We start from the raw sequence: 57671 nt of genomic DNA on the forward strand, positions 1-57671 counted from the left end.
AGCAATCTTTCATCTTTCATCTTTCGAATCCGTGTCCAGTAATGGACTGCATAATCTACCGGGTTTGGCGACGATATGTTCGGCGCCCGCTTTCTACGGCTCCTTCAGTGAGCTTCTCCGAATGTCCCAACACTGCCGATAAACCGGCCACTCAACCTCCCGACTGCGAACTCCCGCTGGGGCCTGAACAACCAATCGTCGAACGTTTCGCTCTATCCCGACGAACAGGCAGCAAGCTTTACCTGATGGCGACCTATACTCGTAGTGGCCGCGATCCTCGGCGACCGTGTTCGCAATCAACGAATTTTCCAGCTCGAATTAGTTGCGATTGAGCTTGCGATGAGCGAGATCGGCTTGCAATCCACGGCCGTGGGCACACGTTATCTGCGAGCGAGCCTAAGCGTTTCGATTGCACGCCCTTACATCTAATGGAGCATTCTGATGCAACAGAGATTACGTGCTGCGGTTGTGCAATCGGGATCCGTCGTCTTCGATGCGGACAGAACCATCGATAAAGTCGCGACGTTCATCACCGACGCCGCGCGACAAGGCACTCAACTCATCGTATTTCCCGAAGCATTCGTCTCAGCCTATCCTAAGGGACTCGATTTCGGCTCGACAATTGGCGGGAGAACCGCTGCTGGGCGCGAAGACTATCGGCGTTACTACGACAGCGCGGTCGAGGTACCAGGTCCCGGCGCTCAGCGGTTGGGTGAGCTTGCCGCCGACCACAAACAATACGTTGTGATCGGCGTAATCGAACGGGACCATGGCACGTTGTATTGCACTGCGTTGTTTTTTGGTCCGGACGGTACGCTGCTCGGCAAACATCGCAAGCTGATGCCAACTGCCGGCGAGAGGCTGATCTGGGGCTATGGCGATGGGTCGACGCTCCCGGTTTTCGACACACCGTTCGGCAGGCTCGGCGCAGTCATCTGCTGGGAAAACTACATGCCATTAATGCGTATGGCGATGTACGCCAAAGGTGTTCAGATTTACTGTGCGCCCACCGCTGACAGTCGACCGACATGGGCTTCCTCCATGCAGCACATTGCCCTGGAGGGTCGCTGTTTTGTGTTGTCGGCCTGCCAGCACCTGCGCCGATCGGATTGTCCAACCGACTATGCCGCAATCCAGGGTAACGATCCGGCCACTGTGCTGATGAGCGGTGGAAGCTGCATCGTCGGCCCGCTTGGCCAGCTCATTGCCGGTCCCATCTTTGAGCAAGACGCATTGCTCGTGGCCGACCTGGACCTCAACGACCTTGCCCGGGCGAAATATGACTTTGACGTCGCGGGTCACTACTCGCGTCCGGATATCTTCCGTCTGCATGTCAACGAAGCGGCGATGCCTCCCGTCGTGTTCGAGAAAAACGGATTCGGCAGCGGCTCCTGAATGACGAGATATTCGTGCGCCATGCCGTAAGGGAAGGATTGACGGTTTCTTTCGGACGCTGTTCGTGCCAACGACGTCGTCGAGACGTGTTATCGATTGTCGGCGATCTGCGTACCGATGTCGAACGTCTGAACGTGTTTAGGTTTATACGACGCCTGCCCACATTTGCTTGTGGCGCTCGCACATGCTCGTGACGGAGGGCAGGCATCCTACAAATCTGAACGACTGAAGTCGCTCGCCTTCTTGATGGTTAGTGCTGCGTCGGAGCCGGCTGTTGGGAAGCGTCTGCTTCTTCGTCTGTCGCGGATTTGGCTGACGTTTGTTTGCTCGGGCTCGGCTTCGTGGCTGCTGGTGCTTCCTTCGTCACTATTTGTGATGCCTCTGCGAGAAGGCGCGCTGCGCGGCTCGCGGTGATGCGGCTTTGCGGGATGCCCTTCGCATCGAGCGCGATCACCTGATACAGCTCACGGTCACACTCGAGCTCTCGCTGATATTGCTCTGCTGTGTCGACAAGCAATTCAAGCATGGTCTGTTGACGTCGTCTTTCGTCGCTCGTGATGGCAGGATTCCTACACATTGAGGACGCAAGTGTGATCAGTGTGTTGAGTTGGCTCAATTGCCGGTTGCAGAGGGCGAAGGTGGAGAGCGCAAGCTTTTCGTACTGGAGCGCGTCGACAGGCGGGCGTGAAGCGGGTTGAGATTGTTTTGTAGGTTTGCTGCTCATGGTGCGACCTCCCTGGTACTTCCTGGATCGCCCGACACTCGCTTGCTTGGGGAAGTGGGTGAGCGGGCACGTAGAAGGGTTAGCAGACCGGCCTATACCATACCGGCGAGCCTTGCGGCTCCCCCACCACAGCCCGCCCATTGAAAACAACAGACGTGCAGAGATAGACGCACAACCCGCCTGAGCGGGTGTGCGGGTACAGAGGCAGGCTGCTAAACCTGGCCGCCGGGTGTTTCCCGATGGCTTGATGATTATAAATCAAGGCAACGGCGTAGCGTTCAACCAGGCAGGCTAAGTGTTTGCGTTTGGCTGATTGGACGAGGCATGGATTGACCGCCAGCGTTGACGTGGTGTCGGGCGCGGACAGAGCATCACTTCCCCGACTACCTGTCAGTTCTGGCTCAGGCTGATACAGGTCACCCACGTCCACCTTCGGGGGGGAAGGTTTCGTATTCACTCAAATCGCCTGTCATGTGCCCCCCCGACGGCAACTTCCGGGGCGGAGCACCGTCGAGTGCCTGCATTACCGTTCATCGCGAAACCCGCTCTTTTCGCCAGAGCCAGTTCGATAGCCGGATTACTTTTGCCACGACGTCCGGATCGCCAAGATCTGCAAGTAGCTCATCGTTCAACTCAATGTCACTCTGACCCGTCGCCCAGCCGACAGCAAGGTGCTCGATTGGAAGCAATGGTTTTATACTTTCTGCAATCGCGTCATCCCGTCCGCTGGCGAGTTTCAGCATGGGTACCAGAAGTACTCTGCGCTCACGGCAGGCAGCAAAAACAGTCCATGCATCGCCGGTGCGCAACTTTGCTTGGACGACCAGTCTGTATGTGCTCATTGAAATTACGCTTGTGACCCGCCCGGGTGCGCATTCCTCTAAATCCGCTTCGATGTCTTCCTGACTGGCCGGCTCCAGTACGAGCTCGTGGGTTAACCTGCCGGCGAGAATTAGGTCTAACGCCAACCAGACTGAAACGTCAATCTGATATTCATAACCCGCTAATGACAAACCTCCAGCTCCTCCGTCTTCATCTTGGTTAGCTTCGTCCCCTGCATCTCTGTCGTTCACGTCAGCAATCCCATCTTTTACACGAGAGAACTAATTTTAGCTGGACGCAACATATGAATTCAGATGTTTTCCGAAAAACTGCTTTTGATGACGACGCGTCGCGATTGCTCTACCTGCAATTGTGCTGTGAGTACTCTGAGGACAAGTAGTCGGCCGCCGACGCCTACTCGTTTTGAGTTCCCGGTTCGACGAGGTAACTGGCGAGGCCTGCAAATGGCTGTCTGTCAATTTTCACGGTTCTCTCTTCGACGCCGTTCGCTACACGGCGGACGGCCGCTTAATGCATGATGCCGCGCATTGGCTATAGCCTCTGGGAGAACGCTTACCATTGACGGGGCACGTGGCGAGATGGTTCATCGATTTGATGAACGAAAGCTATTATCCCAGGGGCCTGCCGCGGCTAAAAGCAAAGCGCGGCTGAATCAGGCGCGGAAGGTATTCAAAAAAACTAAAGTTTGACGAAAATCTGTCGATATGAAAAGTCACACTGTCACAGGTTCGTATGGCATTTCCTTGCCAGAAGACTGAGGACGTCACTAAATGGATGAAAGTTGAAGATAAGACGACATTTCACCGAATCGAGAATTGCGATAGCGATAAGTGTTACCTCTGCGGTGTTCGCAATCGCACAGTGGAAGGAAGCAAAAATTGCAAATAGCTTCAATGAGGAAAAGATCAGCGTCGTGATTCAACCAAACGACGATCCGGCAAACTCGATCGGCACGCCGACTTGCCCCGGGTACGGTGTCAACATCCCTCTAACGTGGCGAGTAAACATATTCAATAACTCCACGCAACCCGTCACGATCGAAAGTGTGACGTTTGCTGGATACTCAACTGGTGGTATGACAATGCTGCTGGATACAACTGGTGGGCGTGATACGACTGGCCGGTCGTTCCCGATAACTATTGCGGCGCGGGGGTTTGAAACACTGGTGGCCACCGTGCCGGTATTTGCGCCTCAAACGTACACGGCATGGTTTCAAGCTTCGGGCCTGTGCAACAACCACACGCTAGACGCAAAGAAACTTGCGTTACGTGCCGGCTTCACCGAGACGGGTGCGAGTAGCGGCCATCCTTCAAACGCAGGGATTGCTTTATCGTTGAAAACGGCTGACGGAAAAGTTGTACAGCGTCAGGCAAATTGGGCGTCCGGTATAAATAGTGTCGGCCCGGACATTAAGTTACCGTAGCGAACGAGTTTGAAAGCGATTGGTGCTGGCTAATCGCTGTCTAATTCAATTCGCATATTTCACGCTATTCCCGCCGATAGAGTATGCGCAGAATATATGATTGGATGGAAGGCGACGCGGCCACTTGTCCTGCCGCTTCGGGTGGCAAGTTCTCGGCCGTTACGGTCATTCGTTGCGGAAAACCCGGCGATGGCGATCAAGATCAGCTCTCAGATGGGTTTGACGTTAGACCGCATTCGGGCGACGGACGTGATCGTCGGCAATGGCCATGGGGGCGTCAAGCAGACACCTCACTTGGTCGTCCAAGATCATCTTGCCTTCACGTTGCGAGTTATTACTCGTCTTATAGGAAACCTGTCACGCTCTCCCTCCATGGAAAGGCGGAGCGATTCAATGACATCACGATCAACCCTAATGGGTGCGTTAGCGATCTAATCTGAGGTAGAGAAGTCTGTCTCGTCTTACGCATAAGGTAACTACTAAGTGAACGAATTATCTAGAACCGCCGATGGCGAAATAAGCTCTGTACAGGACCTCGTTAGCGTGGTGGACGAGTTTAATGGAAAAGGTCGGTTGTTTCGCGGCCAATCAAATTACGCTTATCAGTTAGTCACTTCATTGGGGCGCTTCAGGACACTGGCATCGGAGCGAAAGTTTGATCTCCTTCAAAAGGAGAAGGACGCACTACGTATTTTTGCCGCGGAACTTCCACAGTTCTACGATGGCCGAGCAGATCACGAAATCGAAAGGCTTGCGCTCGCGCAACACCATGGATTGCCCACGAGGCTGCTCGACTGGAGTCTATCGCCGTTGATCGCGCTCTTTTTTGCAGTACAAAAAAATGCCTGCCAGGACGCAGCACTTTTCGTCTTAGATACCGAACTCGCCCAACTGGATTGGGTCAACGACCCTGTGGAATTTAGTCCTGGTCGGGGGCGGGACTGCATCTATATGCCGTCGCATGTGACGCCGCGACTTAGAAGTCAGCAAGGCGTCTTCACTTTTCATCTGCGCCCCGATGAACCATTGGCGAGAGGCGTTCGAAAGCTGCGGATACGAAAGGAACACATCAATAGAATTAAGTTTCAGCTGTTTACCTTGGGTATCGGTATAAAGTCGATATACGGAGATCTCGATGGCATGTGTGCGGAGCTGAGATTTTCCCATTTTGCAGGTTTCTAGCGTAACGATACGGGCTTAGCAAGATTCTCTTTCCCGGATTCGCATGCCAATGAGCAGTGCACGGCAGGAAGTCGCAGATCCTGCAGCACCCGTTCGTTTCAATCGAGAGGGTGACAAGTCTTCTCCCATCTCTTTCTAAGTTTCCACGTTTCCAGAACCTCAGCAAGAACATCGGAGTGTCGGAAGCGTTTGTCAACCGTCGCCACGCGAAAGTCTGGTAACGAAATAGTTGAGGGTTTCTTGTGGTTTGTCCCCGGTCCTACGTCTCCGTTCCCAGCAGCCATAGGCTGAGTTCAGGGCGAGATGGTGTTCGCAGATAACAATCTAGGCCCGCATGGCTTCAATTTACTTGAATCGGAGACAGATCCGTCTCCTCCATTGATAGAAGCGGCCTTTCCCTAAACTCCTGCAAGAGCACGCAATTAGATAAGTTCTGCAATTACCGAGGTGTATTTTGCACATAACGTCGAGAAAAATGCCGGCGCCACATGTCTGACGTAATTGAGATGGCCCTTTAATTTTGACAAATCTTCAGGTCGCAAACTATTTTTCACTAGCAACGAAAGCATTAAGCGTATCTCATCTTTATACTCTCTTGTTACTGTGATGTGATTGTCACTGCAGATTCTCAATCCGGTCACGATTGCGCTGCCGCCGGAGCTACTTGAGAAATTAGTCTTATCTTCATTGATTGAAAGCGAAGGTGATGCCCATGATTTCACTAGAGAGCGAAGAATTTCGACGAATTTCGTGCAGCCCCCTTTTTTATCTGTTGAGAATACAATGTCATCGGCATACCTTGTAACTCTGGCACTCCCCAGATCCTCGCCATTTGCGGCGACGATGTTTTCCAGGCGAGCATCGAATTCAAACATTACGGCATTTGATATTACAGGTGACGATATATAACCTATTGGGAGTTTAAGGTTTGAATCAAAACAGATCCGTTGTATAAAATTTCCAATGTCGGAATACTCTTTAAAAAGGTACGCCAGCTCCGTTGATTTGCCCAGTGCAAAGGCGAAATCGGCATATCGAATCGAAGGGAAAAAATTTGAAAAATCGACTCGTACAAAAAATCGCGACTGAGCATGCACCTCGGCATTTGTCAGTATCGAGCGTCCGCGACGAAATGCCATAGCCGATTCGTGAATTTCCATCTTTTCAAAAAAACGCAGAACCAGCCAGCGTTGCAATATTTCCAATTCAGCTGATGGTCTAGAAATAACCCGAAATTTTCCTGGGGTAGATTTTTTGATTCTTAGAGTCTTAACCCTGCTCGGCCCTTGTCGAACTACGTCATTAACCCAACTTTCCTGCACGCAGCACTCGGCGGCCGCAAGAGTGACTATGCTAGGCATGAATAAGGCGTTCCCTGTTATATTTCAAATGAAATCGACGGAATGCAGGAATGAGATCCTTGCCAACGCCGTCGACATTGATAAATGTATCCGGCGTTACCGTGATATATGCATGTTCGCCACCGGCATTTATCGTCGCAATGAGTTCGGCAGCGTGGAGAATCGCCCTGAGCGATTTAATTTCGTCAAAGGATTTATCTCCAAACAAGCGCTTATATATTTCTATTGTTTCCGAGTGTGTGATCGGGCCACAAAGGTAGATTATGTCGTGCAAAAAGAAAAGTGACGCCTGACTTCCTATGCTGGGCAAACATGCGGCGACGTCAAGGGAGGCGCGCATGTGCCGATGGCCTAAATGCTTAAGAATTGGCGACAATGTCAGTCCAATTCCATCCCTGACATTAATTCCATTCGCTTGCATTGGATACCAAATAATGCGGTCCTCTGCAACATCTTCTTTGATTGCCTGAATCGGTCCGAGGTTGATAAATGACTGCTGTAATTTATAACTTTTATCATTAATAACTATCAATTTCGAGCGTAAACTTTCTGCTGCGAAAGCGCCCAACTCGCAAAATGAGCTATAACTTTCCAATATAATGAGAATCCAATCGGCAATGCGTGATATTTGATGTTCAATATCCAGAAGATTTTTGGTTTTGCCGTGCTTAACGAGTTCATCCATGACGCGTTCCGCGTATACGATTCGCGCGTGCGGAAGTGCATTTTCAATCGATTTTTTTAGATACCGTCTTCGTTCAGATGGAATCATTTCTGACCGATTAGCACCACAAAGAAAGATAAACGAAAGTTCTCTTTTAATAGAAAAACGGCCCGATTGAAGGGCCGTTGCGAAGCTTTGCAAAGTGACTCCCAGTCGTGGGCCGGGTAAGTCTAAGTATTTTTTTAACATGCCTACCTAATGCAACGAGGAATACGGAGACGGATTTTCGTCGACCGGCGAAAATACGTCTCCGTATTCCTCGTCGATGACTAAAAATCCAAGGCGGATAGTGACTCACTACCCGATTCGACTCGCGTCGAATAATGCTAGGCGAAGCTGATTCTATGTATTCCATGCCGTCTGTCAAGACTTATTTGATATGCAGATCAAGGTACACTTAGTTGACGCGGTGTCGCATATTTCCCATTTTCCAAAAGCGGTAGTGATGATCCGGTCATGTTCATACCTGGTGTATTGACTTTGGTCACGCGCCGCGCAACATGGCGGCGCCCTGCCCGCACGAGAGCCGAATTAAAAAGCTCGCCTGACGCGGCTTCGCGGTTCGCTCGATACACCGCGTTGCAGTGACTTCTCGCGCGATTCGCTCGCCTGCACCAAAGCTTCGAATTGATTTCATCACGTACTCGCAATGAGCATCGGCAGCAGTTCGATGCAACCGCCGCAATTTTGCCCACGAGAAACGCGTCTGGCGTCGAACAACGGGCAAATATCGTGCGAAGTCTCGATGCCATGCCTACCGTGCTATCGTCCAGGTGAGAGGGCCGACTGTTTCAAAAAATTTGTATAGACAGGACCGTTAGAGTGCGGATATGAAAATCAAAACCATCAGAATCGAAAATTTCCGAGCTATTCAAGATCAAACCATTCGGCTAAACCGGTACACGTGCTTTGTCGGCGCCAACGGTGCCGGAAAGTCGACGATCCTCGCAGCTCTAAACGTCTTCTTTCAGGAGCGTATGGCCGCTGGGATGGATGTCTCAAAGCTCGTCGACGAGGACTACTTTAGAAAGAACACTGATGATCCTTTGCGGATAACCGTGACCTTTGACGACCTAACTGAGGCCGCGAATCAATCCTTGGCGGCATATGTGAGGGGGGGCGAACTGACTGTGACAGCCGAGGCCGTATTCGATGCCGATGTGGGATTCGGCGTTGTTCGGCACTACGGCCAGCGCCTAGGTTTTGATGCATTCCGTCGCTTTTTTGAGGCAGATAAAGCCGGAGCAAGAGCATCTGAGCTCAATCAGATTTATGCTGAACTGCAAGTCCAATACGATGGTCTTCCGGCAGCACGGTCAAAGGACGACAAGACTACTGCGCTGCGAGAATTTGAGGCCGAGCGCCCTCAAGACTGTGTGCTGATTCCTAGCGCAGACGATTTCTATGGTGTGAATAGCAACGGAAAACTAGCAGCATTTGTCCAATGGGTCTATGTGCCTGCTGTGAAAGATGCCTATGAAGAGGGGCAGGAATCCAAAAATACGGCTCTTGGAAAGCTCATCGCTCGAGCGGTTAGGACAAGGACGAACTTCGATGCCGATTTGGAAGCATTAAAGGCCGAGACGCTGCGGCGTTATCGTGACTTGCTTGAACAGAACCAGGCTAGCTTGACAGAAATTGCCGGGGCTCTTCAGCGACGGCTTGAGGCGTGGGCGCATCCAAACGTACAACTCAGCGTCGCGTGGTTGTCGGACCCGGTCAAATCTGTATCTTTGCAGCAACCTATTGCCGGAATCGCAACTGGCGAGGGCGGTTTCGTAGGGAGCTTGGCACGGATGGGACACGGACTCCAAAGGTCGTATCTGCTAGCCTTGCTTCAAGAGTTGGCTGCGGCCGAGGCACCTAATTCGCCGACCCTTTTGCTGGGATGCGAGGAGCCAGAACTGTATCAACACCCACCTCAGGCCCGACATCTGGCGGATGTCTTCGAGAGGCTTACACAAATCCAAAACAACAATCAGATTCTCGTCACGACCCATTCGCCTCTTTTTGTGAGCGGAGATGGTTTCGAAAACGTTCGCCTCGTATTGAGGTCAAACCGAGGCGATGGCTCGCAGATACGTGGGCTTGATTTTGAAAACTTGTGTGCTCGGCTTCGGCAAGTGCGCGGCGAGGATGAGCACCGTCCTATCGAAGGGCTGATTGCAAAAATTCATCAAGCGCTGCAACCTGCCATTGCGGAAATGTTCTTCAGCCGTGTCCCCGTGCTGGTAGAAGGTCAGGAAGACGTTTCTTATATCACGGCCGAGTTACACCTTTCTGGTCTTTGGGATGAATTCCGCAGACTCGGTTGTCATTTGGTACCGGTAAGCGGGAAGGACAAGCTCGTCCAACCACTGGCTGTCGCGAATGAGCTAGGCCTTCCGGTGTTCTTAGTGTTCGATTCGGACGGCAATATCGTCCGACAAGATCATCGAATAAAACATGATCGAGACAATCGCGCCCTGATTTCTTTGCTCGGTATTGAGTGCGACTCGTTCCCGGAACAGAACACCTCTGGCGTTAATTACGCAATCTGGAAGACAAATCTAGGGGAGGAAGTGAAGTCCAGTTTCGGAGAAAACTATGAGAGATTGGCGAATGCAACCAGGGCAAGATATGCGAACGAAGGTGGGATTGAGAAACACGATTTGTTCATCGCAGACTGGCTTGCAACTGGTTGGCAAGAGGGGTTGAGGTCGAACATGCTACAACAGCTTTGTCAGGATATTCTTGCCTACGCGCGAGGAGTTTGATCGCTTACATCAGTCTAGGTGAGCAACTTTTCCTCATGGCGTCGGATAGTGGTTCGCAGAAAGATCGAATGAGAAAGTAAGATTGACCTTTGATGAACCATGGATAGGGGACTGAGTGCACGTTGCCAAAATATCTGGCCGCCTCTCGGCAAGAGTCATATAAATTTCTGGGGTGCAACCAATCGTGTCAGGCAAAATCTATCGCCGTCGGAATGACCGCTCAGGGTGCGGGCGCGACGAGCACGACCATTACGAAAACGGTCATTGACTCTGTCGAGCCAACGTTCAAATGCTTTTGTGGCAGCGTACACAACGGCTCCAGTGGCTTGCTAACAGTTGTATTAAGGTGTCGATGGGCCAACGGTGGCAGAGGCTGAATATCAGCCGTTTACAAACCTCCAACGGAGCTGCTTGACAACTATGCTAAGCATAACGCCGGGAGGTGGGGCTGGTTCGCCAAAATGGCTTCGTGTTGGCAGGCCAGCGTGGGCTGCGCCTTCCGAAACCTACTTCACCGCCCCCAACGCCAACCCCTTCACCAAAAACCTCTGTAACCAAGCAAACACAATAGAAACCGGCAACGTCGCACAAAGAGTAGCAGCCATCACCAAATGCCACTCCACAACATACTTCCCAGCCACCATATCCGTAACCTGCACGGTCAAAGTCTTGTTCTCCGGCGACCGAATCAACGTATAAACAACCGCAAACTCATTCCAAGCATTAATAAAAGTAAAGATCGCCGTAACAACAATCGCCGGTACAGCCAACGGCAAGAAAACCTTAAAAACAGCCCTCGTCCTCCCACACCCCTCCAACCAGGCCGACTCCTCAAGATCCCTCGGCACAGTCTGAAAGTAAGAAGACAACATCCAAACCGCAAACGCGATATTGAACGCAGCATAAGAAACGATGACCCCGATCTTGGAGTCAACCAGATTCCCATCCCCATAAGGAATCATCGCTGCCAGCCGAAACAACCCAACAACCAGCAAGATCGGCGACAACATCTGCGTCACCAGCAGAAACTGCGAATACAACCCTTTCCCACGAAACGGAAACCTGGCCAACGCATAAGCTGCCGGCAGGCTCACAGCCAACGCCAACGCAGTCGACAAGAAGCTGATCACACAACTATTCCTCAGCGCCACGCCGAAGTTAGCCGCAACCCACATATCCGAAAAGTTGCTCCACTGCCAATGCACCGGCAACCACCGCGCCGGATAAACAAAGATCTCCGTAGCCGGCTTCAACGCAGTAAACAACATCACAGCAAACGGAAACAGCACGGCCACAATCAGCGGCGAAAGTGCCAACCAGCACCACAGCGAGCGCTTCATCTTGACGCTGAGACTCATGACGTTTCTCCTTCTTTCGCGGGCTGCAGGCGCAGATAGGCGATCGAGAAAACGAACAGCATGACGAGCATGATCAGCGACACTGCCGCGGCTTCGCCGGGACGTCCCAGCCGGAACCCAAGCTCATAGAGGTACGTAACGAGAATATGCGTGCCGTTATCCGGCCCGCCTTGCGTCATCACCCAGATGATCGGGAAAGAATTGAACACGTAGATCACGTTCAACAGAATCGTCATGTTGATGAACGGTCGCAAGAGCGGCATCGTCAGCTTGCGAAACTGCTGCCACGCACTGGCGCCATCCATCCGCGCCGCTTCATAAATGTCACCCGGCACCGACGACAACCCGCCCAGCAGAATCGTCACCGTAAATGGAATCGACACGAGAATACCGACGGCGATCTCCACCGGAAACGCGAGCTCCGGCGTCGCGAGCCAATGTATCGGACCGTTGATCAAGCCAAGCCGCTGCAACGTGACGTTGACCATGCCGTAGTCATCGTTGAAGGCCCAGCGCCACACCACGGCGGTCATCGTCAGCGAGACGGACCACGGCAGCATCACAATCGTGCGCGCCACGCCGCGTCCATAGAAATCCTGATTCAGGATCAGCGCAACCGGCACCGAAATCAGCACCGTGCCGCCCACCACGCACACGGTCCAAACAATCGTCCGCTTCGCGGCGGCGAGAAACGATGGGTCCGTGAAAATCGTATAGAAGTTCTGCAGACCGGTGAAATCGCGGATCGCGCCGAAGCGCGAGACCTCGTGCAGCGATTGCCACACGATGTTGAAAATCGGATAGCTGATGATGAAAAGCGCCAACACCAGACTCGGCGCAATCAGCAACCAGGGCGCCTGGAGGCGCGAAGAAGCGGAACGGCTCATGCGTGCTCGATCGTAAGACGCATCCACATTAAAAAAGCGGACGCGACGGGATGGGCCGGATAGTGCACTACGGACATGACAACCGAAACGCGCGCCGCCTTCGCAACGGCGGCGCGCGTTCCGTATTCAGCAAATCACTACGAGACTACGCGATTACTTACCGAGCGACTTGTTCGCTTGCGTCGCTGCGGCATTCAACGCGTCCGCCGGCTTCGCCTTGCCCAGGTAGATCGATTGCATTGCATCGGTCACGGCCTTCGCGGTGTCTTCCCAACCGGTCACAGTCGGCGCGAAATGAGCCGTCGGCAGCAGCGCGACGAAAGCTTTGGTATCCGGATCGTTGAACGCCGGATCGGTCGCCTCAGCCTTGGTGGTCGGCAGGAAGCCTTCGGTCGTCGTGAACTCGACGCGCGGTTCCTTCGTGAACAGATAGTCCAGGAACTTCCAGGCCGACTTCTTCACCTTGGAGTTCTTGAACATCACGATCGAGTCGGTCACCGCATAGGTAGCGTGCGTCGTGCCCATCGGGATCGGATCGATGCCGTACTTCAGGTTCGGCGCTTCCTTCTTGATCTGCTTGGCGAGGAACGGTGCGGAGATCATCATCGCAACACGGCCCTGCTTGAACAGGTTCTGCACGTCTTCACGGCTGTAGCCGGTCACGCCAGGCTGCGTCAGGCCGTCGTCGATCATCGTCTTGTACAGCGTGGCCGCCTTGATGCCGGCCGGCGAATTGAACGCCGCCTTGCCGTCCTTGCCGACGACGTCGCCGCCGTTGGTCCACAGGGCGTAGTAATAGTAGACGTCCGTTTCAATTTCCTTGCCTTGCAGACCGAAGCCGGCAATGCCCTGCGCCTTCAGTTTCTTCGACGCTTCGATCACGTCATTCCACGTTTTCGGGCCGTCGGGATAACCGACCTTCGCGAGCAAATCCTTGTTGTAGTAGAGCGCGCGTGCGGACGCGGCGATCGGCAGGCCGTACACCTTGCCGTTGATTTCGCCCGGTGCGAGGAACGGGCCGATGAAGCGGCCCTTGAAGCTGGCGTCCATGTAGCCGTCGAGCGGCTCGGCGACGTCGTCCTTCACGAAGTCGAGCAGCCAGCGCGTACCGACGATCGCCAGGTCGGCGTTGGCGCCGCCGGAGATGTCCGTTTGCAGTTTCTGTTGCAGCGTGTCCCAGTTCACGTCTTCGATCTTGATCGTGGTGCCGGGATTGGCCTTCTCGAAGTTACGGGCCATCTTTTCGAAGTACGGCGCGGTCGCATCGCTGTAATGCGCGACCGTCACGCGAACCGTGTCGGCGTGAGCCGCGACGGCGATACCTGCAAACGCGAGCGCCACGGCAACTTTGCCTAGCGCGAGGGAAGCACGGGCATGCAACGACATTTCTCTCTCCTGTGTCGATCGGAGTTAGCGTTTGGGCGCTTGCTCCGGTCCCATCCGATGATGGTGGGGGTGGTCTGCTGCCGTCGCCGGCCGCTTTGGGTTAAATTGTTTGAAAAAATCCTACATGACGCAAAATAGCTTGTCACGTAGGGTCTGCCATATTTTTTCTCGGCCAGTTTTGTGCATAAGATGCTGTAAAGCAGGGGTATTCTGCGTAACGCGAAGTCACGGATACCCAATCTTCGGGATGACTAGACAACTGTTCGATGCCGGTTTTGTAGGAAATTTACACGCTAAACCGGCGCTGCGACGGGGTTGAGGAACGAGGAAAGACATGAATCGTGTGGTGTTGGTGACGGGCGCTTGCGGCGGGATCGGCAGCGTGTTGTGCAAGCGTTTCGTGGAGCAGGGCGACACGGTGCTGGCGCTCGATGTCGACGCGGTCGCGCTGCACGGATTGGTTGCGCAACTCGGTGCCGCGCATGTCACGCCGATCGCGGTCGACCTGGGTGACGCTGCCGCAGTGCAGCAAGCGGTTGCCGAAGCGGTGAAAACGCGCGGTCCGGTGGACGTGCTGGTCGCCAACGCGGGTGCCGCCAAAGGTTTGACGCTCGCCACGACGGATGCCGCCAGCTGGCAGCGCGACATTCATCTGAATCTGAACGGCACGTATCACTCGGTGGAAGCGGTGCGCGCGTCGATGATCGAACGGCAGAAGGGCGTGCTGGTGCTGATCGGCTCGGTGAACGGCATGGCCGCGCTCGGGCATCCGGCGTATAGCGCGGCGAAAGCGGGTCTCATCAGCTACACGAAAGCGCTGGCGATCGAACTGGGCCGCTATGGCATCCGCGCGAACATCGTCTGTCCGGGCACGGTGAAGACGCAGGCATGGCAGGCGCGCGTCGACAAGAATCCGCAGGTCTTCGAGGATCTGAAAAAGTGGTACCCGTTGCGCGACTTTGCGACACCGGACGACATCGCCGATGCAGTGCTGTTCCTCTCATCGCCGATGGCGCGTGTGATTACCGGCGTCGCGTTGCCGGTCGACGGTGGGCTGATGGCCGGCAACCGTTTGATGGCGGAAGAACTGACGCTCGAATCGCTTTGAATGGATTGGATTCGCTTTGAACTGCTTTGACCCGATAGCGCGGCGTGTTCTTTGCTCGATGAAGCAAGGCAACACGTTCGCATGACAGCACGACGATGAGGACAGCATGGCAGCAGTGCAACTAAGCGGCATCTTCAAACGCTATGGCGACACGCAAGTGGTGCACGGCATCGATCTCGACATCGACGACGGCGAGTTCGTCGTGCTGGTCGGCCCGTCGGGTTGCGGCAAGAGCACGTTGATGCGCATGGTGGCGGGGCTGGAAGAAATCAGCGGCGGCGATCTGATGATTGGCGGCACGCGCGCGAATACGCTCGCCCCGCAGCAGCGCAATATTTCGATGGTGTTCCAGAGCTACGCGCTTTATCCGCATCTGTCGGTCTACGAAAACATCGCGTTCGGGCCGCGGATTCGCAAGGAATCGTCGGCGAGTTTCAAGCCTCGGATCGAAGCTGCGGCGAAGATGCTGAACCTCGGCAGTTATCTGGATCGCTTGCCGCGTGCGTTGTCGGGTGGTCAACGTCAGCGGGTGGCAATGGGCCGCGCGGTGGTGCGCGAACCGTCGCTGTTTCTGTTCGACGAACCGCTCTCCAATCTCGACGCCAAACTGCGCGTGCAGATGCGCACGGAAATCAAGGCGCTGCATCAGCGTCTGAAGAATACGGTGATCTACGTCACGCACGATCAGATCGAAGCGATGACCATGGCTGACCGCATCGTCGTGATGAACGCGGGGCGGATCGAGCAGGTTGGCCGTCCGCTCGATTTGTACGACCGTCCGGCGAATCTGTTCGTCGCGAGTTTCCTCGGTTCACCGTCGATGAATTTCGCCGAAGGCGTGTTGGTCAATCGCACGGACGGGCAGGGTTTCGCGTTAAAACTCACAGACGGTGGCGAGATCGTGCTGGAAGGCACGCCGGCCTCGGCAGTGGTCGGCGGAAAAATCACGCTTGGTGTGCGTCCCGAACACATTGAAACGATGGCTGACAAGCCGGACACCACGATGGAAGTCGAAGTGGTCGAGCCGACTGGCGCCGAGACCCATTTGTACGGGAAAATAGGCGGCAACACGTGGTGCGTGACGACTCGCCAGCGCTCGAAAGTCGAGCCTGGTCAGCGCGTCACGCTGCGTCTGCCGGCCGAGCATATTCATCTGTTCGATACGGAGAGTGGACGCAGGCTGGTCTGAACCGCGTGTTGCCGCTTGAGGCTGATTCAAGCTGACTGAAGCTGCGATGCGACGCGGATTCAATTAACCCTTAAGGAACACCGGGTGTCCGCACCGAACTTGATTCCCCACATCCGCGGCGCGCTGGCCAATCTGCGGCCCGCCGAGCGCAAGGTTGCCGAGATGGTGCTGAGCGACGTCGACTTTGCCATGCGCGCGAGCATCACCGAGCTCGCCCAGCGCGCGGACGTGTCCGAGCCTTCCGTCACGCGCTTTTGCCGCGCGATCGGCGCGCATGGTCTGCGCGACTTCAAGATGCAATTGGCGCAGAGCGTGGCGGGCGGGGTGCCGTATGCGTCGACGGCGGTTGCGCGTGACGATGACGTGCAGACGTTGATGGACAAGGTGGGTGAGGCAGCAGTCGATGGGATCACGCATGCGTGTGCTGCGTTGGATCCGGCGGTGGTTGAGAGTGCGATTGCGGCGTTGTCGAGCGCGGGGCGGGTTTTCTTCTTTGGTGTCGGGTCGGGTTCGGGGCTTGTTGCGCAAGATGCTGCTTTGAGGTTTTTGCGGCTTGATATTGCGGCTACTGCGTTTACTGATGGTCATTTGCAGCGGCTTTACGCGGGGCTCATGGAACCGGGTGATGTGGCGTTTGCGATTTCGCATTCGGGCCGCAGCGTCGAAGTGAATGAAAGCATTCAGATCGCCAAGGAGCGTGGTGCTACTACGATTGCGCTGACGAATGTTGGCTCGCGGCTGGCGTGGTTGGTCGATATTCCGCTGCTGCTGCGCGTGCCAAGTCCGATCGATCCGAATACGCCAGGTGTGTCCCGGCTCGTGCATCTGTGCATCATGGATGCGCTGGCGATCGGCGTCGCGTTGAAGGCGCGGCCCAAGACGCTTGAAAAGATGCGGCACGCGAAGGCGCGGTTGTCGTCGCATGAGCCGGAAGCGGCGGGGGATTGACGGGGAAGGATGGCCCGCTTCTTCAGCCCTGCGACGAACGCGCGAACAGTCACGCTGCTTGAGGACGCCAGGCGATCATGCCCGCCGTCCGTGCGCGAACCTCCGGCGAGGCTAAGCAGGTCGCAACGGCCTCGTATCCCGGCGTGCCTGGATAGGGGGCGACTAGCGTGGGCGGGCTGTGATTGGCCGGGCACAGAATAATTGATTCGTCAGGGCCGATTGCCGCCAGATCCAGGATCGCCGACGAACGCGTCATCAGAAGCAGCGGACGTCCACCCACTTTGGCGCGTCGGCGAAGATGGATGATCAATGCTTCCTGCGTCGCCTGATCTAAGCCTTGCTCCACCATGTCGACCACGAAGGCGGCTGGGCCTTCGGATTCCAGTTCGACGAGTAGAGCGATTAACGCTTCCGATTCTGCTGCGCCTTCTCCGAGGAGCCACGCCAGAGTCTGATCCACTCGCGATTTGAGCGCCGCATCCGCTTTAAGGCGGGCTATGGTCACGGCGTTTCCATCCTGCAGCCGTTCAAGACCTAGGAAAACGGCATTCGGTATGTTCTCAGCCAGGCATTTCGCCAGTCGTGTCTTGCCGCTCCCCAACGGACCGATGATGTAGTTCAGCGGCCGGATGTCGCGAAGTTCGAATCGTTCTCCACCCCATGGCCACGGGAGATCAAAAGCTGTGGTGAATTCCGAGGAAGGATTGAGCAAGCGTGCCAGCTCTCCATCGGCAGGCGCCTGACCTCGGGCAAGATCAGCACGAAGCCCTCGGACCTTGGCTATCGTTTCCACGAGCTCCCGAATTCCAGCTTCAAGCGCCGCCTCGTGGGCAGCCAACGCGGGTTCCAGACTCTGCGGGTCGCCTTTCAACACCTGTGCCACTTGGGCGAGGCTGAGACCAAGCGCGCGCAGGGCCACGATCTCCGCAGCACGATTCATCTCTTCGGGACCATAGGTGCGATATCCGGCGACCGTGCGTGCCGGCGTCACCAAGCCTCGCTGCTCGTAGAGTCGCAGCGCCTTGGTCGAGACACCAAGCTGTCTCGCCGCTTCTGAAGCACTTAAAAATGGAGTGGAACAACGCATGAGTCACCTCTTCGTTGGCTGACCACTCACATCATGGAGTTGGCCCTTGGGGCCGAGTCAATCGAATAGTTACAGCGCGGCATTTTTTCAGTGTTTCGATTACTTCGCTCGCAAAACGATTACAAACGGCCTGTTTTCTCGCAAAACGATTACGAGATGGCGCCTTGTCTTGCTGAAATGACTTCTGCTCGCTCAAACTTTGAATTGCTGGCGCTTCACGAGGCCGCCGCCATCCACCCAAACCGCCGCGACAACCTCAGCGTCGCCGCGCGCAAAGTTTGCGCGGGGCCGCCCGTGAGCTCGCTATCAAAGCTGCCGGTCGGCCCCATCACCGCGAGCACCAGACAGATGCTGCCGGTATGGTCCAGCACCGGCGCGGCCAAGGTATTGATCCCCGGCACCGGCCGGCTCAACGCCGTATCGATACCATCCGCGCGGATTTGTGCGAGCCGTTGAGCATAGGCCTTCGTCTCCCCCGCCTCAGCCCCCGCCAACCGCAAATGATCCTGCGCCAGCAGCCCATGACGCACATCGTCCGCAACATAAGCAGCAAACACCCGCCCAATCGCCGTATTCACCAGCGACATCACCGTGCCGACCCGCAAGCTCACGTGCAGCGGCCGCGCCGACTCTTCCAGTCGCACGACCGTCGGCCCGAGCGGTCCGAGCACCGCCATCGCCACGCTCATTCCAGTCGATACAGCCAGTTCGACCACTTCCGGCTCAGCTTCCCGAGTCGGCGACAAACGCTGCAAGCCGATCAGCCCAAGCTCAAGCGCTAAAGGCCCGGCTTCGAAACAACCTGCAGCATCGCGGTTCAGCAAACCGATCTTGAGCAGACTCACCAGATGCGGAAACGCTTTGGCCGGCGGCATGCCCGCAGCGGCCGCAAGATCGCGCAAGCTCAACGGCCGCGCAGCCGCAACCAGCGCGCCGAGCAATTCGCCCGTGCTGTCGAGCGATTGGATACCGCGCTGCGGCTTCGCATCGGCAGAAGCAGCGGAAGAGCCTGAGGCAGCGTAAGAAGTGTCGGAAGAATCGGTCACGATGCGGAAGAAGCTAACAAGGAAGGTGACGCCGCAAGCTCAGCGCTAATGTCATGAGCCGCGGCAAGCAGCGCGCGCGCCGTTGGACCATCGGCAGCAACGTCGATCACGCCCGTCGAGCCGATCACCGTCAGCGCGAGGCACAAGCGGCCGTCCGCATCGAGCACCGGGACACTCAAACTGCTGATGCCCGGACTCGGCGCATCGACGCTGCATTCCAACTTGCGTGCGCGGATAGCATCCAAAGCGGCTTCGAACGCAGCACGTTCATCAGCCGGCGTCATCGCGCTATCCAGCGAGCCCGACTGATTCGCCCACATCCCCGCCAACGCCTCGCGTGGCAGATAAGCGCAAAACACGCGACCCGTCGACGTCGCCGGCAGCGACATCACCGTGCCCACGTGCAGATTCACATGCAACGGAAAGCCCGCATGCTCATAGCGGACGATGGTCGGCCCTTGCGGCCCCGCGATACAGATCGCGACGCTGAACCCGATCGCCTCGGCCAAAGCGGCGACGCGTGGCACGGCGGCGCGAAACGCCGGCTGATTCTCCAGATGCATTAACCCAAGCCGCAACGACAGCGGACCGGGTTCATAACGGCCCGACAGTTCGTCACGTTTGATCAGACCTAAGCGGCTCAAGCTCACCAGATAGGCATGCGCTTGCCCCGGCGCGATCTGCGCGGCAGTGGCGAGATCGGACAAAGCCAGCGGGCTGCGCGCCTGCGCGAGCGCCAGCAACACGCGGCCGCCCACTTCAACGCTCTGAATCCCGCGCTGCGTCTTGCCGCCATCCGCCGTCTCGCTGCCGCCCGCGCCTTTGTCGGTGGCCGATTTCGCTGCTTTGCTCACACCTGCGCTCGTCCGTAAAAAGGGTCCATGTTAGCCGAAGCCCTGCGCGAAAGCCGCGCCTTCCTGCCCTTATCTTAGGCGTTCTGTGATTTGCGTATAGCGATACATTTCGCTATTGACAAATAAACTGGCCCGGCCATAAGATGCATTCACCCCGACATACCGGTGCAGTCACAGAGTCAAAACGGGGCGAGACAACCCCCAATACCGTCAGCCCGCGCCTCTGAAATCGGAACGCGCAGCCGGCCGTCTCGCCTCACGTCCAACTTTTGAGGGAGACAAGCATGGCAAAGGCATTCGCATCCCAGGCCGACCTGGAAGTCAAGAAAGTCACGTGGACCAAGCTATCCGAGAACGCCTACGCGTACACCGCTGAAGGCGATCCGAACTCGGGCGTGATCATCGGTGACGACGGCGTGCTGATCGTCGACACCACCGCCACGCCGGCCATGGCGCAAGACCTCATCGCGAAGATTCGCAGCGTCACCGATAAACCGATCAAATACGTCGTGCTGTCGCACTACCACGCGGTGCGCGTGCTCGGCGCGTCGGCGTATTTCGAAGAAGGCGCACAACAGGTGATCGCGAGCCGCGGCACGTACGAGATGATTGTCGAGCGCGGCGAAGCAGACATGAAGTCGGAAATCGAGCGCTTCCCGCGTCTCTTCGCCGGTGTCGAAACGGTGCCGGGCCTGACGTGGCCCACGCTCGTGTTCGAAAAGGAAATGACGTTGTTCCTCGGCAAGCTCGAAGTGCGCATCGCGCATCTGGGTGCGGGTCACACGAAGGGCGATACGGTGGTGTGGCTGCCGTCGCAGAAGGTGCTGTTCTCCGGCGACCTGGTCGAATACGACGCAGCCTGCTACTGCGGCGATGCACAACTGGAACAATGGCCGGCCACGCTCGAAGCGCTGCGCGCATTGAAAGCCGAGAAGCTGGTGCCGGGTCGCGGTCCTGCATTGACCACGCCGGAAGACGTCAACAAAGGCCTCGATTACACGAAAGACTTCGTCACCACGCTATTGCAGCAAGGCCGCGAAGCTGTCGAACAGAAGCTCGATCTGAAGGCCGCAATGGCGCATACGCGCAAAGCAATGGATCCGAAGTTCGGCCATGTGTTCATCTACGAACACTGCCTGCCGTTCGACGTCTCGCGTGCCTTCGACGAAGCGAGCGGCATCACGCATCCGCGCATCTGGACCGCGCAACGCGACAAGGAAATGTGGGACGCGCTGCAAGCCTGATAACAGCATAGAAACGCCGGAAAGCGTCAAGCAGAGCAGAGATGGACGGAGACACAAGATGAGCATCAACTACCAGACGCTGTCGTTCGACTATAAGCCGTGCCGGGAGCAGGCGGAGCAGGGCGACGCGGAACAGGTGGCCTATCCCGTGATCGTGGTCGGCGCGGGGCCAGTGGGCCTCGCTACCGCGATCGATATCGCGCAACAGGGCGTGCCGGTCGTATTGGTCGACGACGACTGTTCGCTGTCCACCGGTTCGCGGGCGATCTGCTTCTCAAAGCGCTCGCTCGATATCTTCGACCGGCTCGGCTGCGGGCAGCGCATGGTAGACAAGGGCATCAGCTGGAATGTCGGCAAGGTGTTCCTGAAAGATGAACTGGTGTACACGTTCAATCTGCAACCGGAAGCGGGCCACAATCGGCCCGCGTTCATCAACCTGCAGCAGTACTACGTCGAAGGCTTTCTGCTCGAACGCGCGCAGGAGATGCCGAATCTCCAGATCCGCTGGAAGAGCAAAGTGGTCGGCGTGCAGCAGAACGGCACGGCTGGTAGTGCTCAAGCCAGTGTGACGCTGACGGTCGATACACCGAACGGTCAGTACCTGTTACGCGGCCGCTATGTGGTGGCCGCCGATGGCTCACGCAGCCCGATGCGCAATCTGATGGGACTCGACAGCCACGGCGTGACGTTCAAAGATCGCTTCCTGATCGCGGACGTGAAGATGGAAGCGGAGTTTCCAACCGAGCGTTGGTTCTGGTTCGATCCGCCGTTCCATCCGAATCAATCGGTGCTGTTGCATCGTCAGCCGGATAACGTGTGGCGGATCGATTTTCAGTTGGGCTGGGACGCTGACCCGGTGCTGGAAAAAACGCCGGAACGCGTGATCCCGCGCGTGCGTGCGTTGCTCGGACCGGATGCAAAGTTCGAGCTGGAATGGGTCAGCGTCTATACGTTTTCGTGTTTGCGCATGGATCGTTTCCGGCACGGCAACGTGTTGTTCGCGGGCGATTCCGCGCATGGCGTGTCGCCGTTCGGCGCACGTGGCGCGAATAGCGGCGTGCAGGACGCGGAAAACCTCGCATGGAAACTGGCGATGGTGCTCGAAGGTAAAGCGTCCGACGCTTTGCTCGATACGTATGCAAGCGAGCGTGAATTCGCCGCTGATGAAAACATCCGCAACTCCACGCGTTCGACCGATTTCATCACGCCGAAGAGCCCGGTTAGCCGCGTATTCCGCGATGCTGTGTTGAAGCTCGCGCGGCATCACCCGTTTGCGCGGCAGTTGACGAATAGCGGCCGCTTGTCGGTGCCGGCGGTGTTGCGTGATTCCCCGTTGAATACGGCGGACAGCGACAGCTTTGAAGGTCTGATGGTGCCGGGGGCATCGTGCGTCGATGCGCCGGTTCATGTCGCCGGGGAATCCGCATGGTTGTTACAGCAACTCGGTCAGCAGTTCACAGGCGTGTTGTTCTGCGGCTCGGAAGGTATCGATCAGATGACGCAAGCTGCGTTGGATGCGTTGCAAAGTGGGCCGATTCCGCTGAAGCTCGTCGTCGTGGTGACGAGTAACAATGTCCAGGTCGCTGTGGCTTCGGGTGCAAAGGTGGTGCACGACGTCGACGGTCTTGCAGCCGCTCGTTACGACGGCAAACCCGGCACGTTCTATTTGATTCGACCGGACCAGCATGTATGTGCACGTCGTCGGCAGCTCGACGCGAGCTTTGTGGAAGGTGCGTTGAAGCGAGCGTTGTGCGTTGAGGGCACGGCCTGAGGGCAGGACAAACGCGGCACATCGGCAAAAGAAAATAGCAGGAGACAGTGATGGCATTGAACACGCAACCCAATCTCGTCCGCCCCGACGATTTCTACGAGGCGCTGATCGACATGCATCGCGATCTGGACGATGCGCAGAGTCAGTCAGCCAACGCGCAACTGATCTTGTTGCTCGCCAACCATATCGGCGATCACGCGACGCTGCTTGAAGCGATGCGGCACGCACGTCAAGGCGTGACCGATACTTCAGCGCAAGGCGCGCAGACCCATTCGCTGGTTGCCTGAACATGAATCACGACAAGCGGTAACCATATAACGCTGCACGCGCGTGGCCGTTCGAGCCATGCGCAATTCACCACGGCGCGCGGCGTATTTATACCGCCGCATGCCGTTCCAGTAGAAAACCGAAACGCGGCGCATCAAGACGCCGGACCCAGCGGGTCCGCTGGACCCTCACGTTTGGAGATAACCGATGAGCCAATCCCTCGCCCCCGCGCTGGGCGCGTCCGCCGTTGCGCACGACGACCTGCTGTATCGCAAGGTTTCGATGCGGATCATTCCGTTTCTTTTTCTGTGTTACGTGGTGTCGTTCCTCGACCGCATTAACATCGGCTTCGCGCAATTGCAGATGAAGCACGACCTCGGTTTCAGCGACGCCATGTATGGTTTGGGCGCGGCGGTCTTCTATATCGGCTACGTGTTGTGTGAAGTGCCGAGCAACATGCTGCTCGCGCGCTTCGGCGCGCGCCGCACGTTCACGCGGATCATGCTGCTGTGGGGCATCGCATCGGTCGGCATGATGCTGGTGTCGAAACCCACGCACTTTTACGTGCTGCGTTTCATGCTCGGCGTGTTCGAAGCGGGGTTCTTTCCCGGCATCGTGCTGTATCTCACCTACTGGTATCCGGCCCGGCGGCGCGCAGCCGTGCTGTCGATTTTCTTCGCGGGCGTCGCAGTGGCGGGGGTGCTCGGCGGCCTGGTGTCCGGCTGGATCATGCGCGATATGGGCGGCGTGATGGGGCTGTTCGGCTGGCAGTGGATGTTCGTGATCGAAGGTGCGCCAGCCATCGTACTTGGCCTGCTTGCCGCGTTTTATCTGGTTGACGGTCCGCAGCATGCAACGTGGCTCAACGATGCCGAGAAGGCACAATTGATCGCGCAGCGCGATGAAGACCGCCGCGTTTCATCGGACGCGCATTCATCGCGCTCCGTCATGCAAGCGTTGCGTAACCCGCGGGTGTATCTGTTCGCGTTCATCTATTTTTCGCTGACCTGCGCGTCGCTGACGCTGAGCTTCTGGATGCCGCTAATGATTCGCGACTTCGGTGTTCACGACGTGCTGGCGATCAGTCTATATACCGTGATTCCGAATGCAGTCGGCGCAGTGGGCCTGATTCTGATTGCGCGGCACTCGGATCGTCGTGGCGAACGGCGCAGGCACTTCGCGGTTTGCACGATCGGCGGCGGCATCGCACTGTCTCTGCTGACGCTGCATCTGAGCAGCTTCCCGGCGATGCTTGCGATTCTCTCGGTGGCGGCCGTGCTGATCTTCGCGGCGTTGCCGATTTTCTGGACGGTGCCGTCGGGCTATCTATCGGGCACTGCGGTGGCGGCCGGAATTGCGCTCATCAGCAGCATCGGCATTACGAGCGGGATTGTCAGCCCGTGGGTGATCGGTCTGATCAAGACGCACACGGGCAGCATGGACAATGCGTTATATCTGCTGACCGCGCTGTTGTTCGTCAGCGGCGTGGCGTTGTTGCTCGGCGTGCCGAAGGAAATGAAGCGGATCTAGAACTTGTGCGGGCCGTTGATCAAACACGCGTTGATGATGTCTGGATCGGTACCGCTCTAAAGCGCCGCATAAGCAACCGCTATCGCAGCCGCCAGCCTGGCGTTGTTGAGACCGATCTGAACGCTGCATTCCGCGCTTGCCCCGTCGGTCAATGCATTTACACGGGAAATAAGGAACGGTGTCACGCCCTTACCGGTGATACCTTCCGCATCTGCTTCCGCCAGTGCCTGCTCAATTGCGAGATCGATGTCCTCACGTGGCAACGCGAATGGCTCTGGAATCGGATTGGCAACCACAAGGCCGTTGTTCAGGCCTAGCGCCCAGTTGACCTTCATGACACGCGCTATCTGTTGAGGATCGTCGAGGCGCACTTCGACACCGAACTCACTGTCGCGCGTAAAGAACCCGGGAAGACTGTCAGTGCCGTAGCCGATCACCGGTACGCCGTGCGTCTCCAGGTATTCCAGGGTGAGCTGGACGTCGAGGATCGATTTGATGCCGGCACACACCAATGCGACCGGCGTGCGGGCGAGTTCCTGCAGATCAGCTGAGATGTCGAAGCTTTCCTGCGCGCCCCGATGTACGCCGCCGAGACCGCCAGCGGCGAATACACGGATCTTCACCAGGTCGGCGATGAGCATCGTCGCCGAGATCGTCGTCGCGCCATCTGCGCCACACGCAACCAGAATCGGAATATCGCGTCGGCTGACCTTGGCCACATCGCGGCCGCCGCGAGCGAGGCGCTCAATCTCCTCACGCGTGAGTCCGACCTTAATACGGCCGTCCAGAATCGCGCAGGCGGCAGGTATCGCGCCGTGGGCGCGGACTTCGGCTTCGAGCACAAGCGCCGTTTCGGCGTTCTTTGGCCAAGGGGCGCCAAGCGAGATGATCGACGACTCGAGTGCCACAACCGGTCGCCCTGCGTCCAACGCCGCAGCGACTTCCGGGTGGACATCCAAAAAATCACTTAGTCGCATCATCTCTCCTTGGCCAGGGTGAGCGCAGTGTCTTCGATCACCATGTCTCCTCCTTCGGGTCAAACGAATCGCACCGAGCAGCTGCCGATGCCGTCAATAGAAACACTGAGGCTGTCGCCGGCTGCGACCGGAACCATCGCCGCCAGTGAGCCGGACAGCACGATTTCACCGGCCTTCAATGACTCGTTCAGTTCGCCCAATGTGTTGGCCAGCCACGCTACCGCTTCAAGCGGGTTCCCAAGCGCCGCAGCACCTGAGCCGGTGGTGACCACCTCACCGTTCTTCTCCAGCTTCATCGCGCATCCGACCAGGTCGACCTCGCGCGGATCGACAACGCGCTTGCCCAGCACGAAGGCGCCGCACGACGCGTTGTCGGCCACCGTGTCTTCGATGCGGATTTTCCAGTCGCGGATGCGCGAATCGACGATCTCAAAGCAAGCCATCACGCCTGCGGTGGCGGCGAGGACATCCGCGGCAGTCACGCCAGGCCCCCGCAGATCGTGCTTGAGCACAAAGGCAATTTCTCCCTCGGCTTTGGGCTGGATCAGGGAAGCGATCGGAATCGCGTCGCCTTCCTCGTAAAGCATCGCGTCGGTGAGCATGCCGAAATCGGGTTGATAGACCCCGAGCATGTCCATCACGACCTGCGAGGTCACGCCGATCTTCTTGCCGATGATGCGTTCCCCCGCTTCAGTGCGGCGGGCGTTCACACGTTGCTGGATGCGGTACGCGTCGTCGATCGTCAGATCGGTGTGGCGGGTGGTGAGCGGGTCGAGCGCGCGACAGTCTTTTGCTGCGGTGTACAGCTCGTCGCCAAGCGAATGGATCAGCGCGTCGTTCATCGTTGCGGGCTCTCGGACGAATGCACCTCATCGGAATGACTGGCGGCGACCTGCTCGCCCTCCAGCCTGTAAAAATCGGACCACTCCAGCAACTGCTGGCTTGTCGTGCCTACGCCACCGCAGGCGATGACCACGATGCGCTGCGCGTCCGGGAAATACTCGGGAACGTGGGCAAGTGCGGCCACCGATGCACCGCAGGCCGGCTCGGTCAGAAGGCGAAGTTCTTCGAGCAGGGTCACGCTGCCTTGAATCGCTTCCGCGTCAGTCACGAGGCAGTTCCGGATCGGATGTTCCTTGGCGAGCGCTACGATGCGTGCGGCGACCTTGTTGGCGCCCAGCGAGGTCGCCACGGACTGAATCTTCGGCAATGCGACTGGCGCACCCGCCTTGAGCGCCGCATGGAAGGAACTCGCGCCGTCGGTCTCGACGGCCAACACCGGAATGTCGCCCCAGCCGATTCGCTGCAGTCCTTCAACGACGCCTGCCAGCAGACCGCCACCGCCGACCGAGCAAACCAGCAGGTCGGGGCGTTCGGTTTGCCGGGCGATCTCCTCGATCATCGTCGCGTGGCCTTCCCACAGCAGCGGGTCGTCGAACGCATGGAGGTACGCGTCGCCATCGCCCAGAATCGAAAGCGCATAGGCGTTGGATTCAGCGAACGATGCCCCATGAACCACGACCTCTGCTTCTTCACCACGAATAAGCGCCTTGGCTCGCTCAGATGTCGTCTGCGGCACGACGACCGTCACTGGAACGCCAAGCTCCCGGCCCGCATAGGCAACCGCGTACCCCGCGTTACCGCCTGACGCAGCGACGAAGCGGAGCGCACCGCGGCGTTTGTGTTCTTCGCAGGCGAAACCAACGCCTCGCAGCTTGAATGAACCACTCGGTTGCAGCCCTTCAAGCTTCAGGAGAACGGTTTTGCCGGTCTTGAGTGAGAGCGCGCGCGACTTGATTAGCGGTGTTTCGATATGCAGTGTCATAGCAGGACTTCGTCTGTGAAAGGCGTTATCGTTTGCCGAGCTGGATGACAGCGGAAACCTCAACCGGGCAACGAAACGGCAGGCTCGATACGCCTACGGCGGCGCGGCTGTGCCTTCCCTTTTCACCGAGGACTTCAACGAGAACCTCCGAGGCGCCGTTGATGACTTCCGGGTGCTCGGTAAATTCCGTGGCTGCGTGTACGTAGCCAGTCACCGAGCAGACGCGGATCACGCTCAGGTCGTCCATCAGTTGCGAGCGAAGTTGTGACAGAATCGCCATGCCGCTCAACCGTGCGGCTTCTTTCGCCAGTTCGATACTCACTTCCTTGCCGACCTGGCCGAGGGCATACGGTTTGCCGTCCTTGAAGGCGACCTGTCCGGAAATGTGCAGGAAACCATCTGCCAGAACGGTGGGTACATAGTTGGCGATCGCCGCCTTCGGCGGTTGCAGTTCGATGCCGAGTTCTGCGAGACGGGCATCCAGTTCAGCGCGGTTCATGAGATCTCCTTGAGTATGAAATAGGTGCCGGCGCGTGACGCACTCGGCACGAGTGAAATTGGGGAATCAGGATTCGATGTCGTACTGGATCGAGAGCTGTCCTTTCTTCTCTTTGATCTTCAGGATCCTGATACGGCCGATCTGTCCAGCGGAGCTGACGTGCGTGCCGCCACAGCCATGCATCGGCTGGTCACCGAAGCACACCGACCTGATGCCATCCTTTACGGCCAGATGGCGCGGCACATCATCCGCGATGAGCTGGTTGACGGTCTGTTCCACGCCCTCGACAGTCAGCGACTGTGGGTTATCACGTGGCTCAAAAACGACTCGTCCTTCACCGGGCCAATGGTGACCTTTGTTCGCGTACCAACCCATCTGCTCCACGACGCCGGAAATCAGGTGGCCGGCAGAGTGGAGCCGTGCGTGCAGCATGCGGATCTCAGGCGATACTTCAATCAGCGCATCGCCGATGGCGACTTCTTTTTCGGTGATATGAATAACCTTGTCACCCTCGTGAATTACGCGCTCGACCTTTACGCCAGCGATAGTCCCCTGGTCGGAGAGCTGACCTCCACCTTGCGGATGGAACAGGGTCTCGGCCAGCGTCACACGGAACTTGCCATCGTCGGCGGGCGAGCAGTCGAGTACCTGCGCGTTCATCGTCAGTTCGTCGCTGTCGTAGTATCTGAGTTTCGTCATTTCGTGTTCCAGGGCGATTCGTACAATGCGGCAATCAGGAAAGACAACGTACTTTCCGCATGACCCAAAGTTAAAGGACGTGCGCCTGCCCCGCTTGTAAAAAGTTGAGGGTTTTCGCTTGTGGGGTTCAGTCGTCCGCGGGACGCGCAGCGTGACGTTAGTGCCGCGTCAATGTTGCGTTGACGCAGCTTCGTCTGAGTGGTGCGGGAGTGATGGAGGGTGCGGCGCTTGGGCTGCGCGGTCTGCCGCGATCGGGTCTGTCAATACTTCGACGGCGATACACCAAAGGCTTGCCGGAACGCGCGACTGAAGTGGCTATGATCGTAAAAGCCGACTTCGTTAGCCACCCGCGACAGACCGTGGTCAGTGTGACTCAGCAAAGAGCACGCGCGCTCCAGCCTCAGTCGTACGACCCAGGCGTGTGGCGTCATGCCGACTGTTTGCTTGAAAAGCTTGAGGAAATGGAAGCGCTCGAGATTGCAGAGGGCCGCAAGCTCTTCGAGCGTGATTTTTTCGGCCAGGTGGACATCGCAATACTCTTTGATGCGCCGCCACTGTACTGAGGTGAGTGTGCCTTTGACAAACTGCGGTTTGACCATGCGTGTCTGGACGAACAGGCGGTCAAGTAGCGTCAGCCATTCGGACTGTTCTGCCAGGGGCTCGGAACCCGCCCGAGCCGCTCGCAGTGCATCGTGCAATCGCGACAGATGACCGGCAAGCGACGAATCCTGAAGGACCGCGCCACCCAGTGCAGGGAAACGATTTTGCGCCGAGATTTCCTCACCGAGTCCGTTCAGTAACTCGGGTGAGAGGCGAAATGTCTTGAGTGTGTACGACTCGTCCCCAGCGCTGTTGCCGTCATGTACTTCGCCGGGTGGCATTAACTGGATGCTGCCCGGTGTCAGTAGCAGCGTTTCGCCATGGAATCCCTGCCGCTGAACCCCCTCGGTTACCAGCGCGATGTGGTAGTCCAGATGGTAGTGCCGATCGAAGCGGAACTCGGAGAAGCGCGCCTCGCTCAGCACGAGACCCGGAATCTCCTTGCTGCGTTTGTACTCGACGCGATCCTTCATCAGGGCCTCCTGCGGCGTTCGCCTATCTGCGCGTGTCGACGAGGATCTTGGCAGTCGCGCCCGACTCGACACGTTCGTGGGCCTTCGCGATTTCCGACAAAGGAAAAACCTCGACCTGAGGATGTTGCAGCGCCCCGCGTTCCAGCAATGGGGTGAGCACATCGATGGCGGCTTTCCTTAACTCAACGGGCAATTTATACACGATAAAGAATCGCAGATTCGCGAAGCCAACAATCATCGATCTGAAGGGGACCTCGATCAATGCAGCCCCCGAACCATAGATGATCACGTCACCGCCAAACTTCAGCAGCTCGCCATATTTGCCGGCATTGGCTGCTGCGTCGACTTCGATGATGGCGTCCACACCTTTGCCCGCGGTGATCTCGCGTACCGAAGCCACCACGTCCTGCTCGTTGCGATTGATGACCCACTCGGCACCCAGACGGGAAGCGAGCTCGCACTTCTCCCGGCTGCCAGCCACGCCAATCACTCTTGCACCCGAGAGCGCGGCCAATTGCACGGCGTAGCCGCCTACCGCGCCCGTGGCGCCGTAGACAAGAACCGTCTTGCCGAGAAGCTCTCCGCAAACATGCACCGCGTACCAGGCCGTCAGAAGCGGAATCCCAAGTGAGGCGCCCGCCTCGGTCGACACATTGTCGGGGAGCCGCGCAACCTGGCTTTCGGGCAACGCGATCAGTTCGGATGCGGTACCGAATGGCCGCTGCCACTGGCCGTTGATCGTCCAGACTCGCTGTCCGATCCACTGTTTCGACACGCCTTCCCCCACTGCCTCGACGACGCCGGCTCCATCGCTGTGCGGAATAACGCGCTGAAAATCCATGGCGGGGCTGGTGAGGCCCGAGCGCGATTTAACGTCCGAAGGGTTCACGCCGGAGTGTGCGATGCGCACCAGGACTTCGCCCGCTTCAGGGGCCGGATCAGGCTGCTCGTCAACCACCAGAACGTCTCGAGCGGAGCCTTTTGAGGCATAGTGTGCGGCCTTCATGTCTTGCAACCTCCAGACTGGTTTAGTGAAGAGCGCCCGCAAACCGGCGTGTCCCAGCCGAGCTTCTCAGCGCAATGTGACCAATACTCTGATCCATTCCATCAGAACGCGCTTGTAAAAAATTGACTATACACACCGGCAGGGCAGGAGTTAGAGCCGATTCAATCGTCATATCGGGTAGAGTCGCGAATATTTCCTTACGACCTTACCACTTGCGTTCGAACCTTCGCGATGTCTTCAATCGAACCTGTTCTCCTGCCGCATGACGGCCCGTCCGACGTTTCGTTGTGGCGGGTCGATTTTGCTTTCGACGCGTCGTTGGAGGATGCCGCCTTCGCCGCGCTCAGCGACGACGAACGCGCGAGAGCCGGCAAATTTCACCGTCATGAAGATGCGCTGCGTTTCGCTTCCGTGCGTGTGGCGCTGCGCGAGCAACTCGCGCGATGTCTTGGTATTGCGGCACACGCCGTCCGATTCACGCTAGACGCAAACCATCGCCCGCATCTGGCCGATTCCAATACGCTCGATTTCAACGTATCGCATGCAGGCTCGCATGGGCTCATCGCGATGTCGCCTAGGCGGCGTGTCGGTGTTGATATCGAACATCGCAGCGACAGCTTCGATTGGCATTCGATCGCGACATTGACGCTCGATGCGAGCGAAGCGGTGTGGATCGACAACCTCGACGTGGAAGAGCAGCGCGCCGCGTTTTACGACGCATGGGTCGCCAAAGAAGCGCTCGTCAAGACGACGGGCGTTGGCATCACGCGCGGCCTGCAGCATCTGACGGTGCTGCCGCGTGACAGCGTCGAGGTGACGCTACGCAATGTGATTCCGGATGACATGCGTGAGATTGCCGCGCGCTGGATTGCGGCGCCTAAAGCCTATGCGGCATGTGTGGCGTGGTCGACGAAAACGTTCACCCGCTAAACTTTTCGTTCGCCAGACACCAACGCCTTCGGCCATCCAACCGCATGCACCTGCGTGACCGGCTGGGCGATTGCAACCGCTGCGCGAATCTTGCCCGACATCGGCAGATCGAGCACATGCCAGCGGCCATGTTCGGCAAGATCGAACGCACAGGATGCGGTGTTGCTCGAGAGCAGATCCAGATCGACATCGACAGGCGCATAACGCAACGCATTGCACAAGCTGCCATAACGCGCCCGTTGGCGTGAGACTTCCTGCGCCTCGTCAAGCGCAGCGCCAGGCGAAGGGACGACGACGCTAAGACCTAGTGCTGTCGACGCAATGCCGATCACGATCCAAATACCGGCGTAAGCGATATCAATCGTGATGCCCCGACCGTCGTGCGGATTTCGCGCGCGCAGTTTCTCGTTCCCGTCGTCTTGCAGATCAACCTCATGCGGCTCGCAGTCGAACAGATTCGCGACGATCCAGCGCGTTACCACGCGTGCGCTGATAAAGCGTTTGCGTAGCGCCGAGTTCGGGTGAAGCTTTGCGCGTTCGCGCTCTCCCTTCGAAATCCACGTTTCGCCTTCCTGCACCGGCACCGGCAGCCATTCGCAGCGGAATCGCCACATATGCAATTCACCCGCGCGTAGCGCGGCGACGCGCTGCGGATAGTGGCGTGTTAGCGGATGCGAGACGAATTGCGGCGCGGCCGCGTTGACGATCGCGTGCGCGGTTCGAGCAGGTTGAACCGGTGAGGCAGGGTGATCTGCTTGCAACGCATTAGCGCTATTCGTCGCCTGCGAGTCGATGCTGTCACGCACACGCGAGGGCGCGAGATAAGCGAGTTCCGACGGCATACGCTCGGGTCCTCAATGCATATAGGTGACGCGGCGCGCTTGCACGTCGAGTTCGACACCGGCGTCGAGCAGATCGATGGCGAACCAGCGGATCAGCTTCAACACGCCACTCACGGCCGGCGCCGGCAGCCATTCGCTCAGCATGCGCAACGCAGCGCCACTGTGCGTCTTTTGCAGCAGCGCGATGGTTTGCAGGATCACGGCTTCGTCCTTGCCGAGATCGCTGGCGCAGCGGCATCGCATGTCGAGCGGACGATAGGACACGTGCATTAGCGAACGCATCAGCAGATCGAAATGTTCGATACCGTCTTGCCGCAAGCCCACGCCGATCAGGATGTCGCGCCAGTGCACCCCGCCGCGCACGGTTTCACACGCCGGCCGCAGCCAGGTACGAACGGCGCTGAGGACCGTGCGATCGGGCGCATCGGCCGACTCGGTAACGTGATCGTCGACCAGTTCGGGACGGCTGCTGTATTGAGAGCGGAAGTTCATCGAGGCTCCTGAATGGACACGGTCCAATGAGTCGCGCCGGCCTGATCGGAGGAGGCCACGTCGCAGGCCAGCGCTTGTCGCTCGCGACGGATAGGCGGTGACGCAGTGCTTGCGCCAGATGCTTGCTTCAATTTTTAGCCGGCTGCGGCGGCAGCCATTCGCGCACGTGTTCGCTGCGTGTCGGGCGTGCTGTTGCTTGGCCCGGGTTTTTCGGCGTGCCGACAAAGAGGAAGCCGAGCAATCGCTCGTTCGGCGCGAAACCCAGCGCGTCGTGCAATTGCGCTTCATAGCTGTCGGCGCCCGTGGCCCAGAAGCCGCCGTAGCCAAGCGCGTGGATCGCATTCAGCATGTTCATCGTCGCCGCGCCGACCGCCAGCAATTGCTCGGTCTCGGGCACGGTCGATTGGGACGAAATTGACGCACCGAGCGCGATCACGATCGGCGCCGCGTAGGCCTTCTGCCGCCGATGCGCATGCGCGGAGCGCGGCTCGCCCGGCGAACGGGCACAGGCGAGGTCGACCAGCACGTCGCCGAGCGGGCCGCGTGCGTCGCCGCGGATCGTGACGAAGCGCCACGGCCGCAGATTGCCGTGATCGGGCGCGCGCAAGGCGGCATCGAAGATCAGATCGAGTTCGGCGTCGGCCGGGGCCGGCTCGGTGAGCGGCCAGTGGGACTGGCGCGACAGCAGCACTTCAAGCGCGGCCGCTGCCTTCGATCCGGCGGCGGTGTCAGGCGCTGCGGCGGCTGTGCGTTTGCTTTCGGTTTCGGGACGGCTGAGGTCGGCTGTGATCATGATTTCGGTATTCGTCTGATGGCATGGACTGAATGATGGGCCAATTTCATCGTAAATGCAAATCATTCGCATTTAGAAAATGAATTGGACGAAGCATTGAACTGAGGCTTGGCACTGTACGCGCACGGTCAGAAGGCCTTGCAGCCGAGCTTCTGGCGTCTGATCCGCAACTAACCGTCAGCCGAACGGAGCGCCCCCAGATATGATGGCGGAATGCCGCAGCGAGCCTGCCGCATCCTTGTCTACCCACGCTAGCCAATGCCAACAAAATCTCTCAACGCCGCATCGACCGCCACGCCCACTGAAGCGGCGCAGCGCTTCCCCACCTTGATGCTGGCCGCCGGCCTGTCGTTAGGCAGCGCGATCGCGCTGGGCCTCGCGCGCTTCGCTTACGCGTTGCTGTTGCCGTCGATGAAACTCGATCTCGGCTGGAGCTTCGCTCAAGCCGGCGCGATGAATACCGCCAACGCGCTGGGCTATCTGCTGGGTGCGCTGGCTTATCCGCGGCTCGCACGCCGCTGGTCGGCCGGTGCATTGTTCGGCGCGGGCTGCGTGGCCACTGCGCTGCTGATGGCCATCAGCGGTCTGCTGGACGACACGCATTCGCTACTCGTGATGCGCGTGATCACCGGCGTGAGCAGTGCGGCGGTTTTCGTCAGCGGCGGCGTGCTGGCGGCGCGGCTGGCGTCGGCGAGACCGCACGATGCAGGGCTTGTGCTCGGCTTGTACTACGGCGGGACGGGGTGGGGCATCGTCGCTTCATCGGTGCTGGTGCCGTTGACGATTTTCAACGTCGTGCATGGCTGGCAGTTTGCCTGGTTCGCACTGGCCGTTGCGTGCGCGGCGTTCTCCGCGATTGCCATCGGCGCCGCTAGAAAAATTGAAAGCGTGCACACAACTCGGCCGTCGACCGCGGATGCTTCCGATACCGCCGACGCGCCACGCTGGCCGCGTTTCAGCCCCGCACTGGCGGGCTATGGACTGTTCGGCGTCGGCTATATCGGCTACATGACGTTCATCGTCGCACTGCTCCGCAACGCGGGCATGAGCGCGGCTGTGGTGACGGGCTTCTACCTGTTGCTTGGCGTGGCGACGGTCGTGTCGGCACGCTTGTGGTCCAGTCTGCTCGACCGCATGCGCGGCGGCCACGCGCTCGCGATACTCAACGCGTTGCTCGCGGTGGCGACGCTGTTGCCCGCGTTGTTCACGCAACCGTGGGTGGCGTTTGTCTCCGGCGTGCTGTTCGGCGCGACGTTTCTCTCGGCTGTGGCGTCGACCACGGCTTTCGTGCGCCACAATCTGCCGGCGAGCCACTGGGGCAAGGGCATTAGCGCATTCACGATCGTGTTCGCGTTCGGACAGATCGTCGGGCCGATGATTATCGGCTGGGTCTCGGACGGCGCGGGTCTCGCACGTGGGCTGGTCTATTCCGCCTTGCTGCTCGCAGCCGGCGCGGTGCTGGCGGCTTGCCAGAAGCCGTTACGCAGAGCCTGACTGAATGATCCCCAGGTATTCCCGGAGTACCGGACGACTGTCTTAAGCACGTACACTCATCGCTTGTTCCCTGCGCTGAGAGAAACCGTGCCTGTCATCACCTGCATAGAAGATTTACGCGTGCTTGCCGAGCGGCGTGTGCCGCGCATGTTCTACGACTACGCCGACAGCGGCTCGTGGACCGAAAGTACCTACCGTGCCAATGAAAGCGACTTCCAACGCCTGAAGTTGCGCCAGCGTGTGGCGGTCAACATGGCGGGCCGCAGCACGCGCACGGAAATGATCGGTCAGACGGCCGCCATGCCCGTGGCGCTCGCACCGACGGGGTTGACCGGCATGCAGCATGCCGACGGTGAAATCCTGGCGGCGCGCGCGGCGGAGAAATTCGGCGTGCCGTTCACCTTGTCCACGATGAGCATCTGCTCGATCGAGGACGTGGCCGCCCAGACCACCCAACCGTTCTGGTTCCAGCTTTACATGATGCGCGACCGCGACTTCATCATGCGGCTGATCGAGCGCGCTCGAGCGGCACGGTGCAGCGCCTTGATGCTGACGCTGGACCTGCAGATCCTCGGCCAACGCCACAAGGACATCAAGAACGGGTTGTCGGCGCCGCCCAAATTGACCCCGGCGAACCTCATCAACCTCGCGACCAAACCGCGCTGGTGCCTCGGCATGCTCGGCACCAAGCGGCGTACTTTCGGCAACATCGTCGGTCATGCGAAGGGCGTGGGCGATCTGTCGTCGCTGAGCTCGTGGACCGCCGAGCAGTTCGATCCGGCGCTGAGCTGGGCAGACGTCGAGTGGGTCAAGAAGATGTGGGGCGGCAAGCTCATTCTGAAAGGCATCATGGATGCAGAAGATGCGCGCCTTGCCGCCAACAGCGGCGCTGACGCGTTGATCGTCTCCAACCATGGCGGCCGGCAACTCGACGGCGCGCCTTCTTCGATCTCGGCGCTTCCCGAGATCGCACGCGAGGTCGGCTCGCGCATTGAAGTGTGGATGGATGGCGGCATTCGCAGCGGACAGGATGTGCTGAAGGCCGTTGCGCTCGGTGCGAAAGGCACGCTGATCGGCCGCAGCTTTCTCTATGGGCTGGGCGCAATGGGCGAGGAGGGTGTCACCAAGTGCCTGCAGATCATCCAGAAGGAACTGGACATCACCATGGCCTTTTGCGGCCACACTGACGTCCGTCAGGTGGACGAGCGGATCCTGCTGCCTGACAGGCGGTGATGATAGACGCCAGGCGCGACGCCTGGCGTCTCGAGGTTGATGCCGTTCAGCCAGATGTTCAGCTGGTGCCGCTCGCCGCCACTTCATTCGGCTCGCAGTCTTCCAGCGCCTGCAGAAACGTCGAACTCCACCAGTGCACATCGTACTTACGGATCCGGTTAAGCAGCGCTTCGTGCCGGTTGATCCGCTCGTCAAGCGACATGGTTAGCGCCCGTTGAATGGCCTGCGCCGTTCCTTGCGTGTCGTAGGGATTGACCAGCAGCGCTTCCTTCAATTGCTCGGCGGCTCCGGCAAAACGCGAGAGCACCAGCATGCCCGGATCGGCAGCGTCCTGTGCGGCGATGAATTCCTTTGCGACCAGATTCATGCCGTCCCGCAAGGGCGTGACGAGCGCCACCCGACTCGCGCGAAAAAGACCCGGCAGGCGCTTACGGGCCACGTTCCGATGAATGTAGCGCACCGGCATCCAGTCCAGTTCACCAAAGTCGCCATTGATCGCGCCGCACAGGCTATCCATCTGACGCCGCAGATTGTCGTAGGCACCGACGTCCTCGCGGCTAGGAGAAGCGATCTGGATCAACGTCGCGCTATCGCGGTTTTCCGGGTAGTAGGTCAGCAGTTCGCGGAACGCATGCACGCGTTGCGGCAGCCCCTTCGAATAGTCCAACCGATCGACGCCCACCAGCAAACGCCGCCGCGAATACTCGTCGCGCATCCGGACGAACATGTCGCGCCCTTCCTTCGAATCGGCAAGACGCTTGAAATCGTCGACGTCGATACCGATGGGATAGGCGCCGACCCGCAGCGTTCGATTGAATGCTCGAAGGCGATCCGGACTCAAGCGTTCCGCGTGCGCTTCCGATTCGACGTAGTGAGAAAAATGCGTCAGGTCGGCTTCGCTCTGGAAGCCCACCAGATCGTATGCAAAGAGCGAGCGCATCAGCCATTCGTGTTCCGGAATCGCGGCCATGATCAGCGGCGGCGGCATCGGAATATGCAGGAAGAAGCCAATGCGGTTGGTGCATCCCATGGCGCGCAACTCGGCCGCGAGCGGGATCAACTGGTAATCGTGAACCCAGATGAGGTCGTCCGGTTTGAGGAGCGGCAGCAGCTTCTGCGCGAATAACTGGTTGACCCTGCGATAGCCCGCGGCGAATCGCGTGTCGAAATTGGCCAGATCCAGCCGGTAGTGGAATACCGGCCACAAGACATCGTTGGAGTAACCGAGGTAATACGTGTCGTGATCCTCGCGGCTCAGATCGAGCGTCGCGAGCGTGACGTTGCCGGCCGTTTGGACATGAACTTCCCCCTGGCCGGATTGCGTGCCATCCGCGGCTTCGCGGATCTTGCCGCTCCAGCCGAACCAGAGGCCGCCAGTTTGTTGCAGGCTTTCGCGTACAGCGACGGCGAGTCCGCCGGCTGCAGGCTTGCGAGGGTCGGCAGTGCGATTTGAAACGACGACGAGACGACTCATGAGGTCCTTGTGTTGTTGCGTACACATACGGTATCCGGCTCGGTCGGCTGTGCCGGACAAGGATCACTTCCTGATTGACGCAGTTTACTATGTCCTCAGCACATGCTTACGACTGCGCTTCGCCGCTACGCTTCGCGCCTACCGCTCCGCGTGTGAGCCGACCCGTGCAAGTTAACGATTTCTCAATATTGCCTCGATAGTGATTTCTGCAGTCCGACCGCAACATGAGGCAAGCGCTACGAACGAGACGCCGCGTGCGAAGTCGTTCGAAACGCCATTGCGGCCAACCGTCTGTTCGTGTGTTGACCGTGTCCGCATTACCTTGCTGGAGTCAGTCAACATGAAAACACTTCGACTCGTGGCGATATGCGCCGCCTCCCTCTCTCTTGGACAAGTGTGGGCGCAAGACAACCCGGTGCAGTCTGCAACACCACCTGCCGCTCAGGACGTCGGCGGCACAGTCAGCGCGTCGACGGGCGAATCCGGATCCACAGCGACGCTCTCGCGGCAACAGGTTTACCAGGATCTCATTCGTGCACAGCAAAGCGGAGAACAAAGCCGCTTGCGGAGCGAGTTCTACCGCGGCAAATGACGAACCAGCACCCTGCGTCCCAGGTGGGCCTTCACGTCGACGGAGCGTAATACACGCAACGTATGACGGTGCGTGTGGAGGCTCAACGGGACCCAGTCGACAAGCCACTGCATTGATTACTTCCGGGCTTTGCGACGACCACCCGATCAGTAACCAACCTGCTTTTCGACTTTCCGGAACCGTCCTGTCGACCGATAGTGCTGGAACCATGGGTTAGTGCGCAGTTCACATAAACGTGGCGAGCGCTCGGCAACCGCGACCTCGAGCCAGTGAAACATCTCGTCTGCCTGTGCGAGGCGTGCGTACAATTCCGCAAACAGGAGCGGCGATGTATAGCGCTTTCGGCTCCTTGTCTGTAGATCCTGCAGATACCACTGCAGAACCTTCTGATAGCCACCCGAGTCCCAGATCGCTCGAATGGACGCCGCGCGGGCAAACTCGTTGCACCGTGTCAGTGCATCGACGGTCGCTTCGATCGCCTCTTCGTATAGCCCCTGGACTTCGAATGCCGTAGCCAGCAACTGGTAGATCAACGGCGATCTATTGCCGTGCCCGCTGTTGAGATACTCGCGGATCACCTCCTCGTATCTGCCCGACTGTATGAGTCCGAATACGCGCGAACCTTCGAATCCCAGTGGGTCCACACTTTCGGCGAGCTCGAACTGCGCTCGTCCCTCCGCTTCTCGCCCGAGCACCAGTAGAAGACGTCCGTACAGGCGGCTGGTTTCTGCATGGCTCGGGTTGAGCCGCAATGCCTTCAGAAACTCGGCTTCCGCGCGTTGCCAATCCCAGTCGTAGAAGTAGTGCACACCGGCAAGCGCCTGGTGAGCCTCCGGAAGATTTGCGTCGAGCGCGAGGGCGCGAAGTGCCGATTCGCGCGCTTTGGGGTAGCCGTGCGACGGCGCGTAGAACCCATGCGTGGCGGTCGATCCGAAGATATTCGACAAGCCGACATAGCCGAGCGCGTAAGTCGGGTCGCGATCGACAGCACTTTCGAAGTAGCTCCGCGCGCGAATGAAGTCCTCGTCATTTAACGCATGATGTGCGGCGAATCCCGCATCGAAATGAACGCGCCGAGTCCAGTAGTATCGGCCACGCAGGTAGGCATCGTGCGCCATCGGATCGACCGGCAGACGCCTTGCGAGCATGTGTTGCTGCTGTTGCGCGAGCGCCGGCGAGACTTCTTGAGCAAGGGCGGTTCCGACCTCTTTCTGGATATCCAGTGCACCGCGTGTCATCGGCTCATGTGCACGGCTCCAGATCTGCACCTGATCGACACAGCGGATCAGATGCGCCAGGATGCGAACCCTTCCTCCGTCCCGTGTTAGCGAACCTTCGAGCACATAGTCGACTGACAGTTCGTGCGCGATCTCCGCGATGCTCTTATTCACCCGCCGGTAGCGAGCGGCCGTTGTCCTGGCAATCACGAGAATCCGCTCGGGATTGAGCACTCCGATGTTAGCGGAGGTCTCGTCCGCAAGCGCGTCGCAGAGACTGTCCTCGCTTGAGTCGCCGGTGTTATTTTCGAAGGGCAAAACCAGCACGCGAACCGCTTCCGCGGGAATTTGCAAAGGCTCCTCGGAGAACGTCCTCGTGCCGTTTAGCCGATACCCCTTCCCCTTGACTGTAGTCAGATGCAATGGGTGGTCGGGATTTTCATCTAGTGCGATCCGGATTTTTCTAATTGCTGTGTTAATGCTGTTGTCCGTTTCGCGGAAAGCGTTACCGCCCCATAGCGCCCTGACGATGTCTGCGCGCGTCACGAGTTGTCCGTCGCGGGACGCCATCAGGATCAGCAACTCCATCGGCAGGCGCTCAAGAGGAATCTGCTGTCCAGCCCGACGCAATTCGTAGCGCTGGATATCGAGTTCGGTGTCTCCGATCCTGACGAACTCCTGAGGATTCATTTGCGCTCCTGAAACAGCGACTCATTGCCCATCTTGACGCTTACAGCCTCCTCGCGGTGACGCTTCATTCGGAACGACGCAACGAATGCGAATGTCGCGCAAAGCACCACGACAAGCGCAGGCGAAAATGTCCAGTTTGTTGTGGATGCAAGAATGCTTGCGGCGAGCGGCGCTATTGCCATCGGCGCGGCGAGACCGACATTCATGGCGGTGGCGAGGCCGCTGAATCGCACGTCGACGGGAAACATCTCTGCAATCGCGCACGCGTAGGTGCCATTTGCAAACGAAGCGACGACACCGGCCATCAGAAACAGCAGGGGCAAGCTGACCTGATGCCGGGTCACCGCAACGTAAAAGAAAGGAGCGAACAGAGCCGACAGTACCGCACCCGACATGAAGACATAACGTCGCGACAGCAGCTCGCCAAAGTAGGCCGTGACGAGGATGCAGCCCGAGATGGCGGTCACATACAGGAACTGAGCGCTCGCAATCTTCCGCGGGTCATAGTGCAGCGTCTGGAGATAGGTCGGCATGTGCGCCACGAAGAGACCACTGGACGCCCCCACCAGTGACGCCGCAGCAACGCCAGTCAGCACGGACGCGGCATGCTTGCGGAACAGAACAGCGAGCGGCTCCCGGTGCCGGGCGCTCACTCCCCGCGTATATTCGTCGGTTTCCGCCAACGTACGCCGCACAACGAAACTCAGCAGACCTAGAAGACCACCAACCAGAAAGCCGATCCGCCATCCGAATGCGCGGACCTGATCCGACGTGAAAATCATCTGCACGCCGAGATTGATGCTGATGGCAAGCATGAGCGCGATATTGACAGCGAGAAACACCATGCCGCATAAAATCCCGGGTTTCGCGTGTGCTGTTTCAACGGCATAGATCACTGCGCCCGGCAATTCACCGCCCAGGCACAAACCTTGTGTGATTCGCAGCAGAACCAGGAGCATTGGCGCGGCAACGCCCAGCGATTCGTATGAAGGAAGTATTGCGATGAACAAGGTCGACACAGCAGCGACCATTGCCGACGAGGTGAACACAATGCGCCGGCCGTACTTGTCGCCTAGCCGGCCGAGGAAGATGCCGCCCACGAGCCTCGACATGGAACCGGCAGCCAGGACCGCGAACGACAGTGTTTCTGCGGGCAGGCCTATTCGTGCCGGGAAGAATTCGCGGCCAATGCTTTGTGCGAAAAATCCATAGACGGCGTAATCGAATACCTCGAGCGCGCCGCCTGTGCTCGCAACGAAAATCATCCAGCGTTGACGGGGGCTCAAGGAGCAGATCTCAGCTCTTTCTCGACGTCTTGGCGACAAATGGTGTCGGTACGTGCTGACACGTCTCGCTTCCGCATTTCGGGCAACGCGGGTGGGCGACCTCATGTTCCGCGAGATGTTCAGCGTGTTCGAATAACTCGCCACATTTCTCGCAACGATATTGGTACGTCGGCATTGCGCTTCTCCAACACGATTCCCAACTGCGTTGACCAGCTACGGCTCGCCAGCGCTTTCTGGTAGTCTGAAAATTAATTCTAGTGCAGCAAATGCGCAGTCATGCGTCTCATCGTAGCCAGTGCGCAGAGCGAGGTTCGATATGCAAATTCAGTCCGGCACCCTGTGGCCGGCCATCCTGCGCCAGACTGAGCATGCGCTGCGCTGTGGTGCGCTGCGACCGATCGAGACCTCTCAGGCGGTGATTGAAGAAGGCGGCGTACGTTTTCTTGTCCGCCAGGTATCGAGCCTCACTCGCAAGGATGAAGCCCGACAGGCGCCTAAGCCCGACGCAGGGACATTCAATCCGTTCCTTCCTTATGACCCGGACCTTTTTGTGGCCGATATCTCGGACACTCACGTTGCCTTGCTCAACAAATTCAACGTCATCGACCATCATCTTCTGATCGTCACCCGCAGCTTCAAATCGCAGGAAGCGCTGCTCGACCTGGCGGACTTTGCCGCGTTGGTTGCGTGCATGGCTGAGTACGATGGTCTGGGTTTCTACAACGGCGGCGCGGAGGCCGGCGCGAGTCAACTCCATAAGCATCTGCAGATCGTGCCGCTGCCGCTTGGAGAGTCAGGTCCGTCGGTCCCTATTGAGTCCGTTCTCGAGTCCGCGTGCATGGACGATGCGATTGATGGCACGGTACCCGGTCTGCCTTTCAGGCACGCGTTCGCCTATCTGGAGCTGGCGTCGGCTGACTCAAGGCACGCTGCACAGGCCGCATGCGATTGCTATCACGCGTTGCTCGGAGCGATTGGCCTGCGCGCGATCGAGGTGAATGGCGAGCTGCACACTTCGGCGCCGTACAACCTGCTTGTCGCGCCTCGATGGATGCTGCTCGTGCCTAGATCTTCGGAACGTGTCGAGGGAATATCGGTGAATGCGCTGGGGTTCGCGGGATCGCTCTTCGTGCGAGACGCGGCGCAGATGGACGTCATCAAGAGGCTCGGCCCGATGACCGTGCTGCAACGAGTTGCGGTCTCCGCAGATGAATGAGAACGGCAGTCGCTATTTCTCTGGTCACCTAAAATACAGGCATGGTTCTGACCTCAAAGGAGGTTGCCATGACCGAGTCGATGACCAGTTTTGTAGTGGGAATCGTGGTGGTGCTATGCATCGTGATATTTACCGCGATACGTTACAGGCGGGAGCACAACGACCAACCGGTCGCCCGCTGGCTGCACGCACATCCGATCAAGGACTGGCTGCACCATAAGCACTGAATAGCGCAACGTGACGTCTGCTAGATCGCAATCGACGGAATGCTCTTCATGCAGCGGAGGGCAAACATCGAGCGGCTATGGCGAATGCCCGCGATTTTATAGAGCTTCTCGCGCAGAAACCGCTCGTAGCCCGCCGTCCCGTCGACTGCGACTTTGACCAGGTAGTCGTAATCGCCTGACACCAGATACGCCTCCAGCACTTCGCTCAAGGTCGCCAGTTCGGCGCCGAAGCGGGCGAGGGCGTCGTCGTCGTGACGGTCGAGCGTGACTTCGAGCAGCACCACGTCGGCGAAACCGAGCTTCTGCTGATCGAGCAACGCGACGTAGCCGCGGATGTACCCCTCCGTCTCCAACTGACGCGTGCGATTCCAGCAGGCCGTGGTCGACATGCCGACCAGCTCGGCGAGTTCGGCGTTGCTCAGGCGCGCGTTCTTCTGCAATTCGCGCATGATCTTCCGATCCTGGTTGTCCAGTGGGCGATTTCGGGTGGTCACGGCATTCTCGGAAGTTTATTCGGATAAATGCCATTCTAGCGGAAGGATGTCCTGCGGTCGGCGGGTGGGGGCATCGCTTTAGGAAGCATATCCAGCCGGCGTCCGGGTATATTTTCAGGGTGCATTCATGCCCGGGACAACCGTCCGGGCCGCTGGCCTCGGGTCTGCGGTCTTGCGCGGCCACAAGCTGCCATCTGGTGTCTCGCTGCCTTCACAGGAAGACAGCATCGCAGGCGTATTCCGGTGTTACCCGCGCCGGAAGACGCGCTCGCCGGGCATGGTGCATTTTCTTAACCGGCATGTTTGCCGGCACCAACTGTCCGTACACGTTCCTTGAACGATCTTCGCGTGTCTCGGCGGCGGCACGCACCGCCGGCGAATCACAAACTTCTCCTGAACTTCACCTTGTCTTGGTCGGCGCTTTGGTCGCGCTTTGTACTGCGACATTGCGATACACGTCGCGACAGAATTGCATGCCGCCTTCATGCGCGCCATTGACGGCGGCCGCTATATGTACGGCGCTCACAACAGGTTCAGGCATCGGTGGATTGATGAGGGTGGCGTCGACGGCAAGTGGATCGGTAGGCGAGGCTCGCATGATGCCGATGCCCTTGATCGTGACGGCGAGACAGGGGTCCGGCACGAGCGGACCATGCGTGGCGGCGACGTTGAAATTGATGTTCAGCGTCCAGAAGCCCTCATGAATGTTCTGATGAATGATCACCGCCTTCACCACGTCCTGGTGTGACAGCGTGTATTCGTCGTGTGCCATCGGTCCCTCCTTGCTCGTACACAGTTTGTGCGTACGTGTGCAGATATGGCATTTTGCGCGGGCTAATAGGCCTAGTTTTACGCACAGTTTTTGTACAGCGCAAGTGAAAAGGCAGATGCGCCGACGCGTGACTTTGCGCTGACGGAAGGAGGGGATACCGAGGGTTCGAGGATCTTGGGGCGCGCGGCCGCCGGGGTAGGCAGGGCCGCGCGGAATGACCTTCAGTTGAACAGCGTCTGCTGCATGGGGTTAGTGGAAAATGAGGTACAGGATAACCAGTACGATCAACGGGACGCCAAGAAGCCAGCCAAGAAGGTAAGGCATGATGTGATCTCCTTTCGTATCAACGTTTGAATACGATGGTGACTCAGCATCCGGCGTGCCCGACCTGCTATTCGGATGCCGTCGTCGTCCGGCCGGATGCCCAGCACTCCAAACTGTTCGATTCAAAAGATGAATGCGCTAACGTCTGAGCGTTATCGGTAAAGCTAGCGTGACAACGCGAACGTGTATCAACAATCGACATAAGAATGCCGCCGGATATCCATGCAGTTTGCTGCATCGATATCCGGCGGCCGGCCTGGTTTGAGCTGCTGATCTGATTACCTCAATTCGGCTATATCACGCCGGCGACGAGCAGCACGATCACGACGATCAACACGATGCCAATGCCACCGGTCGGCGCGTAACCCCATGAACGGCTATGCGGCCACGTCGGAAACGCACCGATGAGGATAAGGATCAGCACAATCAGAAGAATAGTTCCCAACATATTAATAACCTCCGCTTAGGTTCACAGGACCCGCCTGTCAGGACAGCCATGGAGCACGCGGTTTAGGCGAGCTTGCGAAAAGGCCGTATCGATGTCTTGGGGTCCAGCAAGCCGTGTGCCCAAAGTAGAAGTTCTGCAGCGAATTGTTTGAAACGATCGTTGCTTACTCGCGTTCGTATTGACGCGTGCTGATCTGATGAATCAATCGTCGAAGCGATTGGTTCATATCTATAGCGCTGCTTGCGCTGCACAAAAACTTCTCTCCACTCTCCTTTCTTCAGACATTTACCGCGCCTCGTGATGTCCCACGGACGTCCCCGATCGATCGAGACCGTTACGGGCGGTGTTACGTAACGGGCGCGTTACCGCACACGATTTCGCGTCTTTTTTCGAGGGCTTCCTGAGAGGCGGCGTCGGATAAAAACTTATATCTAACAAGGGTTTGCCCGACGCGCGCCGACCAATTGTGAAAGAAATCTAACGATTGGCATGCTTGCTGCTTTATAGGTTGCGCGGTGCACAAGATAGACAAGACAAGCAGTACATGTTGGTGAAGTTCGAATCAACGACTGGCCTGGTCGGGGGTATCAGGTCAGTCTCCTCAACGCACAAGCGGTGTGATCTTTTGTTCGGATTCGTCGTGGCGGCGTTTCGCCTGAGTGCCCAAGGTGTGCGGGTGCGAGCGGCTTGTAGTCAATCCCCCATCGTTGTTCCAGGAACGTCCAGTCGTTTTGCTTCGCGCTGGATGGATGAAATCCAGGTTGTGTTGTATTGCGCGCTTCTTCGCGTGCCGGGGCGGTGTTGTTGTCGCGAAGAGCGTGGTGGTGGAAGTACGAGAGACATGAGCTGTTGAAGCGAACACAAGTTGAGCAGCTCGACAAGAACGTTTGGCGCGAGAGACCAGCGCGGGGGATAAGAATGGATACGGCGAATTTTGCGCAGCAAAGAAGAACGATGCCGGGGTTGCAAAGCCTGATCGCACGTTTGCTCGATGTAATGCTCGTCGTTCTCGGGGCGGTGGCCGCTTCGCAAGTGCGATTTGAAGACCTCATGCAAAGCCGTATCGATACCGCCTTCGTTGCGTTTGCAGCCGCTTTTACGCTGGTTCTATTCCCTGCATTCGGTGTGTACGGCTCATGGCGTGGGCGGGCAATGCTGCGCATGGCCGGTCAGGTGTCGCTGGCGTGGTTCGTGGTTCAAGGCTGCGGTCTCGCGCTGATGTTCTCACTGCATCGCACGGATTTCATCTCGCGTCTCTGGTTTGCCTATTGGATGGCAATAACGGGCGGCGCGCTGATTGCGTCGCGTCTGGCTGTGCACGCCGTGCTCGCACGAGTGCGCCACGCAGGAATGAATCTCCGCAGGGTTGCGGTGGTGGGGTGCGGGTCGCATTGCCACCAGGTCGTGCGCAATATCGAAGGTTCGACGACTAGCGGGTTTCGTGCGGTGGCGGCCTTTGATGTGCGGCCGGTGATGGGAACGATAGGTTCGGGCGTGCCGGTGTATGACGACATCGTCAAGTTCGCCGCCTACGTGAGATCTCACGATGTGCAGGAGTTGTGGCTCGCGTTGCCGCTTTCTGAAGAACGCACGCTGTCGCGCTTTGTGGCTGAGTTTCGCGATGACCTCGTGAACGTGCGCTTTGTACCTGATATGCGCAGCGTTGCGCTGTTCGATAGCGGCATGATCGATTTGATCGGTATGCCTGCGATCAACCTGGTTGCATCGCCGGTGCCGGCTCGCGCTTTGGTGAAGAAAGAGGTTTTCGATCGTGCATTCGCCGCTTGCGCGCTGGCTGCGCTTGCTCCTCTTCTGATTGCGATTGCATTCGCCGTCAAGCTGTCTTCGCGTGGACCGGTGTTCTTCACGCAGAAACGCAAGGGTGCGGATGGACGCATCTTCAAGATCTACAAGTTTCGTTCGATGCGTCCTCACGCTGTGGAAACAGGTGTGGTGAAACAGGCCACGCGAGGGGATCCGCGTATTACGCGAGTGGGTGCGTTTCTCAGGCGTACTAGCCTGGATGAGTTGCCGCAGTTCTTCAATGTACTGCGTGGCGATATGTCGGTAGTGGGGCCGCGGCCTCACGCGATTGAACATGACGAGCTTTATCAGAAAGTGGTGAACGGCTACATCCATCGGTACCGGATAAAGCCGGGGATCACAGGTTGGGCGCAGATCAACGGATTCAGAGGAGAGACAGACCAGATCGAGAAGATGCAAGGACGCGTCGAACACGATCTGTATTACCTGCGCAATTGGTCGTTCGGGCTCGACATGAGGATTGTCGCGGCGACGGTCTTAAAAGGATTAGGTCATGCGAATGCTTATTGAAAACATGACAGCTACACGGGTCGGGTAAGCGCGTGATGCTCGAAACAATACTGATCGTTTGCGAAGCCAACATGTGCCGGAGCCCCATGGCGGAGATGATTCTGGCGAACAGATTGCCCGACAAAACCATCATGTCGGCGGGTCTGCGCGCGCGGCCGGGGCGTCCGGCCGACCGCGCCACTGCACAGTTGATGCTTGAACGAGGCTACGACCTTAGTGCGCATTTGACGACATTGTTGACGTTGACTCACGCAAAAGCAGCACACCTGATTCTGACTATGACGCTGGATCAGCGCAGCAGGATCGAGTGTGCTTATCCCTTCACACGAGGCAAGGTATACCGGCTCGGCGAGCACGATGACTTCGATATCACGGATCCATATCTTCATCCACGGGCCGCTTATGAAGAGTCGTTCGCACAAGTCGAAGTCGGGATCGACAACTGGATTCCAGGAATACGCAAATGCGGCTAGGCGGAACGGCAATCCGGTGCAGCGCAGGGATCGTGCATGTGTGCATGGCCATCCTACTGCTCGCGGCAGTCACAGTGCCGCCCGCCAATGCAAAGTCGCCGAGTTTTCCTGGTCGCAATGAAAAGACAGCAAGCAGCAGTGGAGTTAACGGATCGAAGTTGAAGGTGCCCACAGCGGAAAGGAAGTTGCTGGGTGCGCCATCGGATCTGGATAGTGGCTATCTCGAGCAATTGGGCGGGCCGGCCGACGATTCCGCGACGCCAGCGTTGTCGCTGACGGAAGAGCCCACTACGCCAACTGAAGTGTTGCTTGCGAAAGGAACGGGGCGGGGTGTCACGTCGAGCGCAGCAAACAGGACTTCGGTAGTTCACACGTTGCCGTTGACAAGCGGCACGGCGCTAACGAATACAGATCTGGCATCACACGATGTCGTGACGAATCCCTATATATCGCCGGCCGGAGGGGCGGCGGTATATAGGTCACCCTGGTGATCGAAAGGTGTGCGGGGCGAGTGTCCCCAAAGTTTATCGGCACTGACTGGCGGTTTGATGGGACGCAAGCATTGACGGCCTGAAAGTACGCAGGACATTGAGCGTCGGAGAAGGGCAGCAGGAACGAGACCAAAACACAAAAACGGAAAATTCGAGGGCTTCAAGTATGAAACGTACTATCTGGTCAATCTTGACGGCAGTTTTACTGACAGGCCTGTCAGGATGCATGGTTGCACCTGGGATGCGTATGTCAAGTAGCGCGGCCTTACCTATTTCGGGTGGCAGCAAGGGCAATGTGCCTTTGGAACTGAACGTACCGATCCAGGAGATCAACCTTTCGTTACTCCAGCAACGTCGCAACAATCCTGCGCGAGCGGAAAGTCAGGATATTGCTGCTCTGCTTGATAACAAGTCCGCACCCTACGCAATCGGTCCGGGCGACGTCCTTCAAATTACCGTATGGGACCATCCGGAGCTGGCCTCCGCCGAATCTGGTTCCGGGCAGAACGGTTCGGCTCAGCGGCCCGCTGATCCGCCTGCGGGTTTTGTCGTGAATAGTAACGGAGATGTTCAGTTTCCCTACGTGGGCCAATTGAAAGTGGCGGGAAAGACTGCGGACCAGGTGCAAAAGGAATTGGCCGCGTCGCTGACCTATTTCAAGAATCCACAGATCACTGTCCGGCTTGCCTCATTCCGCAGCAAGCAAGTGTATATCGAGGGCGAAGTGCGCACTCCGGGCGTACAGCCGATCAACGACGTGCCGATGACGCTCTACGAAGCGATTAATCGCGCTGGCGGCCTCCAGGCAACGGCCGATCAAAGCCGGCTGGTATTGATCCGCGGCGGGAAGTCCTACTCGATCGATATGACCTCGATGCTGGATCAAAAAATCAGTGGGTCGCAGATCGTGCTGAAAGACGGCGACGTGCTGCGCGTCACCTCCCGTGATCAGAACGGTGTTTACGTAATGGGCGAAGTGAACAAGCCGATCTTCGCTACGCCGTTGCGTGACGGGAGTCTGACGCTGAGCGACGCTTTATCACAAGCGGGAAGCCTGAACAACAACAGCGCAGACGCACACCAGGTCTTCGTGATCCGCGCTTCGACGCCGCAGACGCCGGAGATCTACCACCTGGACGCTGAATCTCCGATTGCGATGGTGCTCGCCAATCAGTTTCAGTTGATGCCCAAGGACGTGGTTTACATCGACGGCAATGGCCTCGTGCGCCTCAATCGCGTACTTAGTTTGCTATTGCCCGCCATTAACGCAGGTCTGACCGGGGCGATTGTCGCGAAATGAACAATTTATTCAATCCCGATCAGGCTCGCGGCACAGCGTTCGGATTGCGCGATCGTCAACAGTATGACGATGTGCCTTCGCAAGCCGAACCCTCTTTGTCCGAATATGTCTCGGTCTTGCTTCAGAACTGGAAGTTGACCGTCAAGATCGCTGCCATCATCTTTGCACTCGGTTTGACCTACGCGTTTCTGGCAACACCGGTGTATCGAGCTGACGCGATGATTCAGGTAGAGGATCCGGCTGCCAGCGCAAAAGAGCCGCTGGGCGAACTGGCATCGCTGTTCGATACGACCGCAACTGCGGCCGCGGAGATCGAACTCGTCATGTCTCGTCTTGTGATTCAGAGGACGGTGCAGGCGCAGCACTTGGATATCGCGGCCAAGCCGAACTATTTTCCAGTGATTGGGCAATTTATCTCGCGTCTCGCAAAGCCCGGAACACTCGTGGTGCCTTGGTTCGGACTGAGCCGGTTTGCCTGGGGAGGCGAACATATTGACATCAGCCGTTTTGACTTGCCTTATGACACGACTTACACGTTGGTGGCCGGCGTCCGTCACGCCTTCGAGTTGCAGGACGAAGATGGGCAGGTAATTGCACGCGGGGTGTCAGGCCAGCCCAGTGTCGCGCTAGTGGATGGCCAGCAGGCAACCATACTCGTTGATAGCCTCATCGCAAATGCGGGAACCCGCTTCACTGTCAAACGCTCAAGGTTGCTCGAAACAATTTCCCGACTGCAGAATGATCTTGTCGTAGAGGAAAAATCCAAGCAGTCAGGCGTTATCAGCGTGACTCTCGACGGTGACGACAGCGATAAGGTTACTCGCATCGTCAATAGCATAGGGTCTAACTATGTCGATCAGAACGTTACAAGAAAAAGAGACGAGGCTCAGGCGACGCTGGATTTTCTTGGGAAACAGCTTCCGGCCTTAAAGTCAAAACTTGAGGGGTCCGAGGATCTATACAACGCATTTCGCAATCGGAAGGGCACCGTTGACCTGAGCGAGGAGAGCAAGTTGTTGCTCGGTCAACTGGTGGATCTGAAATCGAAGCAGATGGAACTCGAGCAGAAGCGCAACGAACTGCAGCAGCGCTTTTCAGACGATCACCCTACCGTGGTGGCGCTCACTGGCAATATCGCGGCGCTCGTCGCAGAACAGAAAACACTTTCTGGTCGTGTTGAGAGCCTACCAAATACAGAACAGGAAGCACTCAGGTTACTTCGTGATGTCCGGGTGAATACGGAGCTTTATACCAATTTGCTCAACAGCTCACAGCAATTGAGCGTGATCGAAGCCGGAGAGGTTGGAAACGTCAGAGTAGTGGACTGGGCAATGCATCCGGATCGACCGGTCAGGCCGAAGAAGTTGATCGTGGCGGGCATATCGCTGATTCTTGGCATCGTAATGGGCATCGCGGTGCCTTTCGTCCGCCGGTCGCTACAGATACGTATCGAGCACTCGGATCAGATAGAACAGATCCTTGGCACGCCGGTTTACTCGGTTGTCCCGCACAGCAGTCGGCAAATGGCAATTGAGCGGCAGCTTAGCAAGGGGCGCACGGGGAAATTACTACTGGCCGTGTCTGCGCAGGACGACATCGCTATCGAAGCAATTCGCAGCTTGCAAACCGCTTTGTACTTCGGTGCGTTCGATGCCGTCAACAACATCATCCTTATTACAGGCTCGCGCCCCAACGTCGGCAAATCATTTCTCGCGACCAATCTCGCAGCAGTTCTGGCGGCCGGTGGCAAGCGAATTCTGTTGATCGATGCGGATCTCAGGCGCGGAAGTATTCACACTTGCTTGGGCACCGGGGTTGTTCCTGGATTTTCCGATTCGCTCTCGAACGGTGCATGTGAGGCGTTGATTCATCACGATGTACTGCCCGGCCTCGATTTTCTGGCTAGAGGATCGATCCTGCCGAACCCAGCTGAATTGCTAATGGGCTCGCGGCTGAAGTCGCTGCTTGATGAATTCGCGTCGAAGTACGACGCGGTGATTATCGACACGCCTCCGGTACTTGCTGTAACGGATGCGGCCGTCATCGCGCGTCACGCCGGAACGACATTGCTAGCGATACGTCACGGGCAGCAAACGTCGAGCGAAATTGCGGAGACGGCTCGGCGCATGCGTAACGCTGATGTACAGGTACGAGGCGTTGTGCTCACGGACGTTCCCCAAAGCCGCTTGGGTTACGGCAGCTACAACGCGAGCTACTACGCTTATGAAAGCCGCTAGCGCAATCAACGGCCAGAGGCGCGAGGCGCGAGGGGGCGCCATACGCACTTCGCCTCGGTGGGTCGATTTATATTTCCTCACGGGACTCCTGTTTCTGTCGATGGAGTTTGTCCAGATGGGGCCTGCCCGAATCAATCAGATGTGGGCACTCGCTGTTCTGATGCTGCTGCTTATCAATAAGTCCGTCTATGTGCGGGCGCGTGAAGTTCTGCCGTTTGCACTGTTTATCGCAGTGGCGCTGTTGCTCACAGGTTTCAGCGGTTATGAACGCATCAAGCCGATCGAGCAAATAGTCAAGTTTGTGGTGATCTATCCGGCTTTCTATCTGATCGGCCGATCATTTGGACGGCATTACGTGAGCCACCGCTTGCCCTTAGGTTATTGGACATTGTTCGGTTTTTTGCTGTTCCAGGTAGCGCTCCAAAAGCTGAACGTACCTGTGCTTTATCAGGCAGTGGATTTTATGCAGGACGCACTGCATGGGTCGTTTAAGGAACGAAACTGGTTGGCAACCTTCTTTTTTTGCACAAGTTTTGTGCTGTTCTTACAGTCTGAGAAGAAAGCGTCCGACGCTGCCTGGTTTCTTGGGCTGGGTGCAGTGGTGGCGCTGCTTAGCGAATCGAAGACAGTGTTGATTCCGTGCGGCATTGTTTTAATGACTCAAATCAAGGGTCGCACCTATTTGAAGATCATTGCGTTATGCGCCGGTGCTGCCCTTTACTACTACCGCTTCAAGAAGGAACTGTCAGGCGACATGCTGAGAGTCAGGCTGGAGGAAGAGCGCGGCCTGGCTTTCGTCATCAGTATTGGTCTGGTTGCGAAGGACTGGCTGGGCTATGGCTTCGGCTTCGTTGAAGGTTACTTTGCTACGTCAGCGATTAGCGTTAAAGGACTTGGTGCGGGAACCAACTCCGTTTTTTGTTCGCCACTGGATTTAATGCTGATTGCAGGCGTTCCCGGGGTGATGGTGTGGTTAGTGTTCTTTTGCGGTGTGGGACTTGGTTGGCGGACCATGTTGTGTTTATCTCCGATTGCCGCGTGGTCGCTGATCAACCCCATGCATCAAAGCGAAATGGTCTATTTGTTTTGCGGCTATCTGGTGTCCTGGGGACGTGGAGCTAATCCCCCCAAGGTCACCCGGAAGCAGCAACGGTTACCACGTGCGCGAGTGCACGCTGCACGCCAGTATCGTTTCAACAGGAAGGCGATATGAAATTCTCGTTGATCATGGCCACCCTCGGAAGAAGTGCTGAAGTCGAGCGACTGTTTGCGTCGCTGGCGTCGCAAGTTTGCAAAGACTTTGAACTTATTGTGGTCGATCAGAACGATGACGATCGAGTGAAAGCAGTGGTCAATCGCTATAGCAATCGGATGGAGATTGTCTATTTGCGGTCGGAGAAGGGATTGTCGCGCGCGCGCAACGTGGGGCTACGTGCAGTGCGCGGCGACGTGGTCGCTTTCCCAGACGACGACTGCTGGTACGCACCAGAGGTGCTGTCATTCGTGACTGGGCAGTTGAGCCGGGATCCCTCACTCGCGGGACTCACGGGCTGTAGCGTGGACGGCCACGGTCGGTTGTCGCAAGGGCGATGGTCCACCAATCCTCATTTGATCAATCGCTATAACGTTTGGACCAGCGCAACCTCCTACACGATCTTCTTGCGGACTACCGCTGTGCGAGCTGCGGACGGATTCGATGAGCAGTTGGGTGTGGGTTCGGGCTCTCGTTGGGGCGCGGGGGAGGAAGTCAATTTTCTTCTGGGGGCGTTGCGTGTCGGCGCCGCGGTTCGTTACGACCCGGCGCTTCGTATATCGCATCCGGAGCCGTTACAGCAGTTTGACGAAAGAGCATTTGCACGGGGGCGTCTCTATAACCGGGGCTTTGGCCGTGTGCTGGGACTCAACGGCTACCCGTGGCATTTTGTCCTCTACCTACTCGCTCGACCGATGCTGGGATGTGTGCTGTCCCTGCTCAAGGGAGATTTTGCCCGTTCCCGCTATTACTGGATAGCGACTAGTCAGCGCGTGCTTGGCTGGTCCGACAGGGGATGAATGTGTCCGATGCGACTACGAGACAACCCTCAGGAACCGAGTACACCGTGTATGCGGATCTTCGCTGGCCCGCACAGACCGGCATTGGCAACGTAATGACGGCGTGTCTTCAACGTGCGCCACGGAGCGTGCGGGTGGAGAGGCTGGGTGTCGACGGCAAAATCGGTAGTCCATTGTCTCCGCTGTCGATTTCAGCGGCGCTCGCAGGAAAGGATCGGCCTGGTGCGTTCTGGAGCCCAGGATTCGTGCCGCCCGCGTGGGGCCGCCATCCTTCGGTTGTCACGGTGCACGATCTGACGCATTTGCACTTCTATTCGAAATTGCATCGTGCTTATTACGATCTTCTTTTCCGCGGTATGTATCGGCGCTGCACGGCAATCGTCTGTGTTTCCGAATATACGCGCAGTGAGTTCCTCACCTGGTCTGGTATCGAGTCAGATCGTGTGCACGTCGTCCTGAACGGTGTAGATCCGGCTTATGCGCTCAACGATGAGACCTTAGATATCGATTACCCATATGTACTTTATCCGGGTAACCGACGCGGTTACAAGAACATCGATCGACTGCTCGCCGCTTACGCGCAATCTACTCTGCCAGGGAAAGGGATTCATTTGCTGTTGACTGGAAATCCGGATTCTAAACTAGCCGCGCTAGCCGAGAAGCAAGGCGTAGGAAACCTCGTGCGTTTCGCCGGAGAAGTGCCCGATGGACACATGCCACGGCTGTACCGCGGGGCATTGTTTGTCGCGTTCGTGTCGCTTTACGAAGGATTCGGATTGCCGATCGTGGAAGCAATGGCTTCTCGCGTTCCGGTATTGACTTCTAGCACCTCTGCCATGCCCGAAATAGCGGGCCGCGCGGCACTTATCGTCGATCCATGGAATGTGAGCGATATTCGGACAGGAATGAACCGCCTTGCCGAAGCTTTCACGCTCCGGCAGGAGTTGATTGAAGCCGGCGTTGAACGGGCCGCGCGTTTTAGCTGGGACCGGGCGGCTGCCGATCATTGGAGTGTCGTGGAAGACGTATGTCTAGCAGCGTGAAGACTGCAGATTGGAACAGGTTCGATTACTAGAAATCCCGGGGAAAATATGAACCGCAAAAATGATCTCAACGTCGTTATAGTCAACTTTAGAACGCCTGATATGGCGATCAATTGCGTGAGTTCCATTCTCGCGCTCGAGGTCGCGCTTCCAGAAGATATTGTCGTTGTCGAAAATGCTTCACCAGACGATTCGTATTTGCGATTGCGTGCTGAATTGCCGTCCGGCGTCCGTCTCATCCGGGCGTCGATGAACCGCGGTTTTGGGGCCGGCGTCAATTTGGGAATGGTAGCCGGAACTCGCGAATGTGTGCTGGTACTAAATCCTGATACCTACTTTGTTGACTGTAGCCTTGAGAAGGCGCTGGATACGCTTGAAGCCGATCCGGCGATCGGACTGGTTGGTCTCGATCTCACCAATCCGGATGGCTCGCGTCAATATTCGGCAAGACGTTTTTATAGCTTGCTCGACATTGTTGGGCGGCGTACTTCGCTGGGTAGGTCGATTCTGCTGCGCAAGCGTCTTACCCAACATCTGATGATGGATGCGTGGACACCCGGTGTTCCCTTCGACGCAGAGTGGGTCATGGGAACAGGCTTTGTCGTACGGCGCCATATCTTCGAGGAGTTGAGTGGAATGGACGAGGCATACTTCCTGTACATGGAAGATGTCGATCTGTGCGCACGTATCTGGCACGCCGGCTATCGGGTGGTGTGCGTGCCTGGTGCTCGCCTTGTACACGAACATCAGCGGCAATCCGCCGGGAAATTGATCGATCGGGCGAGCCGCAGTCACCTGAAGAGCTTGCTCCGGTTCCGTAACAAGTTTCGCGTGCCCTTGACGTTTCCTCCGGGTGTCAACGGTCTCGGTAAATGACGGTAACGAGCGTACGTCGTCAGAGGTCGATAGCCGGGATGAATTGGCACGCTTGCGCGTTCATTGAAGCTGGGCTGTGGCGAGCGGTCACGCTGCTGATTGGCACATGGTTTGTCGTATTTCCAGTCGTCGGCTACGCGGCGGTACCGTCTTTGTTGGTGAATGGAGATTTTTCTGCAGGTCGTTCTGGCTGGTGGGGTGATACCTCCAACATCGTTCCGCACGACACCGGTATGGCATTGCGGCTATCTTCAGGTTTTGCTGCGCAGGACCGAATCGCGATAGAGGCAGGGCGGCATTACCATGTTCGGTTAGCTATCCGTACGGTTAACGCACCGGTTGGCGCCGCGTTTGTCCAGATTAGCTTTCGCGGAGACAATGTCGACAAGCGTTGGCGCGGTAATGAGCGCATCGTACAACCGTGGGGAACGGAGGCGGCGGCTGTCGTCGCCCAAGGCCGGGAAGGCGTCTGGCAGACATATGACGCTGTTCTGGCTGCGCCGTCGCAAGCGAGTCAGATGTTGATCTATTTGCGAAAGATGCAGGGGACGTCAGGCGTAGCGGAATTTAGCGACGTGAGCGTGACGCCGACCGATGAACCTGTCACCGGTGCTGATGATCTCCAGAGTGTACGGCTGCACGCGACGTTGTTTCCGCCTGCGTTGCCGGAGGCAGAGCGAAATTCCCGGCTGGCAGCAATAGTCAAATCTGCAGGTACACCGGCGGCGCGACTTTTGCTGGCTGAGCATGGCATTGCCCGATATCACGTGCATGTAGGCACGTCAGCCGACGCTATGACCCTACACGCCGCGGCTGAACTTGCAGACTATTTAAAACAGATCACCGGTGCGGACGTTGCGCCGATATCGACCGACGATGCACCGCAGTCTGGTCCGTTGCTGGTTGTCGGCAGCGGCAATCGATTGGCAACGACACTATGCCCGAATGCCGATCGGAATGCGCTCGGCCAGGACGGGTTCATATTCTGCACGTCGGGGCCAAATCTGGTTGTTGAGGGATTGACGTCGCGTGGAACGATGTATGGTGTCAACTGGTTGCTCGATCGGGTTCTCGGCGTCAAATGGCTCGCACCAGACGCGACATACGTACCCTTGCGTGCAACGCTAAGCATTCCGGCGCTAAACGAGCGCCATGTGCCGCGGTTTGCTTACCGGGAAA

54 protein-coding genes (2 of these 54 cut by a window edge) are annotated in these 57671 nt (G+C 57.8%); 26 read left to right on the forward strand and 28 right to left on the reverse strand.

Annotated elements, in window-relative coordinates; translation table 11 throughout:
• Positions 1 to 20, reverse strand: the 5' end (the start) of a protein-coding gene (locus KHO30_RS05100) for a LysR family transcriptional regulator (protein ID WP_211700230.1). The gene continues 889 nt to the left of window position 1, outside the view; 20 of the gene's 909 nt are visible here — the first part of the coding sequence; its start codon is at positions 18 to 20; the stop codon falls past the left edge of the window.
• A gap of 421 nt (positions 21 to 441) precedes the next feature.
• Between KHO30_RS05100 and KHO30_RS05105 the strand changes: the two genes are divergently transcribed.
• Positions 442 to 1395, forward strand: a complete 954-nt coding sequence (locus KHO30_RS05105; protein ID WP_211700231.1) for a carbon-nitrogen hydrolase family protein — start codon at positions 442 to 444, stop codon at positions 1393 to 1395.
• Between the two features lie 250 nt (positions 1396 to 1645).
• Here the strand turns inward: KHO30_RS05105 and KHO30_RS05110 are convergent, their stop codons facing one another.
• Both KHO30_RS05110 and KHO30_RS05115 read right to left on the reverse strand, forming a co-directional pair.
• Positions 1646 to 2119, reverse strand: a complete 474-nt coding sequence (locus KHO30_RS05110; RefSeq protein WP_211700232.1) for a hypothetical protein — start codon at positions 2117 to 2119, stop codon at positions 1646 to 1648.
• Between the two features lie 530 nt (positions 2120 to 2649).
• The gene (locus KHO30_RS05115; protein ID WP_211700233.1) at positions 2650 to 3192 is read right to left on the reverse strand and encodes a hypothetical protein; all 543 of its coding nucleotides are present in this window, start codon (positions 3190 to 3192) and stop codon (positions 2650 to 2652) included.
• A gap of 551 nt (positions 3193 to 3743) precedes the next feature.
• Between KHO30_RS05115 and KHO30_RS05120 the strand changes: the two genes are divergently transcribed.
• Positions 3744 to 4385, forward strand: coding sequence for a hypothetical protein (locus KHO30_RS05120; protein ID WP_211700234.1), 642 nt, complete (start codon positions 3744 to 3746; stop codon positions 4383 to 4385).
• Positions 4386 to 4868: 483 nt separating this feature from the next.
• Complete coding sequence (locus KHO30_RS05125) at positions 4869 to 5567, forward strand: FRG domain-containing protein (protein WP_211700235.1); 699 nt, start codon at positions 4869 to 4871, stop codon at positions 5565 to 5567.
• Between the two features lie 422 nt (positions 5568 to 5989).
• Here the strand turns inward: KHO30_RS05125 and KHO30_RS05130 are convergent, their stop codons facing one another.
• Entirely contained in the window at positions 5990 to 6928 is a 939-nt protein-coding gene (locus KHO30_RS05130; protein ID WP_211700236.1) for a retron St85 family RNA-directed DNA polymerase, read from the reverse strand.
• Positions 6921 to 7841 carry a retron St85 family effector protein gene (locus KHO30_RS05135; RefSeq protein WP_280531429.1) on the reverse strand — a complete coding sequence of 307 codons (921 nt, stop codon included), beginning with the start codon at positions 7839 to 7841 and terminating at the stop codon, positions 6921 to 6923. The genes KHO30_RS05130 and KHO30_RS05135 overlap by 8 nt, the downstream gene beginning before the upstream one ends.
• A 641-nt stretch (positions 7842 to 8482) precedes the next feature.
• On the opposite strand from KHO30_RS05135, the gene KHO30_RS05140 reads away from it, so the two are divergent.
• Complete coding sequence (locus KHO30_RS05140) at positions 8483 to 10408, forward strand: ATP-dependent nuclease (protein ID WP_211700238.1); 1926 nt, start codon at positions 8483 to 8485, stop codon at positions 10406 to 10408.
• 506 nt (positions 10409 to 10914) lie between these two features.
• Here the strand turns inward: KHO30_RS05140 and KHO30_RS05145 are convergent.
• From KHO30_RS05145 to KHO30_RS05155, 3 genes are all read right to left on the reverse strand, one after another.
• Entirely contained in the window at positions 10915 to 11766 is an 852-nt protein-coding gene (locus tag KHO30_RS05145; RefSeq protein ID WP_097395558.1) for a carbohydrate ABC transporter permease, read from the reverse strand.
• A complete protein-coding gene (locus tag KHO30_RS05150) occupies positions 11763 to 12653 on the reverse strand; it encodes a carbohydrate ABC transporter permease (RefSeq protein WP_054035601.1) in 891 nt (296 codons plus the stop codon). Before KHO30_RS05150 ends, KHO30_RS05145 begins: the two co-directional genes overlap by 4 nt.
• Positions 12654 to 12806: 153 nt before the next feature.
• Positions 12807 to 14039, reverse strand: a complete 1233-nt coding sequence (locus KHO30_RS05155) for an ABC transporter substrate-binding protein (RefSeq protein ID WP_054035600.1) — start codon at positions 14037 to 14039, stop codon at positions 12807 to 12809.
• Positions 14040 to 14373: 334 nt separating this feature from the next.
• On the opposite strand from KHO30_RS05155, the gene KHO30_RS05160 reads away from it, so the two are divergent.
• The 3 genes from KHO30_RS05160 to KHO30_RS05170 all read left to right on the forward strand — a co-directional run bounded on the left by KHO30_RS05160 (position 14374) and on the right by KHO30_RS05170 (position 17284).
• The gene (locus KHO30_RS05160) at positions 14374 to 15147 is read left to right on the forward strand and encodes an SDR family oxidoreductase (protein WP_200576451.1); all 774 of its coding nucleotides are present in this window, start codon (positions 14374 to 14376) and stop codon (positions 15145 to 15147) included.
• 106 nt (positions 15148 to 15253) lie between these two features.
• Positions 15254 to 16336: an ABC transporter ATP-binding protein gene (locus KHO30_RS05165; RefSeq protein WP_211700239.1), complete on the forward strand. Its 1083-nt coding sequence runs from the start codon at positions 15254 to 15256 to the stop codon at positions 16334 to 16336.
• A gap of 84 nt (positions 16337 to 16420) precedes the next feature.
• Positions 16421 to 17284: a MurR/RpiR family transcriptional regulator gene (locus KHO30_RS05170; protein ID WP_054035598.1), complete on the forward strand. Its 864-nt coding sequence runs from the start codon at positions 16421 to 16423 to the stop codon at positions 17282 to 17284.
• A 49-nt stretch (positions 17285 to 17333) separates the two neighbouring features.
• On the opposite strand, the gene KHO30_RS05175 is transcribed toward KHO30_RS05170, so the two are convergent.
• From KHO30_RS05175 to KHO30_RS05185, 3 genes are all read right to left on the reverse strand, one after another.
• Complete coding sequence (locus tag KHO30_RS05175; RefSeq protein ID WP_211700240.1) at positions 17334 to 18371, reverse strand: MerR family transcriptional regulator; 1038 nt, start codon at positions 18369 to 18371, stop codon at positions 17334 to 17336.
• Positions 18372 to 18586: 215 nt separating this feature from the next.
• A complete protein-coding gene (locus tag KHO30_RS05180; RefSeq protein WP_211700241.1) occupies positions 18587 to 19417 on the reverse strand; it encodes an IclR family transcriptional regulator in 831 nt (276 codons plus the stop codon).
• Entirely contained in the window at positions 19414 to 20271 is an 858-nt protein-coding gene (locus tag KHO30_RS05185; RefSeq protein WP_211700242.1) for an IclR family transcriptional regulator, read from the reverse strand. The genes KHO30_RS05180 and KHO30_RS05185 overlap by 4 nt, the downstream gene beginning before the upstream one ends.
• A gap of 284 nt (positions 20272 to 20555) precedes the next feature.
• Here KHO30_RS05185 and KHO30_RS05190 point away from each other — a divergent pair, with 284 nt between their 5' ends.
• From KHO30_RS05190 to KHO30_RS05205, 4 genes are all read left to right on the forward strand, one after another.
• Positions 20556 to 21515, forward strand: a complete 960-nt coding sequence (locus tag KHO30_RS05190; RefSeq protein WP_201082675.1) for an MBL fold metallo-hydrolase — start codon at positions 20556 to 20558, stop codon at positions 21513 to 21515.
• 58 nt (positions 21516 to 21573) lie between these two features.
• Positions 21574 to 23286, forward strand: coding sequence for an FAD-dependent oxidoreductase (locus tag KHO30_RS05195; protein ID WP_211700243.1), 1713 nt, complete (start codon positions 21574 to 21576; stop codon positions 23284 to 23286).
• 50 nt (positions 23287 to 23336) lie between these two features.
• Positions 23337 to 23573, forward strand: coding sequence for a DUF2783 domain-containing protein (locus KHO30_RS05200; RefSeq protein WP_211700244.1), 237 nt, complete (start codon positions 23337 to 23339; stop codon positions 23571 to 23573).
• 187 nt (positions 23574 to 23760) lie between these two features.
• Positions 23761 to 25083, forward strand: a complete 1323-nt coding sequence (locus KHO30_RS05205) for an MFS transporter (RefSeq protein ID WP_211700245.1) — start codon at positions 23761 to 23763, stop codon at positions 25081 to 25083.
• A 56-nt stretch (positions 25084 to 25139) separates the two neighbouring features.
• On the opposite strand, the gene KHO30_RS05210 is transcribed toward KHO30_RS05205, so the two are convergent.
• The 7 genes from KHO30_RS05210 to KHO30_RS05240 all read right to left on the reverse strand — a co-directional run bounded on the left by KHO30_RS05210 (position 25140) and on the right by KHO30_RS05240 (position 31162).
• Positions 25140 to 26063 carry a pseudouridine-5'-phosphate glycosidase gene (locus KHO30_RS05210; protein ID WP_211700246.1) on the reverse strand — a complete coding sequence of 308 codons (924 nt, stop codon included), beginning with the start codon at positions 26061 to 26063 and terminating at the stop codon, positions 25140 to 25142.
• A 56-nt stretch (positions 26064 to 26119) separates the two neighbouring features.
• Entirely contained in the window at positions 26120 to 26902 is a 783-nt protein-coding gene (gene dmpE / locus KHO30_RS05215) for a 2-oxopent-4-enoate hydratase (protein WP_211700247.1), read from the reverse strand.
• Complete coding sequence (locus KHO30_RS05220; protein WP_211700248.1) at positions 26899 to 27885, reverse strand: pyridoxal-phosphate dependent enzyme; 987 nt, start codon at positions 27883 to 27885, stop codon at positions 26899 to 26901. Before KHO30_RS05220 ends, dmpE begins: the two co-directional genes overlap by 4 nt.
• 25 nt (positions 27886 to 27910) lie before the next feature.
• On the reverse strand, positions 27911 to 28384 hold the full coding sequence (locus KHO30_RS05225) for a RidA family protein (protein WP_211700249.1): 474 nt from the start codon (positions 28382 to 28384) through the stop codon (positions 27911 to 27913).
• Positions 28385 to 28450: 66 nt separating this feature from the next.
• Complete coding sequence (locus KHO30_RS05230; RefSeq protein ID WP_211700250.1) at positions 28451 to 29083, reverse strand: alanyl-tRNA editing protein; 633 nt, start codon at positions 29081 to 29083, stop codon at positions 28451 to 28453.
• Positions 29084 to 29343: 260 nt separating this feature from the next.
• On the reverse strand, positions 29344 to 30156 hold the full coding sequence (locus KHO30_RS05235; protein ID WP_093642003.1) for an AraC family transcriptional regulator: 813 nt from the start codon (positions 30154 to 30156) through the stop codon (positions 29344 to 29346).
• Positions 30157 to 30178: 22 nt separating this feature from the next.
• Entirely contained in the window at positions 30179 to 31162 is a 984-nt protein-coding gene (locus KHO30_RS05240; RefSeq protein ID WP_211700251.1) for an NADPH:quinone reductase, read from the reverse strand.
• Between the two features lie 231 nt (positions 31163 to 31393).
• On the opposite strand from KHO30_RS05240, the gene KHO30_RS05245 reads away from it, so the two are divergent.
• A complete protein-coding gene (locus KHO30_RS05245; RefSeq protein WP_211700252.1) occupies positions 31394 to 32092 on the forward strand; it encodes a 4'-phosphopantetheinyl transferase family protein in 699 nt (232 codons plus the stop codon).
• On the opposite strand, the gene KHO30_RS05250 is transcribed toward KHO30_RS05245, so the two are convergent.
• The 3 genes from KHO30_RS05250 to KHO30_RS05260 form a co-directional block, all read right to left on the reverse strand.
• The gene (locus tag KHO30_RS05250; protein WP_244863951.1) at positions 32089 to 32934 is read right to left on the reverse strand and encodes a 4'-phosphopantetheinyl transferase family protein; all 846 of its coding nucleotides are present in this window, start codon (positions 32932 to 32934) and stop codon (positions 32089 to 32091) included. The genes KHO30_RS05245 and KHO30_RS05250 overlap by 4 nt on opposite strands.
• Before the next feature lie 12 nt (positions 32935 to 32946).
• Entirely contained in the window at positions 32947 to 33426 is a 480-nt protein-coding gene (locus KHO30_RS05255; protein WP_211700253.1) for a hypothetical protein, read from the reverse strand.
• A gap of 127 nt (positions 33427 to 33553) precedes the next feature.
• Positions 33554 to 34219, reverse strand: a complete 666-nt coding sequence (locus tag KHO30_RS05260) for a nitroreductase family protein (RefSeq protein ID WP_211700254.1) — start codon at positions 34217 to 34219, stop codon at positions 33554 to 33556.
• 258 nt (positions 34220 to 34477) lie between these two features.
• Here KHO30_RS05260 and KHO30_RS05265 point away from each other — a divergent pair, with 258 nt between their 5' ends.
• Together KHO30_RS05265 and KHO30_RS05270 are read left to right on the forward strand one after the other, a co-directional pair.
• Positions 34478 to 35713: a YbfB/YjiJ family MFS transporter gene (locus tag KHO30_RS05265; RefSeq protein ID WP_211700255.1), complete on the forward strand. Its 1236-nt coding sequence runs from the start codon at positions 34478 to 34480 to the stop codon at positions 35711 to 35713.
• 87 nt (positions 35714 to 35800) lie between these two features.
• Positions 35801 to 36946, forward strand: a complete 1146-nt coding sequence (locus KHO30_RS05270) for an alpha-hydroxy acid oxidase (RefSeq protein ID WP_211700256.1) — start codon at positions 35801 to 35803, stop codon at positions 36944 to 36946.
• Between the two features lie 58 nt (positions 36947 to 37004).
• Here the strand turns inward: KHO30_RS05270 and otsA are convergent, their stop codons facing one another.
• Positions 37005 to 38420: an alpha,alpha-trehalose-phosphate synthase (UDP-forming) gene (gene otsA, locus KHO30_RS05275; RefSeq protein WP_211700257.1), complete on the reverse strand. Its 1416-nt coding sequence runs from the start codon at positions 38418 to 38420 to the stop codon at positions 37005 to 37007.
• A gap of 340 nt (positions 38421 to 38760) precedes the next feature.
• Here otsA and KHO30_RS05280 point away from each other — a divergent pair, with 340 nt between their 5' ends.
• Positions 38761 to 39012, forward strand: a complete 252-nt coding sequence (locus KHO30_RS05280) for a hypothetical protein (protein WP_093642026.1) — start codon at positions 38761 to 38763, stop codon at positions 39010 to 39012.
• 146 nt (positions 39013 to 39158) lie between these two features.
• Here KHO30_RS05280 and KHO30_RS05285 read toward each other — a convergent pair whose 3' ends face one another.
• Genes KHO30_RS05285 through KHO30_RS05295 form a run of 3 tightly spaced genes read right to left on the reverse strand, consistent with a single transcriptional unit; the run spans position 39159 to position 42380 of the window.
• A complete protein-coding gene (locus tag KHO30_RS05285) occupies positions 39159 to 40919 on the reverse strand; it encodes a winged helix-turn-helix domain-containing protein (RefSeq protein WP_211700258.1) in 1761 nt (586 codons plus the stop codon).
• A complete protein-coding gene (locus tag KHO30_RS05290; protein ID WP_211701026.1) occupies positions 40916 to 42205 on the reverse strand; it encodes an MFS transporter in 1290 nt (429 codons plus the stop codon). Before KHO30_RS05290 ends, KHO30_RS05285 begins: the two co-directional genes overlap by 4 nt.
• 10 nt (positions 42206 to 42215) lie before the next feature.
• The gene (locus KHO30_RS05295) at positions 42216 to 42380 is read right to left on the reverse strand and encodes an FmdB family zinc ribbon protein (protein WP_093642035.1); all 165 of its coding nucleotides are present in this window, start codon (positions 42378 to 42380) and stop codon (positions 42216 to 42218) included.
• 141 nt (positions 42381 to 42521) lie between these two features.
• Between KHO30_RS05295 and KHO30_RS05300 the strand changes: the two genes are divergently transcribed.
• Positions 42522 to 43421 (forward strand): ATP adenylyltransferase family protein, encoded by a 900-nt coding sequence (locus KHO30_RS05300; RefSeq protein WP_211700259.1) that lies wholly within the window; start codon positions 42522 to 42524, stop codon positions 43419 to 43421.
• Between the two features lie 68 nt (positions 43422 to 43489).
• Positions 43490 to 43648, forward strand: a complete 159-nt coding sequence (locus KHO30_RS05305; protein ID WP_167378482.1) for a hypothetical protein — start codon at positions 43490 to 43492, stop codon at positions 43646 to 43648.
• Between the two features lie 20 nt (positions 43649 to 43668).
• On the opposite strand, the gene KHO30_RS05310 is transcribed toward KHO30_RS05305, so the two are convergent.
• The 3 genes from KHO30_RS05310 to KHO30_RS05320 form a co-directional block, all read right to left on the reverse strand.
• Positions 43669 to 44142 carry an Lrp/AsnC family transcriptional regulator gene (locus tag KHO30_RS05310; RefSeq protein ID WP_054035587.1) on the reverse strand — a complete coding sequence of 158 codons (474 nt, stop codon included), beginning with the start codon at positions 44140 to 44142 and terminating at the stop codon, positions 43669 to 43671.
• A 400-nt stretch (positions 44143 to 44542) separates the two neighbouring features.
• Positions 44543 to 44914 (reverse strand): hypothetical protein, encoded by a 372-nt coding sequence (locus KHO30_RS05315; RefSeq protein ID WP_211700260.1) that lies wholly within the window; start codon positions 44912 to 44914, stop codon positions 44543 to 44545.
• Positions 44915 to 45530: 616 nt separating this feature from the next.
• A complete protein-coding gene (locus tag KHO30_RS05320) occupies positions 45531 to 45686 on the reverse strand; it encodes a DUF3309 family protein (protein ID WP_093642071.1) in 156 nt (51 codons plus the stop codon).
• A gap of 954 nt (positions 45687 to 46640) precedes the next feature.
• Here KHO30_RS05320 and KHO30_RS05325 point away from each other — a divergent pair.
• The 9 genes from KHO30_RS05325 to KHO30_RS05365 form a co-directional block, all read left to right on the forward strand.
• Positions 46641 to 48020 carry an undecaprenyl-phosphate glucose phosphotransferase gene (locus tag KHO30_RS05325; protein WP_211700988.1) on the forward strand — a complete coding sequence of 460 codons (1380 nt, stop codon included), beginning with the start codon at positions 46641 to 46643 and terminating at the stop codon, positions 48018 to 48020.
• Between the two features lie 35 nt (positions 48021 to 48055).
• Positions 48056 to 48493: an arsenate reductase/protein-tyrosine-phosphatase family protein gene (locus tag KHO30_RS05330; protein WP_211700261.1), complete on the forward strand. Its 438-nt coding sequence runs from the start codon at positions 48056 to 48058 to the stop codon at positions 48491 to 48493.
• A gap of 657 nt (positions 48494 to 49150) precedes the next feature.
• Complete coding sequence (locus tag KHO30_RS05335; protein ID WP_211700262.1) at positions 49151 to 50284, forward strand: polysaccharide biosynthesis/export family protein; 1134 nt, start codon at positions 49151 to 49153, stop codon at positions 50282 to 50284.
• On the forward strand, positions 50281 to 52521 hold the full coding sequence (locus tag KHO30_RS05340; RefSeq protein WP_211700263.1) for a polysaccharide biosynthesis tyrosine autokinase: 2241 nt from the start codon (positions 50281 to 50283) through the stop codon (positions 52519 to 52521). Before KHO30_RS05335 ends, KHO30_RS05340 begins: the two co-directional genes overlap by 4 nt.
• Positions 52508 to 53734 (forward strand): hypothetical protein, encoded by a 1227-nt coding sequence (locus tag KHO30_RS05345; protein ID WP_211700264.1) that lies wholly within the window; start codon positions 52508 to 52510, stop codon positions 53732 to 53734. The genes KHO30_RS05340 and KHO30_RS05345 overlap by 14 nt, the downstream gene beginning before the upstream one ends.
• Positions 53731 to 54573: a glycosyltransferase family 2 protein gene (locus KHO30_RS05350; RefSeq protein WP_211700265.1), complete on the forward strand. Its 843-nt coding sequence runs from the start codon at positions 53731 to 53733 to the stop codon at positions 54571 to 54573. The genes KHO30_RS05345 and KHO30_RS05350 overlap by 4 nt, the downstream gene beginning before the upstream one ends.
• Positions 54570 to 55616, forward strand: coding sequence for a glycosyltransferase family 4 protein (locus KHO30_RS05355; RefSeq protein WP_211700266.1), 1047 nt, complete (start codon positions 54570 to 54572; stop codon positions 55614 to 55616). Before KHO30_RS05350 ends, KHO30_RS05355 begins: the two co-directional genes overlap by 4 nt.
• Positions 55617 to 55664: 48 nt before the next feature.
• Entirely contained in the window at positions 55665 to 56492 is an 828-nt protein-coding gene (locus tag KHO30_RS05360) for a glycosyltransferase family 2 protein (RefSeq protein ID WP_211700267.1), read from the forward strand.
• Between the two features lie 38 nt (positions 56493 to 56530).
• On the forward strand, positions 56531 to 57671 hold the start of the coding sequence (locus tag KHO30_RS05365) for a DUF4838 domain-containing protein (protein WP_211700268.1). The gene runs 1754 nt beyond the window's last position; 1141 of the gene's 2895 nt are visible here — the first part of the coding sequence; it begins with the start codon at positions 56531 to 56533; the stop codon falls past the right edge of the window.

The sequence above is a fragment of the Paraburkholderia aspalathi genome (assembly GCF_905220735.1).
GTDB classification, from domain to species: Bacteria; Pseudomonadota; Gammaproteobacteria; order Burkholderiales; family Burkholderiaceae; genus Paraburkholderia; species Paraburkholderia aspalathi.

Coding starts and splice junctions, on each gene's coding strand:
- KHO30_RS05255 (WP_211700253.1), bottom strand. CDS start 33,426: ATGAACTTCCGCTCTCAATACAGCAGCCGTCCCGAACTGGTCGACGAT.
- KHO30_RS05350 (WP_211700265.1), top strand. CDS start 53,731: ATGAAATTCTCGTTGATCATGGCCACCCTCGGAAGAAGTGCTGAAGTC.
- dmpE (WP_211700247.1), bottom strand. CDS start 26,902: ATGAACGACGCGCTGATCCATTCGCTTGGCGACGAGCTGTACACCGCA.
- KHO30_RS05175 (WP_211700240.1), bottom strand. CDS start 18,371: ATGCGTTGTTCCACTCCATTTTTAAGTGCTTCAGAAGCGGCGAGACAG.
- KHO30_RS05305 (WP_167378482.1), top strand. CDS start 43,490: ATGACCGAGTCGATGACCAGTTTTGTAGTGGGAATCGTGGTGGTGCTA.
- KHO30_RS05240 (WP_211700251.1), bottom strand. CDS start 31,162: ATGAAGGCCGCACACTATGCCTCAAAAGGCTCCGCTCGAGACGTTCTG.
- KHO30_RS05340 (WP_211700263.1), top strand. CDS start 50,281: ATGAACAATTTATTCAATCCCGATCAGGCTCGCGGCACAGCGTTCGGA.
- KHO30_RS05230 (WP_211700250.1), bottom strand. CDS start 29,083: ATGACGAAACTCAGATACTACGACAGCGACGAACTGACGATGAACGCG.
- KHO30_RS05220 (WP_211700248.1), bottom strand. CDS start 27,885: ATGACACTGCATATCGAAACACCGCTAATCAAGTCGCGCGCGCTCTCA.
- KHO30_RS05225 (WP_211700249.1), bottom strand. CDS start 28,384: ATGAACCGCGCTGAACTGGATGCCCGTCTCGCAGAACTCGGCATCGAA.
- KHO30_RS05325 (WP_211700988.1), top strand. CDS start 46,641: ATGCCGGGGTTGCAAAGCCTGATCGCACGTTTGCTCGATGTAATGCTC.
- KHO30_RS05235 (WP_093642003.1), bottom strand. CDS start 30,156: ATGAAGGATCGCGTCGAGTACAAACGCAGCAAGGAGATTCCGGGTCTC.
- KHO30_RS05330 (WP_211700261.1), top strand. CDS start 48,056: ATGCTCGAAACAATACTGATCGTTTGCGAAGCCAACATGTGCCGGAGC.
- KHO30_RS05135 (WP_280531429.1), bottom strand. CDS start 7,841: ATGTTAAAAAAATACTTAGACTTACCCGGCCCACGACTGGGAGTCACT.
- KHO30_RS05140 (WP_211700238.1), top strand. CDS start 8,483: ATGAAAATCAAAACCATCAGAATCGAAAATTTCCGAGCTATTCAAGAT.
- KHO30_RS05160 (WP_200576451.1), top strand. CDS start 14,374: ATGAATCGTGTGGTGTTGGTGACGGGCGCTTGCGGCGGGATCGGCAGC.
- KHO30_RS05345 (WP_211700264.1), top strand. CDS start 52,508: ATGAAAGCCGCTAGCGCAATCAACGGCCAGAGGCGCGAGGCGCGAGGG.
- KHO30_RS05150 (WP_054035601.1), bottom strand. CDS start 12,653: ATGAGCCGTTCCGCTTCTTCGCGCCTCCAGGCGCCCTGGTTGCTGATT.
- KHO30_RS05165 (WP_211700239.1), top strand. CDS start 15,254: ATGGCAGCAGTGCAACTAAGCGGCATCTTCAAACGCTATGGCGACACG.
- KHO30_RS05190 (WP_201082675.1), top strand. CDS start 20,556: ATGGCAAAGGCATTCGCATCCCAGGCCGACCTGGAAGTCAAGAAAGTC.
- KHO30_RS05245 (WP_211700252.1), top strand. CDS start 31,394: ATGTCTTCAATCGAACCTGTTCTCCTGCCGCATGACGGCCCGTCCGAC.
- KHO30_RS05195 (WP_211700243.1), top strand. CDS start 21,574: ATGAGCATCAACTACCAGACGCTGTCGTTCGACTATAAGCCGTGCCGG.
- KHO30_RS05105 (WP_211700231.1), top strand. CDS start 442: ATGCAACAGAGATTACGTGCTGCGGTTGTGCAATCGGGATCCGTCGTC.
- KHO30_RS05210 (WP_211700246.1), bottom strand. CDS start 26,063: ATGATGCGACTAAGTGATTTTTTGGATGTCCACCCGGAAGTCGCTGCG.
- KHO30_RS05155 (WP_054035600.1), bottom strand. CDS start 14,039: ATGTCGTTGCATGCCCGTGCTTCCCTCGCGCTAGGCAAAGTTGCCGTG.
- KHO30_RS05145 (WP_097395558.1), bottom strand. CDS start 11,766: ATGAGTCTCAGCGTCAAGATGAAGCGCTCGCTGTGGTGCTGGTTGGCA.
- otsA (WP_211700257.1), bottom strand. CDS start 38,420: ATGAGTCGTCTCGTCGTCGTTTCAAATCGCACTGCCGACCCTCGCAAG.
- KHO30_RS05315 (WP_211700260.1), bottom strand. CDS start 44,914: ATGGCACACGACGAATACACGCTGTCACACCAGGACGTGGTGAAGGCG.
- KHO30_RS05205 (WP_211700245.1), top strand. CDS start 23,761: ATGAGCCAATCCCTCGCCCCCGCGCTGGGCGCGTCCGCCGTTGCGCAC.
- KHO30_RS05320 (WP_093642071.1), bottom strand. CDS start 45,686: ATGTTGGGAACTATTCTTCTGATTGTGCTGATCCTTATCCTCATCGGT.
- KHO30_RS05250 (WP_244863951.1), bottom strand. CDS start 32,934: ATGCCGTCGGAACTCGCTTATCTCGCGCCCTCGCGTGTGCGTGACAGC.
- KHO30_RS05335 (WP_211700262.1), top strand. CDS start 49,151: ATGAAACGTACTATCTGGTCAATCTTGACGGCAGTTTTACTGACAGGC.
- KHO30_RS05110 (WP_211700232.1), bottom strand. CDS start 2,119: ATGAGCAGCAAACCTACAAAACAATCTCAACCCGCTTCACGCCCGCCT.
- KHO30_RS05280 (WP_093642026.1), top strand. CDS start 38,761: ATGAAAACACTTCGACTCGTGGCGATATGCGCCGCCTCCCTCTCTCTT.
- KHO30_RS05300 (WP_211700259.1), top strand. CDS start 42,522: ATGCAAATTCAGTCCGGCACCCTGTGGCCGGCCATCCTGCGCCAGACT.
- KHO30_RS05360 (WP_211700267.1), top strand. CDS start 55,665: ATGAACCGCAAAAATGATCTCAACGTCGTTATAGTCAACTTTAGAACG.
- KHO30_RS05200 (WP_211700244.1), top strand. CDS start 23,337: ATGGCATTGAACACGCAACCCAATCTCGTCCGCCCCGACGATTTCTAC.
- KHO30_RS05260 (WP_211700254.1), bottom strand. CDS start 34,219: ATGATCACAGCCGACCTCAGCCGTCCCGAAACCGAAAGCAAACGCACA.
- KHO30_RS05130 (WP_211700236.1), bottom strand. CDS start 6,928: ATGCCTAGCATAGTCACTCTTGCGGCCGCCGAGTGCTGCGTGCAGGAA.
- KHO30_RS05285 (WP_211700258.1), bottom strand. CDS start 40,919: ATGAATCCTCAGGAGTTCGTCAGGATCGGAGACACCGAACTCGATATC.
- KHO30_RS05355 (WP_211700266.1), top strand. CDS start 54,570: ATGAATGTGTCCGATGCGACTACGAGACAACCCTCAGGAACCGAGTAC.
- KHO30_RS05295 (WP_093642035.1), bottom strand. CDS start 42,380: ATGCCGACGTACCAATATCGTTGCGAGAAATGTGGCGAGTTATTCGAA.
- KHO30_RS05265 (WP_211700255.1), top strand. CDS start 34,478: ATGCCAACAAAATCTCTCAACGCCGCATCGACCGCCACGCCCACTGAA.